We start from the raw sequence: 57671 nt of genomic DNA, 5'->3' as shown, positions 1-57671 counted from the left end.
GGTGGGCTGCGAGCCGGCGCGTATCGCCAAGACGCTCTCGTTCCGTGTGGGCGACCGGGTGGCGCTCATCGTTGCCGCCGGCGACGCGCGCATCGACAATCCCAAGTTCAAGGTGCAGTTCCACTGCAAGGCCAAGATGCTCTCCGCCGACGAGGCCGAGGAGCTCATCGGGCATGCCGTGGGAGGCGTGTGCCCCTTCGCGGTCAACGAGGGCTGCGACGTGTACCTCGATGAGAGCCTGCGTCGCTTCGAGACGGTCTTCCCTGCCTGCGGCAGCTCCAACAGCGCCATCGAACTCACCTGCGAGGAGCTGGATCGTTACGCTCATCCCGTAGCCTGGGTCGACGTCTGTAAGCTCGCAGCATAGGCGCCAGCTTTTTCTTCCCCTCGAGCGGTAGCTCGCTCTAGGCGGGCAGGGGCGGGACCCCGTTTCTCCTGAGCGATTTCGCTTGTCGCATGAGCGAAGGAGAAACGGGGTCCCGCCCCTGCCCGCCGGTTCGGGCGGCGCGCTACCGCTCGACCCGCATGGCGCGCATCGCGTTCAGAATCGCGATGATGGCTACGCCCACGTCGCCAAAGACGGCGAGCCACATGTTGGCGATGCCGAGGGCGGCGAGCACCAGGATGAGCACCTTCACACCGATGGCAAAGACGATGTTCTGCCAGACGATCCGCATGGTCTTGCGGGCCACGCGCATGGCACGCGCGATGTTGGAGGGCTTGTCGTCCATCAGCACCACGTCGGCCGCCTCGATGGCCGCGTCCGACCCCATGGCGCCCATGGCTATCCCGATGTCGGCGCGCATGAGCACGGGCGCGTCGTTGATGCCGTCGCCCACGAAGGCGAGCTTGCCGTCGCCTCGCTCGAGCCTGAGCAGGCGCTCGACGGCGCTGACCTTGTCTTCGGGCAGCAGCTGGGCGTGTACCTCGTCTAGGCCAAGCTTCTTCGCAACGGCCTCTGCCACGTCGCGGCGATCGCCGGTGAGCATGACGCACTTCTTGACGCCGGCGGCGTGCAGGTCGCGGATGGTCTGGGCGGCGTCGTCCTTCACCACGTCGGCGATCACGATGTGCCCCGCGTAGACGCCGTCGACGGCGACGTGCAGGACGGTGCCCGTGAGATCGCACTCGTGCCAGGAGCTGCCGTGCTCGGCCATGAGCTTGTCATTTCCCACCATGACCACATGCTCGTCGACCACTGCCGACACCCCGTGGCCTGATTCCTCCCGGACGTCGCGGATGTGCCGCTGGTCGATCTCGCCGGAGTAGGCCCGCTTGATCGAGACGGCGATGGGATGGTCGGAGAAGGCTTCGGCGTAAGCGGCGTTGCTGAGCACGTAGTCGGGGTCGATGCCCGCCTCGGGGTGGACGGCAACCACGTTGAAGGTGCCCGAGGTGAGCGTTCCGGTCTTGTCGAAGACGACCGTGTCGACCTTGGAGAGCAGCTCGAGGTAGTTGGAGCCCTTGACGAGGATGCCGAGCCTGGAGGCCCCGCCGATCCCGCCGAAGAACGAGAGCGGCACCGAGATGACGAGCGCGCACGGGCAGCTCACCACGAGGAACGTGAGGCCGCGCAGCACCCAATCGGTCCAGGGGCCCATGCCCAGCACGGGCGGCACCACGGCGAGGACGATCGCCGCGAGGGTGACGACGGGCGTGTAGACGCGGGCGAAGCGCGTGATGAAGTTCTCGGTCTTGGCCTTCTTCTCGCTCGCGTTCTCCACGAGCTCCAGGATGCGGCTCACGGTGGACTCGCCGAACGGCTTGGTCGTCTGAACGCGCAGGCGCCCGGTCATGTTGATGCAGCCGGAGATGACCTCCGCCCCCGCCTCGACATGGCGCGGGATGCTCTCGCCGGTGAGGGCGGCGGTGTCGAGCTGACTCGATCCGTCGACGACGATGCCGTCGATGGGGATCCGCTCGCCGGGTTTGACGACGATGATGCTGCCCACGGCGACCTCTTCGGGATCGACCTCCTCGAGCTTACCGTCGCGCTCGACGTTAGCGTAGTCGGGTGCGATGTCCATCATCTCGCTGATTGATTTGCGGCTCTTGCCCACGGCGTAGCTCTGGAAGAGTTCGCCGACCTGGTAGAACAGCATGACGGCGCAGCCCTCGGCCGACTGCGGCTCGGTTTCGGGAAACAGGATCGTGGCAAAGGCGCCGATGGTGGCTACGGTCATGAGGAAGGCCTCGTCAAAGGGGTCGCCGCGCCGGATGTTGCTCCATGCCTTGATGAGCACGTCGTAGCCGGCGATGAGGAACGCCGCGAAGTACAGGGCGAAGGCGACGTAGACCTCGGCGGGACCGAAAACGGCCGCGATGAGGCCGGTCTTCTCGAGGATCAGGGTCGCGAAGAACAGGGCGATGGCGATGAGGATGCGCCTGAGCATGCGTTTCTGCTTCTTGTTCATCAGTGCTCCCATATCAATTGCATATATGAATAAATACTCATATAAATGGGGAAGAAACGACCGTGCTGACGGCGGCCGGAAGGGTGAGGCGCTGCGAGCACCGGGGCCGATCGGGCGCGCGGCCCCTTATCGGATGACTTCGCAGTCGGGCTCGATGTCGGCGACGAGCGCGACGACCTTGTCCAGGACGTCGGCAAAGCGGTCGTCGGGGGCGGTGAGGGTGAGCTTCTGCGTCATGAAGTTGACCTTGGCGTCATCGACGCCGTCGACCTTCTTGATGGCGTCCTCGAGCTTGAGCGCGCAGTTGGCGCAGTCGATCTCGTCGAGCTTGAATGATTTGCGCATGATGGGTTCCTTTCCCTTCGTGCCCCGGCGGGGCGTGGTGACCTTATTCGCAGATATGGTTCATGCCCTGGGCGAGCATGGTGTGCACGTGGTCGTCGGCGAGCGAGTAGATGAGGCTCCGGCCGTCGCGGTCGAAGCGCACGAGCCGCGCTTGCTTGAGGATGCGGAGCTGGTGCGAGACGGCGCTCTGGGTGGCGCCGATGGTCTCGGCGATGCTGCCGACCGAGCGGGGCTCGTCAAAGAGGGAGTAGAGGATCTTGATGCGGGTGGTGTCGGAGAAGACCTTAAAGAGGTCAGCGAGGTCGTAGAGAAGCTCCTCGTCGGGCATGCAGGGCTCGGCTCCCGCCTCGGGGCGCTCGCCTTTCGTTTCGGACCGTTTGCTTTCGGCGACGAGGCGCTCGCCTTTTGCAAGGTCGAGTGCGGTGTGCTCAGTCACATAACTCCTTCCATCGTGCGAATATCTGAACATGCATTCATATGATTAACTATGAGTATATGAACGTATGCTCATATGTCAAGAATATTCTCGCTTGTTTTTCGCGAATCCCTGTTTTCCTGTTTGAACATTCTTGGTTGACCGCCGTAGGCGCGGCGGAGTGCGGAAAGTGACAGGAGGGTGTTCGCCGAAGAGCGTCTCACTAGCTCGCCCCGGCCGCTGCGCCGTGCAACATGCCCGGCAATGAACCCGGCTATGAACCCGGCGATGAACCCGTGAAGGAAGCGCAGGTAGAAGACGTGCGTTTTCGCGCGCAATGCGCCCGCTCGCGGGGAAACCGCCCTGTAGCGCATTTGCGGGTTCATTGCCGCGAGAAATGCACGGAGCTCCCCGGCAAAACGCCCAGCCGTGAACCCGCAAATGCACCCTTCGGCGCACGGGGCCGCGCGGGGCTGCGTGTGGTCGCGCCGGCGAGAAACCGCGCGCCCCGCCGTGCCCCGCCGCGCCGCGCAGTGCGCCCCGCCGTGCCCCGCCGCGCCGCGAAGTGCGCCCCGCCGCGCCCCCCGCTGCGCGATTCCGGAGGTGCGGCGATGCGGTAGGATAGCGTGGACGACGCTAGAAACCGGTGTCTATCGCCAGCAGAAATGGAGCAGCCATGATTATCGAGAAGCACGCCCTGTGGGGCGACGAGCCCACCGAGGAGCACCCCGCTACCTTTACCGCCTACATCGCCGATCCCATCTCGGCGGCTCCCGATGCGCGCAAGCCCGCCATGATCGTGTGCGGCGGCGGGGGTTTCCACCACATCGCCTCGCACGAGCAGGAGCCGGTGGCGCTTGCCTACCTCGACCGCGGTTACCAGGTTTTCGTACTCGATTATGTGACCATCTCCACGGGTGACGTGAGCTACCCCAACCCCGAGATCGACCTTGCCAAGATGATCGCCACCGTGCGCACAAACGCTGCGGAGTGGCGCGTCGACCCCGACCGTGTGGCGTGCACGGGCTTCTCGGCCGGCGGCTTTATCTGCGCATCGGTTGCCGCGGGCTGGAAGAGTGGCCCCTTTGCCGCCGCCGTTGGCGCGCGTCCCCTCCAGATTCGCCCCGACGCGATCGTGCTTGGCTATCCGCTGCTCGACCCCATCGTCTACCGCGACGAGCAGCTGAGCGACCCGCGCATCGACCTGCGCGTTCCCAAGACCGGCGGCAAGACCGGCCGCGACCTGGTGATGGAGTACATGGAAAAGGTTATGGGCTGCGAGGCGACGGACGAGGCGCTCGCCGCCGCGACGCCGGCGAACGTCCTCGACCACCGCATGCCGCCGACTTTCGTGTGGGGTACCTCCGACGACAAGACCTGTCCCATCGTTGAGGTGTACGACTTTGCCGCGGCGCTCGCGCGGGCCGGTGTGCGCCACGAGGTGCACGTCTTCGACACGGGTCACCACGGCCTCTCGGTGGCCAACGCCAACACCCGGGTCGATAACGCCGACGAGCAGGCGGCGGTGCGCCCTTGGTTTGACCTCGCGTGCGCCTTCCTCGAGCGCGTGGGCGTGGCGTAGGGCGCGTCGGCCGGCGCGCTATACTATCGGTTGACGCATTGTCAACAACTTTCGGAGGATGCCATGTGGGCCTATGAGAGCGTGTTCTATCAGATCTACCCGATCGGGTTTTGCGATGCCCCGCAGGTAAACGACGGTGTGTGCGTGCCGCGTATCCGCAAGGTCGCCGCGTGGGCCGACTACCTCCAAGAGCTCGGCGTGGGCGCGGTGCTTCTCAACCCGGTCTTCGAGTCCTCGTCGCACGGGTACGACACGCGCGACTTCACCAAGGTCGACTGCCGGCTCGGCACCAACGAGGATCTCGCCGAGGTCGTGCGCACGCTTCACGAGCACGGTATCCGTGTGGTGCTGGATGCGGTCTTTAACCATGTGGGGCGCGACTTCTGGGCATTCAGGGACGTGCGCGAGCGCCGGTGGGACTCGCCCTATAAGGACTGGTTCCACCTCAGCTTTGACGGCGACTCCGCCTTTGGCGACGGCTTTTGGTACGAGGGCTGGGAGGGCGTCTACGACCTCGTGAAGCTCAACCTCCAAAATTCCGCGGTTGTGGATTATCTGCTTGAGGTGGTGCGCGGCTGGCGCCACGAGTTTGGGATCGACGGGCTCAGGCTCGACGTGGCCTACCTTCTCGACCGCGACTTTCTTCGCAGGCTCCGGGGCGTGGCAAACGAGCTTTCGGCTGAGGTACCGGCGGGGGAGGCCGACGCGCCTGCGGGCGACGACGGCCCCGCTGCGCGCCTTGCCGCCGACCGCACCTTCGTGCTCATCGGCGAGACGCTCCATGGCGACTACAGCCAGCTCGTGAACCCCGAGATGCTCGACTCCTGCACCAACTACGAGTGCTACAAGGGCCTCTACTCGAGCTTTAACAGCCAGAACATGTTTGAGATCGCCCACTCGCTCCATCGGCAGTTCGGCGGCGACCCGTGGTGCATCTACCGAGGGCTGCACCTGCTGAGTTTTGCGGACAACCACGACGTCACGCGCTTGGCGAGCATTCTCACTGATTGCTCCTGCGTGGAGCCCGCCTACGGGCTCCTCTTAGGCATGCCGGGGATTCCCTGCCTCTACTACGGGAGCGAGTGGGGTGCCGAGGGCGAGAAGTCGTCGGGCGACTGGGCGCTCCGGCCGGCGTTTGATGAGCCTGCGCCAAACGAGCTGACGGCTTGGATTCGTCGGCTTATCGCTGCGAGGACTGAGGGGCCGGGCGCCCGGGCGCTTTCGTACGGGGCCTATCGCAACGTGGTCATCACCAACAAGCAGCTGCTCTTTGAGCGCGCGGTTGAGGCGTCTGCCGAGGGTCCTGCCGAGCGCGTTTTTGTGGCGGTAAACGCAGTGGCCGAGCCCTTCGACTTCTCCGCGGTCGAGCTCGCGGGTGCGTTTAGCGACCTACTTGCGGGCGAGGATGTCGAGCTTTCGGGCACGCTCCACCTCGAGCCCTACGAGGTCCGCTACCTGCTTCAGCGCTAGCGGGGCGCGCGGTCGTGGCGGGAAAGAGTACCATCTCGAGCCGAGGCCTTGCCCGGCGCGTCCTTCTCGCCGCGATGGCGGTGGCGGCGCTTGCGCTCGTCATCCTTTTGGTGACGGCCGTGCGCATCGGGGCGTTTGGGACGGTCGACGAAACGCGGCCGGCGGACACGGCTATCGTGCTTGGCGCGGCGGTTGTGGGCGACGAGCCCACGCCGGTCTTTGCCGCCCGCATCGACCACGCGATTGACCTGTATTGGGACGGGCTGGTGGATACCATCATCTTCACGGGCGCGAGAAGCCCAGAGGACGAGCTCAGCGAGGCCGAGACGGCGCGTCGCTACGCGCTTGCCCGCGGCGTGCCCGCCGATGCCATCCTCCTCGATGAAGCATCGCGCATCACGAGTGAGAACATCGCCAACGCCGCCCAGATTATGCGCCGGTACAACCTTGAGAGTGCGCTGGTGGTGAGCGACCCTCCGCATATGCTCCGCTCGGTCCGCATGGCGTGCGATGCCGGAATCGACGCGGCGAGCTCGCCTACACCAACGTCGCGCTACCAAACGCTTGCCACACAGTTCCCCTTCATTGCGCGTGAGACGGTGCTCTACCTTGGCTACCTGCTTTTTGGTATGTAGCGGGCGCGCGTACTCGGGGCGCTCTGGGGCACTCACATGACGCGGGTGTCCTCGAGCCTGTGCTCGATCCAGCCGTTCGCACGGGCGAGGTGCCGGCGCAGGATAAGTCCTAGGATGAGGGCGGGGACAAGATATGCCGCGAGCCTGCCCATCGCGAGTCCGTAGTCGCCTCCGTAGATGCCAAACATCGCCGCGCGGAAGGCGTCCTCGGCGTGTACGAAGGGGAGCCACCGGTAGATGACCTGGAAGGCCTCCGGGAGCATCTGGGGCGGGAAGGTGCCGCCCGAACCGGCGACTTGGATGACCATGAGCACGACGGCGATGGCCTTGCCCACATCGCCAAACGCCGCGGTGAGCGCGAAGATGATGTTCACGAAGACAAATGACGCGAGCCAGCCTGTTGCAAAGAACAGGAGCGGATGCGCGCACTGCACGCCAAGGTAGTAGAGGTCGCCGGCGCAGATGAGCGACGCTTGGGCGAGGCCGATGGCGGCGAAGAAGGCGAGGCGGCCCACATACGCCTGCCCGATCGAGGCGCCCGCCGCCGTACGGGTCCTGCTGCTCGGCGCGATCTTGGTAAGCGCGGCGAGGACCACACCGCCGATCCAGATGGCGAGCGTGGTATAGAACGGCGCCATGGCGGACCCGTTGTTCTCGACGGGAAAGACCGCGGTGCGATCGAGCACAACCGGGGACGCCATGAAGGCGGCGAGCTTGCTCGGTCCGGCGGAGAGGATCTGGCGGATTTGGGAGACGTCCTCAGAGGCAAGAGCGTCCGAGAGGCGTCCGTGTAGCTCGTCCAGCTGCGCTGCCGCCGCCTCGAGGGCGTCTGCCGTGCTCGTGAGCGTGCCCGAGCCATCTGCGACGGCATCGGAGGCAGACGTTGCGGCGTTGTCGACGGCGTCGAGTGTTGTGCTCAGACTCTGCGCGAGGGTCTGCGCATCGGTGGCTCCGCGGTCGATCTCGGCGGCGAGGGCATCTAAGGATGAGATGGCGTTTTGGGTCGCCGTGCCTCTGAGTGCGGAGAGCCCGCCTGCGGCATCGCTGACAAGGCCGTCGAGCTCCTCGTGCGCCGCTTTCGCGTCTGTCGCCCCCTGCGCGAGGTCGCCTGCGGTCTTTTCGAGCGTGCCGGAGAGCTCGCTGAGCTCGGTGTTAAGTCCCGTGACGCGCGCCTTCACGCTCTCGAGGTCGCCCACAACGCGGTTGAGTGCGCCGGCAAGCGCGCTTCCCGCCTCCGCCTTGCCCGCAAGCTCGCGGGCAAGCGCGATTTGCGCGTCGAGTGCTGAGGACAGCTCGCCCACCTGCGCCGCCTCCTCGTCCACGATAGCCTTTGCCTGGGTAAGCGCGCTGGTGAGGTCCTTTGTCTGGGCACCTGCGGCGGTAAAGGCACGATCGATAGCGGCGGATACATCGTCCATGGCAGACGATCCGGCATCGAGGGCGTCGTCAAGTGCGCTCGATGCGCCTGCGAGCGCGTCCGCAACGTCGCGCACGCCCGCTGCGGTGCCGTCGAGCGCCTGCGCGGCGGTAAGGGCGGGGTCTCCGGCGGCATCGAGCGCATCTCCGCCTGAGCCGAGCAGGTGCGCGCAGGACGAGAGCAGCCCCGCATAGGAGCGGGCGTCTCCCGCGGCGCCGCGCAGGGCAGCCCCGGCGCTCACCACGGCTTGGTCGAGGCGGCCGGCGACCGAGGCGACCTCATTATCGTCGAGCGTGCTCGAAAGCTCGTCGAGCGCACCGGCGCCCACATCGGTCACGGCGGCGGCAAAGCTCTGGTCGATATCGGCGCGAACGGCGTTTGCCGCCTTGTCCGTCACAATCTCGGCGATGGCGTTTGCCTTCTGGTTCTGCAGAAAGGTGACCTCGGCAGCGTCCGCGCCGGTCGAAAAGCCGGTGAGTAGTCGCTCGGAGAAATCCTCGGGGATGATGAGGGCGGCGTAGTAGGCGCCCGAGCGCACGCCCTCGCGCGCATCCTCCTCTGTGGTGGCAACGTAACCGATGCTCTCGGAGGCACGCAGCCTGTCCACGATGCGGTCTCCCAGATCGAGCTTCACCGGCACGAGCGCGCCCTCATAGCCACGGTCGTTGTTGGCGACGGCCACCTCGAGGTTCTTTGTGTTGCCGTAGGGGTCCCAGCTCCCCGCGATGTTGAACCAGGCGTAAAACGACGGCACCACGATCATGCCGATTATCACTACGAGCGTGATGGCGTTTTGCGACGCCTGCCGCGCGTCGTGTCGGATGATGCGCCAAATAGCCTTCATCGAGCATCGCCTCCCTTTTGGGCGTGTGCGCCTATCGAATGTGTCCTCTCGCTATCTGCAACGGCGATGACGGCGTCTGCACGGTCCTTGAGGTACTCGATCACGATGAGGTAGGTCGAAAGCACCACAAGCGAGACGATCCAGCACATGAGGAGGGCGAACTTCGCCGGCAAGATAAGCAGCAGACCGAGGAGCACCATGGGAACGACAACGAGCGCGACAAGTCCGCGGCGCACCAGGGTGGGATAGCTTGTGCAGAAACGCATGGCGCGCGTGAGCACGGCGCTGCGGCGGTCGGGGGAGGAGAGGAGCGCGCGGGCGAGGACGATGGGGCGCGCTGTGGCGGCGCCCGCGGCCTCGCGCTCCGCCACCATGAGGTCGGTTGCGGCGAGGCGCCGGTCAAAGAGGGTGTTTACGGAGAGGAGGTAGCGGCGGATGCCGATGCCTATGATTGCAGCGGGAATGATGAAGACGAGCAACATAGCGAGGTTTTTGAGGTAGTAGCCGTCGTAGAAGCCGGCGACCGCCTCGCGCATGGCGTTGATGCCGTACGTGAAGGGCAGCAACGGTCCGAGCGCGCGGAAAAAGCCGGGTTGCATCTGAATGGGGTAAAGTCCGGATGCCCCGGGGATCTGGAGCACCACGATGAGCACGGCGAGCGCCTTGCCGATGTGCTTGAACGCGACCGCGAGGGCGTAGACGAACAGCACGTAGACGGCAGAAGCAACCATCCCTGCAAAGACGAACGCGGCGGGCGCTACACACTGGATGCCGAGTACGATGTCGCCGATGCAGCAGATGAGTGCCTGCACCTGGCCGAGTGCGGCGAGCAGAAGCCACCTGCCGAGAAAGCTCTGCCAAGGGGCGATGACCCCTATGCCCTCAGGGTCCACCTCGAGCTTGTAGATTGCAACGAGTACGAACCCTCCGACCCAAAGCGCGAGGTTGGTGTAGAAGGGGGCGACGCCGGAGCCGTAGTTAGCAACGGGGAAGACCGCTTCATCTGCCATCTTGACGGGTGAGGAGGCATAGGCGCCCACCGTCGCAGGGTCGAGCTTGAGGATGTCCGCGACGGCGTCGGCGTCTCGAACCGACCCGAGCGCGGCGAGCTCTGCGGCGAGCCGGTCCATATCGTCTGCAGCGCTTTCCACCGTCTCCGAGGTGGTGCCCACCGCACCGCTGGCCTCGTCGAGCATCCCGTCGAGCACCTCGAGCGTGCCGTTCGCCTGGGAAAGCAGGGCGGAGACCGTCTCCGCCGCGCCTGCGACGTCGCCGCCCGCATCGGCAAAGGCGTCAAGCCCGGAGGCGAGCGCGGGCGCCGTGCCGGTAAGCAGGCTCGATTGCAAACCAGCGAGCTCGGAGGTTGCGGTGCCGATGGCGTCCGAGACCGTGGCGGAAAGGTCGCGCACGCTGTCGGCGGACTCCTTGAGGTTATCCGAGATGCTCTGGAGCTGGTCGAGCTCGCCCTTGAGCGTGTTGATGAAATTCTCCAGCTGGGCAACGCTCGCGTCGAGTTTCTCGCCGAGGCCTCCCTGGGTGCCCGCGCCCGCCGCCTGCACGTCGTTTCGTGCGTTCTTGAGTGCTTGCAGCAGGTTCTCGAGGGTGGTAAGCGTGCCGCGAAGCTCCGCGAGAGCGCGGTCAAACTGCCCTTGCGCCGCACCCGCGTCTCCGGCAAGCTCGCCTATGTCATAGGCAGCGGTCGACGAGATGCGCGCGATGGCCGCCGAGCCGTTCCCGAGCGCCGCGGCGAGTGAGCCCGCGGTGCTTTGTACGGCGGAACGGGTTTGGCCCAGATCGTCGAGGGCGCCTGAGAGCGTGGTTTTGAGGTTGGATGCGGTGCCGGCGAGCTCGCCCGTTGTTTCGCGTGCCGCTGCGACCGCCGTGCGTGAGGCTCCGATGGTGTCAGAGGCCTTGTCGAGCGTGCCCGCAAGGTCGCGCAGCAGCGAGGCGCTCTGCGTGAGGCTCTGCTCGACCGTTCCCCTGGCGTCGTCCGCCTCGTCGGTTGCCGTGTTGACTGCCCCCTTGAGTTTTTCGGTCACCGCGCTGCCCGCCACGGAGACAAACTGGCTTGCGATCTCATTCTCAAGCGTGGTGGCGCCCGTGTCGGTTACCTTGGGCGCGACGGCGTTGAGCTTCTCGTTGACCAGGTAGTCGATGTGCGCGGGCCCCGGCGTGCCCTCAAGCACGCCTGCGAGGCGCTGGGTGAAGTCGCGCGGGATGATAAAGGCGGCGTAGTACTTCCCGGCTGAAAGGTCGTGCTTGGCTGTTTCCTCATCATCTACGAAGGTCCAACCGAGTTGGTGGTTCTCCTTCAAGCGGTCGCGCACCATTGCGCCCGCGTTCATCTCGCCCATCCCTGGGACGTCCGCCCCCTCGTCCGTAATGACGACGGCTATGGGCACCGTTGCGGTGTTCTCGTAGGGGTCCCAGTTGGCGAGGATGTTTGTCCACGCGTAGAGCGAGGGGATGATGCAGACCCCAAGGGTGATGACGATGGCGACAGGATTTGTGAGGATGCGTTTGAGGTCCCGCAGAAAGATGTGGAAGACGGTTTGCACGATGCTGCCCTTCTCATGAGGATTCGGCAGCAATAATACCCAAAGAGAGATTAAGCAACACTTGTGGAATAATTAACGGTGTCTATGCAATGGAGTGACCCCGTCTGTGGGTTTTGGGACAAAGGAGCGCGCTATGGGGATGAGTGCAGATGCAAGAGGTGCCGCGAGGCAGGACCGGCGCGTGGTGCGGAGTCGCCGTGCCATCGTCCAGGCGTTTGAGCAACTGCTTGCCGAGCGCCCGCTCGACAAGATTACCGTGAGCGCAATCGCGCAGCGCGCAGACGTCGACCGCAAGACGTTTTATCAGCACTATGGGAGCATCTCCGGGTTGTTGGACGCTATCGCCTGGGACTTTGCCGCGCGCGTGCTCGATGAGGTGGAGCGTACCTGCGCCGCGAACGGCCGCACCGACGCCGCTCCCGAGATGCTGCACGCCTTCTTCCGCGCGCTTGCGGGCAACCTCAGTGCGAACATGGCGCGCGAGCGCGGATTTTTCGAGCACGTTCCCACCGAGGTGCTTTACGAACGCCTGCGCGCGCCCTTTGAGCGCCAGATCGTGGACCGCGGCCTCATCGCGGGCATCATCGCAGACGATATCCGCGAGCCTGCCCTCGCCTTCGTTTTGGGTGGTATGCTCGCGCTCATGCGCGACTGGCTAGAAGACGGTGATACGCGCGCTATTGACGACGTCGTCTCGCTTGCCTGTGCGCTTACCGAGCGCGGCCTCGCCGGCATCGCGCTGGGCGATGGCGACGAGGCCACAGGTAGTGCCTTGATGTCCGAGCGGTCGGGCGTGTCTTAAGCGCGGTCGGCGAGGTCCAGGATGAGTTGCGCGGTCTTTGCCCAGCCGAGGCACGGGTCGGTGATCGACTTGCCGTAGACCCCGCCGTCGACCGGCTGGTTGCCGTCCTCGAGGTAGCTCTCCACCATAAAGCCCTTCACCAGGCCGCGGATCGCCTCGTTGCGGCGGCACGAGTCGAGCACCTCCTTGCAGATGCGCAGCTGCTCAAGCGGCCGCTTGCCCGAGTTGTCGTGGTTACAGTCCACGATGACGGCCGGGTTGGCGTACTTCTCGGGCGTGTAGTTCTGCGCCAGGCGCTCGAGGTGCTCGTAGTGGTAGTTGGGGTAGGTGCGCCCGTCGAGGCCGATGTAGCCGCGCAGCACGGCGTGCGCGAGCGGGTTGCCCGGGGTCTCGACCTCCCAGTTGCGGTAGATGAACGACTGCTCGGCCTGTGCGGCGTAGATGGAGTTGAGCATGACGCTCGTGGAGCCGGCGGTGGGGTTCTTCATGCCCACGGGTACCGACACGCCCGAGGCCACGAGGCGGTGCTCCTGGTTCTCAACCGAGCGGGCGCCCACGGCCACATACGAGAGCAGGTCGATGAGGTACTGGAAGTTCGTGGGGTAGAGCATCTCGTCGGCGGTGAACATGCCCGTCTCCTCGATGACGCGCAGGTGCATCCGGCGGATGGCCTTAACGCCCTCGAGCAGGTCGTCGGGCGCCTCGGGGTCGGGGTTGTGCAGAAGGCCTTTGTAGCCCGTGCCCTTGGTGCGCGGCTTGTTGGTGTAGACGCGCGGGATGATCAGGATCTTCTCGCGGACCTCCTCGGCGATGGCAGCAAGGCGCGTCATGTAGTCGAGCACGGAGTCCTCGCGGTCGGCCGAGCAGGGGCCGATGATGAGCACCTTGCGCGAGTCCTCGCCGGTAAAGACGCGAGCCACCTCGGCGTCAAACGCGACCTTCTTGGCGCGCATCTCGTCGGAGAGCGGCATCTCCTCGCGGATGTCCTTGGGGATGGGCAGCAGGCGCTTGAAGTTCATCGACATGGTGGTTCCTTTTCGTGCGGTCGGGGGGTGGGTCAGATGTGGTGATGCTAACAGAAAAGCCGGGCACTCCGCAGAGGTACCCGGCCCGTAACGGAATGTTTCCAATGCGGCCGCGCGACAATGGGGACAGGTTATGTTGACGCGTGACAATTCAACCTGTTCCCTTTGCCATGCGGCGCCCCGCGGCTGCGGCTAGCTCACGAGGTTCTTGAACCCGTCGAGCGAGTAGTCGCCCGAGATGCGCACGCGGGGGAGCGCCCGTACGTCATCGCCCACCTCGCAGCGGCGGTTCTCGGTGGTAAAGGCGCAGAGAATGCCCGCTTCGTCCACCGCGGCGAGGGCGTCGGCGGTGGTGTCGCCATAGGGGTAGGCAAACGCCTGGCTCGAGCCCACGAGCTCTTCGGCCTGCTTAAGGTCGGCGACGATCTCGTCGCGCGAGAGTGCGCTCACGACCCCGCCGTGCCCGACCGTTCCGCCGGCGCGGTGCATGTTGAAGGAGTGCGACTCGTACGAGACGTAGGGGCTCGCGTGCTCGACCATCTTGGCCGTGGCGTCCTCCTGCGAGGCGATGATAAAAGACGTGGCGGGCACCTGGTACTTCTCGAGCATTTCGACGCCGCAGGTCAAAAAGCCCAGCTCGCCGTCGTCAAAGGTGAGGACGATGCTGTTTGCGGGGAGGGTGTGCGTGCCCTCAAGAAACGCCCGCACCTCGGGGAACGACGGGAAGTAGTAGTCGTTCTCGGTAAGGTAGGCGAGCTGCGCCTCGAGATCGGTGTTGAGGATGTAGTTGCCGTTGAGGTTCTCGGGCGGGGCGTCCGCGGTGTAGACGTAGTGGTACATGAGGACGGGGATGTCGCCCGTCTGTGCGTCCATCTCCTCAACCACGTGCACGGTGCGCGTGGCCGTGGCAGTGTGGCCGGCGGAGTCGCTCACGGTGTAGGTGACCTCGTACTTGCCGGGCTTGGAGGTGTCGACCGAGCCCGAGGTTTTGATCTTGGGCGTGAGGATGCCGTCGGTGGGCTCGGCTGCGTGCGCGCCACCCTCGAGGTAGTCCTCGCCCACGAGCACCTTGGTATCCGCGTCGCCGTTGAGGCCGATGACAATATCACCGGGATCGGTAGCCGTCTCCTCGATGGTGGCGAGGTTGTCGTCATGGGTGGCGGCCGGAGCGCCCCCAAAGAGACTCCCGAGGGCCGTTACGGCACCCCAGCCAACGAGCACGATGGCTACGAGCGCGGCGATGCCGATGGCAAGGGGTGCAAGCGAGCGGCGCTTGCGGGGCCGGGGCGCGCGACGCGGCACTGCGGCGGTGCGCCGGCCGGCGGCATGGGAGGCGCGGCCGGTCTGGGCGGCGCTGCCGGGGTGGGTCGTGCGACCGGTTTGGGCGGCGCGGGCGCTCCGAGGCGCGGTGCCGTGCGCGGCGGGTGCCCGATGTGCGCCGGGGCGCGGCGTGCCGCCGGCTGCCTGGGTGCTGGCGCGGTGCCGGGGCGCTGCCGTGTTGCCGGGCGTGGGAGCCCCTTGGGGTCGCGGTGCTCGGCGCATATGGGGCCGCTGCTGGCCCGTATGGTCAATGCGATCGTGGTCGCGCATGGTCGTCTCCATCCCGCTGACAATGGGGACAGGTTGGTCTGTCACGTGACAAATCAACCTGTCCCCACTGTTACATGCTATTTGGCAAACATGTTCTTAAGGTTGAACTCGGCCTGCACCGTGCGGAGCATGAGGTCGGTGTCGTCGAGGCCGAGGTGCTGCTCCGCCTCGTCGGCCGAGAGCGTACCGCGGCGGCGCGCCCAATTCTCGAGGCTCGCCGGCGCCGACTCGCGGGGTAGCGACGCAACCTCGCTGTCGAGCTTGCGGCAGATGTCACGCGAGTCCACGACCGCGATCTTTCCCTCGCGGCGCGCCTCGGCGTATCCGTCGAGGTGCAGCATGAACCACGAGTCCTCAAACGCCGCGTTGTGCGCCATGATGGGGTAGCGCTTCATGAGCTTGAGGAGCTGGGCCTGGAGCTTCTTGTTCTCGCGGAAGGGCGTCTTACCCTCGATGTCAGCCCAGGTGATGTGGTGGATGTTCTCGAGCGGCACGCCGGCGGTCTTGTACGGGTCTTCGGGGATGCCAAAGAACTCCGCCTGCCCGTCGCGCGGGACGGCATCGCTCGTAAGGTCCATGAGTTCCCAGCCGACGTTGAGGATGTAGCCGCGCTCGGGCGCGGTGCCGGTGGTCTCGATGTCGATGCCGAGGATGGTGCCCTTGATGGGCTTGCGCACGTAGGCGACGGCGTAGGCGTTGCGGTCGCCGCGGACCTCGCGGGCAACCGAGGCCGCCGAGCGCTTCTGGATGGCGCCGATGCCTGCGCAGAGGTCGTCGTCGGAGAGGCTGCGTGAGAGAAAGCCGCTCGAGACGTTGCGCAGGCGCGCCTCGCCGATGGCGTCGCAGAGGGCGCGGTTGCGGTCGCCGAGCTCGCGCACCAGGTCGTAGGAGTAGGCGGGCTCGTCTGCCGCGCGCCAGTCGGTGTCGAGGGTCTTCATGGCGTCCTCGCCCTTTTGACGCTCGGCTTCCATGACCTCGTAGCCGCTGCCAAAGATGAGCTCGGGGAAGTAGTAGGAGTTCGCGTAGTCGAGTGCGTCCTGGACCTTCAAGGGGGATCCTTTCGTCGTTGCTGCCCTGATCGGGCCGTCGATGCGGCGCGTGGGCATCCTTTTGCTCGTGGTCCTCGGTCGTTCGAGCTTTGCTCGAACGACCTGCGGGAAACTCGCTGCGGGGTACGCGGCGGACGCTCCGACGGCCCTTGTGCTGCCACCGAAGGATGGCAGGTCAAATACAGAGAGCTTATTGTAGTTGTTGCGACGATTGGTGGGGAAGGGGGCGTAGAGTTTTCCGTAGGAAACTCATCGTGGTATGATGGCCGCTCGTTAGCTGGGCGGTTTTCGTGCGCTTGTGTTGTGCGTGCGGGGCGCCTCGGCGCGCAATCGCATCGCTCGGGGCCTGCCGTCCCGTTTGCCTATGAAGGGGTCTGAGGCCCATGGAGCTCCTGGAACATATCGTGATTCACAGCTTTGAGGACACGCTGCCGCTCGTGCCGTTTCTCTTTGTGACCTATCTGGTGCTCGAGCTTTTGGAGCATACGGCGGGGGAACGGGTGAACGCGCTCGTGCGGCGCGCCGGCGCGGCCGGTCCCGTGGTGGGCGCGCTTCTGGGCATCGTGCCCCAGTGCGGTTTCTCGGCCATGGGCGCGACGCTCTACGCCGGGCGTGTCATCACGCTCGGCACGCTCGTGGCGGTCTTTCTCTCTACCTCCGACGAGATGCTGCCCCTGCTCCTCGCCGAGCAGGTCGATGTGGCGCTTGTGGTGAAGATCCTGCTCATCAAGGCGCTCATCGCGGCCGTTGTGGGCCTTGCGGCAGATGCTGCGCTCCGCGCCTTGCGCAGAAACGTCCGTGCGCACGCGGCCGTTCGACGCGGGGTCTTTGGTCCGCGCGCGGAGCATGGTGCCGGTGCCGCGGCGGAGCCCGACCTCATTGACGAGCTTGCCGAGGCAGGCGAGGGCGCCGATTACATCCATCGGCTTTGCGAGCGCGATCATTGCGGTTGCGACGACGATGCCGCTGTGCACGCGCACGATCATGGCGACCATGATCATGCTCACGGTTGCCACGGGCACGGTCACGACCATGTGCGCGCCAAGGGCATGGCGTTCTCGGTCGTGAGGAGTGCGCTTTCGCACACGCTGCAGGTCACGGTCTTTATCTATGTGGTGACGCTCGTGCTCGTGGCCGTGCTCGAGACGGTGGGCGAGGGCGCGCTCGCCACGATGCTCGGCACTAACGAGGCGCTCTCGGTCTTTGCCGCCGCGCTCGTGGGGCTCATCCCCAACTGTGCGGCAAGCGTCGTGGTGACCCAGCTCTACCTCGAAGGCGTTCTCTCGTTTGGCGCGATGATCGCCGGAACCCTCGTGGGCGCTGGCACGGGCTTTCTCGTGCTCTTCCGCACCAACCGGAGTCTCCGCGAGAACCTGGTGATCCTCGGGCTCCTCTATGTGGTGGGTGTCGTGGCGGGGCTCGTCCTCATGGCCCTTGGCGCGTAATGGGTCATTTGGGGACGTGTTCCGTTTGACCCATTGGTGTGCGGCATTGGCAAGCGGCGCTTCGGTTCTGCTGCAGTTTGTCAAATAAACGGGCCGTCGTGGTGCTCCGATTGACTATCTGCGGCAACATTCGGCGCGCCGATTTTGTTCTACTGCAGATTGTCAAACAAGGGACGCGACAGCGCGGTTCGATTGACAATCTGCGGTGCAATGCACAGATGCGCCTCTATTGCGCCGCAGATCGTCAATGGGTCATTTGGGGACGTGCTCCGTTTGACCCATACTTAGGTGCGAAACTGCGGTAGCGGTGAGCAGCTAAATCGTCGTTGCCGCAGATTGTCATCCAAGAGGGCTCAAACGCGGCCTTAGGTTACAAAATGCGGCAGCCATGGACGGTACGCTCACCGTTGCCGCGTTTTGTTACCTAAGGCGGCCGCAACGCCACCTTAGGTGCGAAACTGCGGCGGTGGCATGCGCGGACCCGGTGCAGGGCAGTCAGCCCAAACCCGGCGAAGGGCCGCGACCTCGAGCCCGGCGAAGGGCCGTGGGTCCAGACCCGGCGGACCCCCTCCGCCCCACTGTCGTGCTTACCGTTTCTTAACTAACGTAACCCCCCAGTTCACAAACCTAATTCTCCTTGCCAGCGGCCGCTCCGGGCTGGCGTATGCCGTGCGCAACCTTTACGTGGCGCGCGCGACCCGTGACGCCGCTTTTACGCAGCCATGACACGCACGCTTCACCATAGCGAGTGTTTGAGCTGCGAAAGGAGATTCAAGACCCATGCTGAACGACTGCTCCATGACCCAGGTTGCCGCGAGCATCGCCGCGTGCCTCGGCGTCGAGCCGCCCGCCGAGGCCGAGCCCGCCTACCCGCTGGTGGGCGATTTCATGCGCGCTCGCGGCGTCGAGCGCGTCGAGCGCGCGCTGCTCTTCTGCCCCGACGCGGTGGCACTGTGGCTCTACCAGCGCTACACCTCCTGGTACGCGCCCGTGCTCGCCGAGGCGCCCGTGGCGCTGCCCGTGCGCACCATGCTTCCCTCCGTCACCCCGGTCTGCTTCGGCACCATGTTCACGGGCGTGACCCCGCACGTGCACGGTATCGAGTGCTACGACAAGCACATTCTCGCCCAGGACTCGCTCTTCGACGCGCTTGTGCGCGCCGGTAAGCGCGTGGCCCTCGTGGCGGTCGCCGACTCGAGCTTCGACATCCTCTTCTCCGACCGTGCGATCGACCGGTTCATCCTGCCCTACGACGGAGATGTCAACGCAAAGGCGCGCGAGCTCATCGACGCCGACGAGCACGATGTCGTCGTGGTCTACAACCAGGAGTTCGACGATGTGATGCACGCCACCTACCCCGAGTCCAAGCGCGCCCTCGAGGCGCTCGAGCACCACATCGCCGCTTTCGGCGAGCTCGCCGGACTCGCCCGCACTGCGTGGGCCCATCACGACCGCATGGTGGCGTGGCTGCCCGACCACGGTGTCCACATCGCCGACAACGGCCACGGCCAGCACGGTTCTGACCGTGAGGATGACCTCAACACCCTGCACTTCTACGGGTTTGCCCCGGCGGCCCGGGCCTAGACGCCAAGCACGCACAGAGGAGATGGTTATGGCAAAGATCGTATGCAAGGACCTCAAGAAGAGCTATGACGGCAAGACCGAGGTGCTTGCCGGCATCAATCTCGAGATTCAGGAAGGCGAGTTCTTCATCCTCGTCGGCCCCTCGGGCTGCGGCAAGTCGACGCTTCTGCGCATCATCGCCGGCCTCGAGGGCGTGAGCGCCGGCGAGCTCATCATGGACGGCAAGCTCGCCAACGAGATGCTCCCCAAGGACCGCAACCTCACCATGGTGTTCCAGAGCTACGCGCTCTATCCGCACCTGTCGGTCCGCGACAACATCCTCTTCGGCCTCGACGTCAAGAAGGTCGCCAAGGACGAGCAGGAGCGCCGTCTCGCCGAGGCCGCTGAGCTCCTGGGCCTCACCGACTACCTCGACCGCAAGCCGCGCGCGCTCTCCGGCGGCCAGCGCCAGCGCGTCGCGCTCGCCCGCAGCGTCTGCAGCCAGGCGCCTCTGTGCCTCATGGACGAGCCGCTCTCCAACCTCGACGCCAAGCTCCGCGCCTCCATGCGCGTCGAGATTCGCCGTCTGCAGCAGCGCCTCGGGCTCACCGTGGTCTACGTCACGCACGACCAGGTCGAGGCCATGACCATGGGCGACCGCATCGCGGTGCTCTCCAACGGGCGCATTCAGCAGCTCGGTACCCCGCTCGAGCTCTACAATCACCCCGCCAACGAGTTTGTGGCGACCTTCATCGGCACGCCGCAGATGAACATGGCTATCGCCGAGGTCCAGCCCGAGGGGCTCGTCCTCAACGACGACGTGGTGGTGCCGCTTTCCGCCGAGGACCGCGCCAAGCTCCCAGCCGGCACTCGCTGGAAGGTGGGCTTCCGTCCCGAGCAGGTCTACCCGGCCACGGCCACGAGCGTGCACCAGGTCGACGTTTCCGTGGTGAGCTCCGAGATGATGGGCAACGAGACCCTCATCTTCTTCAACGTGGGCTCGGAGCTCTTCACCGCGCGCTGGCAGGGCCAGCACCGCGTGGAGACGGGCGCTGCGCTCCGCGTGAGCCTCGACCCGCGGTACGCGCACTTCTTTGACGTCAACACCGGGGCGCTCGTGCGTGCGGCCGAGGATCTCGACGAGCAGGGTGCGCGCAGCACCTCCGTGGTGGATGAGTCGCTCGCCGCCCGTATGGAGGCGGCGCCGGCCGCCCCGATGGCGTAAGGGGGTGGCGCACATGGCTTTGCGTTCCAAGCGCTCCCTGGCGGGCGCGGAGGCTGCCGGCGCCGCTGCGGTTGCGGTGCCCCCCAAGGAGGCGCCCGGCGGCAAGCGCTCGCTCGCCGGTTGGGTCTACCTGCTGCCGTCGATCGCCATCTTCGCGATCTTTGTCATCTACCCGTTCGCCCGCACGATCATCACGAGCTTCTTCGCCACCACTCCGGCGGGCGGGCTGACCCAGTTCATCGGGTTGTCGAACTTCATCACGCTCTTCACCGACCCGCTCTACACCCAGGCGATCGCCAACACACTCATCTACGTGGTGCTCACGGTGCCCCTGACCATTGTGATCGCCCTGCTCCTCGCGGTTCTCACCGCGCAGGACCTGCCGGGCATGGGCATCTTCCGCACGATCTTCTCGGCCACCATGGGTATCTCCGTCGCTGCGGCCGCGGTTTTCTGGAACCTTCTGTTCAACGCCAACTCCGGCGTGCTCAACCGCATCATCGAGTTCTTTGGCGGTGAGGGCGTGGGCTGGCTCATCGACCAGAACTTCGCGCTCGTGTCGGTCTCGATCATCTCGATCTGGATGAACCTCGGCATGGCCTACCTGATCCTGCTCGGCGCCATCAAGAGCATCGACGACTCCTACTACGAGAGCGTCGACATCGTGGGCGGCGGCTTTTGGTACCGCCTGCGCCGGGTCACGGTGCCGCTCATCTCGCCGTCGCTGTTCTTCGTGCTGACGGTCACGCTCATCAGCGCCTTCCAGTCGTTCGGCCTCATCGACATGCTTACCCAGGGCGGTCCCAACAACGCCACGGTGCTGCTCATCTACCGTCTGTACCGCGACGCCTTCGTGAACTTCCGCATCGGGTCGGCATCGGCCCAAGGCGTGATCCTCTTCATCGTGATCTTCGCGATCTCCTATATCCAGAACAAGCTGACCGAGAGCAAGGTGACCTACCAATGATGCCTTTCACCAAGCGTAAGACCCGTGTGGCCGGCATAGGCCGCCGCACCAGCCGGACGGGCCTCATCGCCATGTACGCGGTGCTCATCGTGGCCGCCGTGGTCGTCGGGTTCCCCGTGCTCTTCTCGTTCTCGCTCTCCTTCACGCCGCTGTCCGACATCATCAACGGCATCTACATTCCCACGTCGCTCTATCTCGAGAACTACGTCAACGCGTTTGAGGCACAGCCCTTCGCGCAGTTTATCGTCAACTCGTTTGTGGTGGGCATCGTGGGTACGGCGCTGCAGATCGTCTTCTCCATGCTCGCGGCCTATGCACTCGTCTTCATCCCCTTTGGCGGCAAGCGCATCATCTTCCTCGTGATCATGGCGACGATGATGATCCCGGCCGAGGTGCTCGTGGTCACCAACTTCCAGACCATCCGCGCCATGGGGCTCATTGACACCTATGCGGGCCTCATCCTGCCCGGCGTGGCCACCACCTTTGGCATCTTCCTCTACCGCCAGAACATGATGCAGATCCCCGGCGAGCTCAAGGAGGCCTCCGACGTCGCAGGGCTCTCGCGCTTCCAGTTCTTCATCCGCGTGGTGGTGCCCATGGTCAAGAACACCACGGTGACGCTCGCCATCTACTTCTTCCTGGTGACGTGGAACGCCTACCTGTGGCCGCTCATCTCCACCACCAACGACACCGCCCGTACGGTGCAGATCGGCCTGCGCACCCTCAACTCCAGCGAGGGCATGAGCGACTTCGGCATGATGGCTGCCGGCGCCGTGATCACCTCGATCCCCACGCTCGCGCTCATCTTCTTTGGCCAGAAGCGCCTGCAGGAGGGCATGACCAAGGGCGCGCTCAAGTAGCGCCCGGCCCTCCGCATGCGCTCGGTATACCAGACACAGAAAGGAACATGCATGAAAGCAACCAATCTCTCCCGTCGCTCCTTCCTCTCGCTGGCCGGTCTCGGCCTGGCGGCCACGGCGCTCGCCGGCTGCTCGGGCGGTGGCGACACCACAACCACCGAGAACGGCAAGACCGTCATCCTGCTGTGGAACTCCATGGACGGCTCGCGCGGTGACGCCCTCCAGAAGATCGTCGACGGCTTCAACGAGCAGTCCGACGAGTTTGAGGTGCAGTCCGAGTACCAGGGCAGCTACGATGAGTCCACTGGTAGCTTCTTCAACATGGCCGGCGGCTCGGGCGCTCCGGCGATCGTGCAGATCGGTGAGCAGAACCTGCAGTCGATGATCGACTCCGGGCTCGTCGCCAACGTCTCCGACCTCATCGAGCAGACCGACTTCGACGATTCCGACCTCCTCGAGCAGGCCGTGAACTTCTACACCTACGACAGCTCGATGTACGCGATGCCGTTCAACTCCTCCTGCCCGGTTGTCTACTACAACCAGGACGTGCTCACCGAGGCGGGCGTGACGGAGCTCCCGACCACCTTTGAGGGGCTCACCGCCGCGGCCGAGCAGATCGCCGCCGCGAGCGACGTGACGCCGGTCGGGCTCTTTGCCTACGGCTACGCTATGGACCAGATGGTCACCAACATGGGCGGGTACGTGGTCAACAACGAGAACGGCCGTAAGGAGCGCTGCACCGAGGTTGCCTACCAGGATCAGATTAAGGTGCTCTTCGACTGGGTCAAGTCGCTCAACGATGCGGGGCAGCTCACGCCCTTCAGCTCCGAGGACGATGCGATCAGCGGCTTTTCGCAGCGCCAGTGCGCCATCTACATCGACACCTCGGCCACGGCGCGCCAGATCATCGACGCGGCTGACTTTGAGGTCTCGATCGGCTTTCTGCCCGTGTCGGAGGGTACGGAGGCCGAGGGCATCTACGCCGGTGGCGGCGCGCTCTGCATCTCGGCGGGGCTTTCGGATGACGTGGCACGCGGCGTGATGGAGTTCTGCGCCTACGCCACCTCGGCCGACGTTCAGGCCACCTGGGCGGGCGATACCGGATACTTCCCGATCAGCACCGGCGCCTACGAGACCGACACGCTCTCCAAGATCTACACCGAGTACCCGCAGCTCGAGGTTTCGGCCAACCAGCTGCGCAACTCCAAGGTGAACAACATCACCGCAGGCCCCCTCTGCTCGCAGCTCCCGCAGCTGCGCACCGACCTCGAGACTGCGCTCGAGTCGGTCTTTAACGGCGGCGACGTGGATGCGGCCATCGAGACGGCGGTGAACTCCACGAACTCGGCGATCGAGAGCGCCAACGCAGGGGTTGCGTAAACGTCTGAGCTCCCGGGTCGGGGGTTAAACGGCGAGGGGCCGGCAGTACCTTTCGCGTGTGGTCCTCGGCGATTTCATCGTGCCGATGAAATCGCCTGCGGGAAACACGCTTCAGGTACAGCCGGCCCCTCGCCGTTTAACCCCCGGCGCTTGCGCCGCTTATGCGGGGGAGGAGAAAAAGGTAGATAGCGGGTCAAATCCCTAGAGGAGACATGCTTGCGGGGTTTCTGGGGTGTCGCGCTCGTTTCACTCGCGCTTTTTTGACTCACTTGAAAATGGGTCAGTTGGGGACGTGCCCGTCCTGCACCATTTTCAAAAATGGTGCAGGACGGGCACGTCCCCAACTGGCCCATGATGCGGCGCCGGCGCGCCCGCTACCTACTGCCTGCTGGTTCCTTAGGCCTTGGGGGCGATGCGGTGGATGAAGAGGCCGCTTCTCAGTTTGGGCTCAAACCAGGTTGATTTGGGCGGCATGAGGAGACCGGCGTCGGCTACGGCGAGCAGCTGGTCGATGCCCGTGGCATGCATGGAGAAGGCAACGCCTTCCGTTCCGGCGCGGCGCTCGAGCTCTTCGGTGCCGCGGATGCCGCCCACAAAGGCGATGCGCGGGTCCTCGCGCGGGTCGTCGATCTGGAGGATGGGGCCGAGTATGCGGTCTTGGAGCACGGACACGTCGAGCGCGCTCACGGGGTCGGCTTCACGCACCGCCTCGGCAAGCTCGGGGCCCAGCGCAAGGCGGTGCCAGTGCCCGCCGGTGAACATGCCCATCTCGCCGGGTACGGCGGGCTCGATGGCGCCCTCGACCTCGGCAACCTCAAACCCCGCGTCCCTCACCTCGGCGAGCAGCTCCTCGACGGAGCGGCCCGCACGGTCCGCCACGACGCGGTTGTAGGGGAGGATGGTGAGCTCGCTTGCGGGAAAGAGCACCGCGAGGAAGTAGTTGAAGGGCTCCTTGCCGGTGTAGGTGCCGGCCTCCTCGGCCGCGGCGCGCATCTCGTGCGCCACGCGCATGGCCGAGGCGGCGCGGTGGTGCCCGTCGGCGATGTAGGCGCAGGGGACGCGCCCGAACATCTCGCGGATGGCGTCGACGCTCTCGGGGCGGCGCACCTCCCAGACGCGCTGGCGCACGCCCTCCTCGTCGGTGAAGTCGTAGAGGGGCGAGCCGCTCTTGACCGTGGCGAGGATAAAGGAGAGCACCGGCTCGTCGCGGTAGGTCAGAAAGATCGGCCCCGTCTGGCAGCCGAGTGCGCGGATGTGCTCGATGCGGTCGCGCTCCTTCTCGGCACGGGTGTTCTCGTGGCGCTTGATGGTGCCCGCGTCGTAGTCGGCCACCGAGCAGACCCCGACCACGCCCGTCTGGGTGCGCCCATCTTGGGTGAGCTCGTACAGGAAGTAGCTCATGGAGGGGTCTTCTTGGTAGATACCCTCGTCGATGCGCTCCTGCAGAAGCTCGGCGCCGCGCGCGTAGACCTCGGGCGCGTACATGTCCTGCTCGGGCGCAAACTGGGTCTCGGGGCGATCGATGCCGAGGAAGGAGAGCGGGTGCTCGCTCACGTAGGCGGCGGCCTCCGCACGATCGAAGACGTCGTAGGGGAGTGCAGCGACCTCCGCGGCCCGCTCGGGCACGGGGCGAATGCAGGGGAACGGTAGAACCTTCATGGGTGTCCTCTCGGGTTGGGTGCACCGGACGGGCATGCGTCCGCACGTCCGGCAGATGAGCACCATTGTAGCGTTGGGGCTGGTGGGGCAACGTGCGGGCGCGACACGCGGCCGCATCCCTTACGCGCTCCTGATGCGCCGCTGCCCGCGTCTTTGCGCACGCCAGACCTTGCGCCGCTGCCGCGTCGTTTTGCGCCGGGAACCCGGTCAGCCGGGAGCGTGCCCCTACTTGATCACGCGCACGCGGTAGACGGCCGGGATCTTGCGGAGCTCTTCGATCGTCGACTGCTCCAGATGCTCGTCGGTGTCGAACATGGTGTAGGCGTTCTCGCCGGCGCTCTCGTTGACCATGCGCTGCACGTTGGCGTTGTCGTGCGCAAGGATGGCCGTGATTTGGCCGATCATGTTGGGGACGTTGGCGTGCAGGCAGGCCACGCGGCTCGCGGCGCGGGCCTTGCCCATTGAGCAGGAGGGGTAGTTGACGGAGTGGGCGATGTTGCCGTTCTCGAGGTAGTCCTTGAGCTCGGAGATGGCCATGTCGGCGCAGTTGGCCTCGGCCTCCTCCGTGCCCGCCCCGGAGTGCGTGGTGATAAAGGTCCGCGGCATCTTGACGGTTGCCGGGGTGGCAAAGTCGGTGGCAAACCACGCGAGGCGCCCTGCGCGCAGGGCGGCGTCGACGGCCTCCTCGTCCACGATGGTCTCGCGCGCAAAGTTGATGAGCACCGCGTCCGGCGCGAGGAGGTCGAGCTGCTCGGCGCCGATCATGTGCACGGTGTCGGCCTTGCTCGGCACGTGGAGCGTGAGGTAGTCGCAGTTGCGGCAGAGGTCCTCGAGCGTGCCCACGCGCTGCACGTCGCGGCTGAGCTCCCAGGCGTGTTCGACCGAGATAAAGGGATCGTAGCCAAAGACGTCCATCCCGAGCGTAACGCAGGCGTTGGCCACCTTGGACCCCACGTTGCCCAGGCCGATGACGCCCACGCGCTTGCCCTTGAGCTCGCGCCCCACGAACGCCTTCTTAGCGTGTTCGGCTGCGACCATGATATCGGGGTCCGCCTCGTGCGCGCGCACCCAGTCCATCGACTGCACGATCCCGCGACTCGAGAGGATCATCATGCAGAGCACCATCTCCTTCACCGCGTTGGCGTTGGCGCCCGGTGAGTTAAAGACCACCACGCCGCGGCGGGCGTACTCCTCGATGGGGATGTTGTTGACGCCCGCGCCGCAGCGCGCGATGGCGCGGACGGAGGTGGGCAGGTCGTAACCGTGGAGGTCGGTGGAGCGCATGAGGATGGCGTCGGCCTCGGCCGCGTCGTCCACAAAGCCGTACCCGGCGCCAAACTCCACGGTGCCGTCTTTGGTGATGTCGTCGATAGTCTTGATATAGCGCATGATGAGGGGTCCTTTCGGTGAGGGTGGCCTGGGCGGAGCGCGCTGCGGGGGAGGGGGATTCGAAAAGCTCCCCTGCTACGATCGGTGCGCCTGCTCAAACTCCTCCATGTAGGCGGCGAGCGCCTGCACCGCCTCGAGCGAGACGGCGTTGTAGATGCTCGCGCGCATGCCGCCCGTTGATCGGTGCGCCTTCACGCCCTCGATGCCGCGCTCCCGGGCGCCCGCGATAAAGGCGTTGTCGAGCTCGGCGGTGTCGCAGCGGAAGGTGACGTTGGCAATCGAGCGGGAGGAGGGTTGCGCGTGCGGGTGAAAGACGCGACTGCGGTCGAGGAAGTCGTAGAGGATGCGCGCCTTCTCGCGGTTGCGGCGCTCGAGCGCCTCGAGCCCGCCTTCCTGCTCTGCCCAGCGAAAGACCTTGCCCGAGAGGTAGATGCCAAAGGTGTTGGGGGTGTTCATCATCGAGTGGGCGTCCGCCTGGCGCCGGTAGCTCATATACGAGGGCGTGAGCGGGCAGGCGGGACCTTCGCCCACGAGGTCGTCGCGCACGATGACCACCGTGGTGCCCGCGCAGCCGGCGTTCTTCTGAGCGCCCGCGTAGACGAGCCCGTAGCGCGTGACATCGAGCGGCTGCATGAGAAAGCAGCTCGAGACGTCGGCCACGAGCGGCACGTCGCCTGTGTCGGGGAGCTCGCGGTACTGCGTGCCGTAGATGGTGTTGTTCTGGCAGATGTAGACGTAGTCGAGGTCGCCCGCCTGGCAGCGCTCGGCAACGGGGCCGAGGTCGGGGATACGGTCGTGGCCGGTGGCCTCGCTTGAGGCGAGCACCTCCACCGTGCCGTACTTCTCGGCCTCCTCTTGGGCGAGGCGCGAGAAGAGGCCCGTTACGAGGTAGCCCGCACGCCCGGTGCGCATGAGGTTCATGGGGATGCCGGCAAACTGCAGCGTGGCGCCGCCCTGGAGAAAGAGCACCCGGTAGTTATCGGGAATGCCCACGAGCCGGCGGAGGGTGGTCTCGGCATCTTCGATGATCTGGCTGTAGGCGGCCGATCGGTGGCTCATCTCGAGGACGGACATGCCGGTGTCGCCGTATTCGAGGAGTTCGGACTGGACCTCGGCGAGGACCGGTTCGGGGAGGGTCGAGGGCCCTGCAGAGAAGTTGAAGACTCGTGCCATGACGGCTCCTTGTGCCGGGTGCGTCCGGCGGTTGGTGTACGGTCGCGCGGCGCATGGCCGCAGCGTACCCCAGCATACTAACGGAAGCGCCTCCGTCGTGCAGGGAGGGCGGGGGTGGGCCCTCGTGGTTAACCGAGCGGTAACGCGCTGGGATGGGCGGTCGGCAGGCTCTGCGCGGCGTGAGGCGGCTCCGGGAGGCGGGCGTGAGCAGGCGGATGTACGGGCAGGGCATGACGGACGCGTGGCGGGAGCGGGCGTGTGCGGCGCCGCGGCCGCGGGCGTTTCTTGCCGGCGGGTTGTGACGTTGGCGTGACGGCGCCGTGCCGGCCTTGTGACCGTTGCCGCTGGCGGGCGTGGAGCCTGTGCCCGCCGGTGCGGGTCGTATAATGGGGCGGAGGCCTCGCGGCGTCGTTGCCGCGGGCTCGGGTTGCGGCAGGCAGGGAGGCGCACATGGCAATCTATGTGACATCCGACGCCCACGGGCACGTGCGGGCACTCGACCGCGCGCTCGAGCTTGCCGCACTCGGCGTGGACGACGAGCTTTACGTTCTCGGCGATATGGTCGACCGCGGGCCCGACCCCATCGGCGTTATCAACCTCGTGCGGAGCATCCCCGGCGCCCATGTGCTCATGGGCAACCACGAGTGCATGCTCCTCGATGTGCTCACCGCCACAGGTGAGATCGACGGGTTTGTATGGGCCATGAACGGCGGCTCCACCACGGCTGAGGGGCTCGACCACCTCGCGCCCGACACGTGCCGCGAGCTTGTTGACTGGATCGGGCAGCTGCCGCTCTTTGAGGTGGTCTCGTGCGCGGGGCGGTTTTGGATTCTCGTCCACGCGGGAATCGACGCGCTCGAGGCGCGCGGCTTTCTCGCCACGGCGGGTGTTGACGTGTCGGATGGCGCGGGCGCGGCCAAGGCGACGGAGGACGAGCTTCGCGCCATGATGGCCCATCAGGATCCCGAAACGCTTCTGTGGACGCGCGCCGAGTTCTGGGGGACTCCTACGGGGCTCGTGGGCACCGACGGGCAGGGGCCGGTGGTGATAGCCGGGCACACGCCCTCGATCTATATCGACTACTATGCCGACCGTGCGGAGACGTCGGGCGCCACGGAGGAGGGGCTCGGGTGCATCGTGCGCGTGGGCGCCTCGGACGAGACGGGCGGCGTGCCCGACCGCATCGACATCGACTGCTCTGCCGCCGCCGGTGCGGGTCGGGGCCGTGTGGGGGTCATGCGTCTCGACGACGGCGAGACGTTCTACGCCACGATCAAGAGCGGCGAGTAGAAGGCTGTGTGTCGCACGGGGCGCGGTTGCGTGATCGCTGCGCCTGTGCCGGCGGGAGTGTCGCCGCACCTGCTATGAGCCGCGCCTACGAGAACGGGTTCCGCTCCCGGGCGATCGCCTGGCGGATGTGCGCGTACTCGAGCACGAGCAGCGCCAGCAAGAGCACCATCGTGCCCAGATAACTCACCACGGCGCCCGTGAGGCCGATGAAGTTGACGAGCACAAACGAGAGCGCAAACGATGCCACCGTGGCTATGAGATACAGCCGCATGACGCCCTCTTGGCGCCTGAGCACCGTGATGATGGCATAGAGAAAGTCGATCGCCGCCGTAACGCCGCCCGCTGCGACCATGAGCGTCGCGAGCAGCGAGAACCGCCCAAAGTCGACCCCGTAGAGCACGCTCATGACAGGGAGCCCGATCCAGTGCATAACAAGCGCCATGACCACGGTGATCGCCAGGATCACGCCCATCACGGCGACGATGATGAGGTCGAAGCGCCGCCGCCGGCGCGGGCTCGCCCAGATGCTCGCGAGTCGCCGGAGCTGCGGCTTGTAGAGCGATCCCACGGTGAGGAGGATGCCCTGTGCGGGGAAGTAGAGCGCGTTGAAGTAGAGCTGGTTGTCGTAGGCGAGCGCGCCCTCCATCACAAACTTGGGCACGCTCTCGATGAGGTTGAAGAGAAAGAGCGCGCAGAAGAGCGGGAAGCACTGGCGAAAGAGCCCCGCAACCTCGTCGACGCGTGCAGGTCGCGATTTCTCGGTTTCGAGGAGTGCGAGCGGCAGCGTTACGAGCACGAGCGATGCGACCGCCACGATAGCCATGACTACGGCCGAGACGGCGAGGCTCCGCATGAGGAAGAGTGCGAGCGCAAAGGCGGCAACCGTAGCGACGGAGCGGACGGTCTGCGAGATGCCGGCGAGGTAGAGCTTGTCGGCCTGCTGGAGGCGCCCCTCGTACACGTCGGCAACGCCGTCGATGAGCTTATAGACAAAGACTCCTGCGCAGATGGTCATCATGTAGGCGTCGTATCCGCGGAGCGCCCCGTAGAGGAGGCCTACGACGAGCGCGATTGCCGCCACGATCCAGCGCTGCACGCGGTAGGAGGCAAAGGAGACCGCCTCGTCGAGGTCCGAGACCTGGAAGGTGCGCACCCCGTAGTAGGTGGCGATCATGAGCAGCGTGCCCACCACGAAGGCCATCGAGAACATGCCCGCCTGCTCGGTGCCGGCGAGCTGCGTGGCAACGACGGTGAGGAAGGGAAAGGTGAGGCCCCAGCTCGTGGTGCCGAGGGTGTTCCAGAGGTAGTCGCGCCCGCTGCGGTGGGCGTCGTAGCGCTCCTCTTGGCTGCTGAGCGAGCCCTGGTAGACGGCCTCGAGGAGGCGCGTCCACCAGTCGTTGACGATGCGTGCGACAAGCGGCGGCTCCTCGCGGTGGCGCGGCGCGCGTTCGGCTGTGGAGTGCGGTGCCACGGCATCGGCCGCAGGCTGGGCATCTTTAGGGGCAGGGCGATGATGGGGCTCGTGCCCGGGTTGCATAAAGGGAAGGCGTGCCACGGGGCTCCTTTGCGTTTTGACTGGCGCACCAGTATAGCGCCGACCACGCGCGCCAAGCCGCGAGCGGTAGAACTGCGACGATTGTTCATCGAGGTGGGTCCGACTCCGCTCCGAGCGCCGACGAGTATCTTTTTGTTGACATCTCTCTCTTGAAGGACGTGCGCCCGGGTGTCCGCAGGCCCCCGCGGCGCGAGTCGCGAAGCGAGGCCGAAGGCCGCCGAGCGCAGCGGGGGCCTTCGGACGCCCCGGCGTTTCGGGAACCCATGTCTCGGGGCACCAAACTGCGCTATCCTTCTGCTGTTCGACGGCGCCCCGCGGCGCTTCACCTCGACGGATGGAACCTCGTATGGACGCCCTCTCCTTTGTGCTCGCCCTCGCCCCGATCCTGTGGCTCGTGGCGGTGCTGCTCCTTCTCAAGTGGCCTGCCTGGCGCGCGGCGCTGGGCTCGCTCGTCATCGCCTGCCTCCTTGCCGTCCTGTGGTGGCACCAGCCGCTCACCTATGTGGGGACGGCTGTTCTGGAGGGCTTTCTCATGGCGCTCTGGCCCATCGTCATCGTCATTATCGCGGCGGTCTTTACCTACAACCTGTGCGTGAGCACGGGCGCCATGGACACCATCGGCCGGATGATCTGCTCGGTGTCGAGCGACCGGCGCATCCTCGCGCTCCTTGTGGCCTGGTGCTTCGGCGGCTTTATGGAGGGCATGGCGGGCTTTGGCACCGCGGTGGCGATTCCCGCCGGTATGCTTGCGGGGCTCGGCTACCCGCCGCTTGCCGCGGTCCTCATGTGCCTGCTCGCCAACGGGGTGCCCACGCCCTACGGCTCCATCGGCATCCCCACGGTCTCGCTCGCCGACCTGGTGGGGCTCAGTCCCACCTCGCTCGCCTTTACGCAGATGGTGCAGCTCACGCCGTTCTTCATGGCGGCGCCCTTCCTCATCGTGCTCGTGGCGGGCGGCATCGGCCAGACGGGGGAGAAGGTGCCGGTCTCGGCGCGTCTGCGCGGTGTTGCGGGCGTGGCGCTTGCGGCGGGGCTCTCCTTTACGCTGCCCGCGCTCGCGGTGGCGGCGCTGGTGGGGCCCGAGCTCACCGTGGTGGTGGGGAGCATCTGCTCGCTCGGCGTCACCGCGGCGCTCGGGCGGGTGGCCGAGCGCTCGGGCAAGCTCGACCCGGCGTTTCAGATGAGCAGCTCTGCGCTTCCCGGGGAGGGTGCCTCCGCCTCTGCCGGCGCGTCGTCCGCTGCAACCGCCGCCGAGCCGCTCACTCTACCGGTTGCCCTGCGGGCGTGGTCGTGCTTCATCCTCATCTTTGTGCTGCTGCTCGGCACCTCGCAGCTCGTGCCGCCTGTGCACGAGGCGCTCGCCGCGTTCTCGTCCACGGTGACGGTTTACGCGGGTCCTAACCCGGGCGCTCTTTCGTTTAGCTGGGTCAACACGCCCGGCGTGCTCATCATGGTGGCGGCCCTTGTGGGCGGGTTTATCCAGGGCGCGTCGCCCCGGCAGATGGCGAGCGTCTTTGCCGCCACGGTGCGCCAGATGCTCCCGACGGTCATCACCATGCTCGCCGTACTCGGTTGCGCCAAAGTTATGGGGTACGCGGGGATGATCTCGGCCATCTCGGCCTTCTGCATCGGCGTGGCGGGCGGGCTCTATCCGCTCATCGCCCCGTGGATCGGCATGGTGGGGACCTTCGTCACCGGGTCGGGCACGAGCTCGGGCATGCTGTTTGGCCAGGTCCAGGCAGAGGCCGCCGAGGCCCTCGGCATTAACCCCACGTGGACGGTCGCCCTCAACTCGCTCGGCGTGGCAGCAGGAAAGATGCTCTCGCCGCAAACGCTCGCTATCGGGCTTGCCGCGGTGCGCGTAACGGGCAAGGACGCGGAGCTGCTGCGGTCGGTGCTGCCGTATGCGCTCGGTTTTCTGGTGGTGATGTCCGCGATCGCACTCGGTGGCGCCGCGCTCGTGTAGTCCAATCGCTCTGTCCGCTTGCCCATGCGTCGAGGACGGGCCCGGGCACGCTCCCGCGCTCGGCGGCCTTCGGCCTCGCGCTGCGACTCGCGCCGGAGAACACCCGGGGCCTTCCCCGACGCCACGCGGCTATGGCCTGCTGTCGCCCTACAGCCTCGGAATCAGGCGAGCCCGGCGGGCCAGCGGGAGACGCTGAGGTCCACATGGTCGTCATCTGCAAACACGACGCCCTCGCCCTCGAGCAGGACCCGCTGGACCTCTTTGCCGCCAAAGGCAAAGCCCTCGCAGATGCTTCCGTCGGCAAAGACAACGCGGTGACAGGGAACGATGCCCGGACGGGGATTGCTGTGGAGCGCGTAGCCCACAAAGCGCGCCTTGCGCGGCTCGCCCACCAGACGGGCGACCTGTCCATAGGTCGCGACCATGCCCTCGGGGATCTGCTCTACAACCTCGTAGACCCGCTCAAAGAACCCCTCATTTGCCATGCCCTCGTCTCCCTTGCCGCGATGGTGCCCGATACGCTGATTCTAGCAAGCGGCGCCAGCCCGCGGCGTGCCGGTATAAATGTAAACGTTGGCTAACTTATGGAGAGAGCGTGGAGCGCCGAGCGGTTCGGTGCCGACCTCAAATAGTTTGCTATAGTTAACTCAACGACGGAGCAGGTACCAGGCGATGAAAGAACCAACTCCGTCCCGTTTCCATCGCATCCCTCCCCTCTGTGCGATGAACGAATCACGGTGGAGCGAGCCCCGCCTCTCGGCAACGAGAAGCGGGGCTCGCTCTGTGTGCGCGATGCGTCGCGCGATGGTTGGGGGAGGGGCTGCCGGGGGGGGTCGTCCGGGCATCGCACGCTCGTCGATGCGCAGGCGCGCGCTACCGGTCGGGCCCTGCCGGACCCCGGCTGCCCTTAGCGGTGCTCAGGCTCGATGACGCGCGACACGAGCTCCTCAAAGGCGCCCGCCTCGCAGTCGGTGTCGAGGATAAGATCGCAGAAGGGGCGGATGTCGTCGGTGGAGTTGGCCACGCCCACGCCGAGTCCCGCCATCTGGATCATGGCGAGGTCGTTTGCCGAGTCGCCCACACCGATGGTCTCGGCCATGTCGATCCCCAGCAGCTCCGCCAGATGAGCGAGGCCCGTGCCCTTGTTCACGCCGGCGGGCATGCACTCGGCGTAGCGGTTGGAGGAGTAGGTCACCTCGAGCGGCTCGCCGGCGAACTCGGCCATGACCTCGTCGCCAAGGCGCTTCACGGCATCGAAGTCCGGGTCCATGAGAATCATCTTCACGATTGCCTCGTCGCCCACAAATCCGAGATCGCGCCAGCCGTCGTCCACGTATTCCACGCCCGAGATGCCGCGGATGTGCTCCCGCTCAAACTCAGGCGCAAACTGGATGAGGATGCGCCCGCTCGGCGTGTAGGCGTGCACGCACTGGTGACGCTCGAGGGCGATATCGTAGATGCGCTCGGCGATCTTGCGGTCGAGCGTGGTGGAGATGAGGGGCTTCTCGTCGCCAAAGCGGTTGATGAATCCACCGTTATACGAGATGACGTAGGTGTTCTCCAAGAGGCGCGGGTCAACGCCGTTGAAGCTCTCGACAATGGAGCCGTAGGGGCGGCCGGAACTCGGGACAAAGAGCACGCCGAGCTCGTGGAGGCGCTCGAGGGCGTGGACGTTGGCTTCGGGCAGGCGATGTCCGGCACCGAGGAAGGTCTCGTCCATATCGGAGGCGATCAGGCGGTACATCAAAGCGTCCTTTCAAAAGGGGGTTCAACGTCACCCATCAGTATAGGGAGAAGTGGGGCAGGGATGGACCTCACGGCAAAATCCAAGGCGCCTGCCGAGCGAAATGGGTCAGATGGAACACGTCCCCAAATGACCCATTCTCCCACCCTGATAGTTAGGTACCCGGTCATTACATGAGCGTCAAATCGGGTGCAAAATCACCCACGATTTGCCGCTGGTGTAATGGCCGGGTACCTAACTTTTTCTGGCGACAAAGCGGACCGTCCGCCCTCAAAATGGGTCACACGGAACACGTCCCCAAATGACCCACGGAAGAACCGCGGAACTAATAGACCATCCCCATCGCTTCGCGCACCTCGTTGAGCGTGGCATCGGCAATCTCGTTGGCGCGGCGGTTGCCCTCGTGGAGCACGTCCTTCACGTAATCCAGGTCCTGCTCAAACTGGTGGCGACGCTCGCGAATGGGCTCAAAGTAGCTGTTCACGGCCTCGGTCACGTACTTCTTGAGCGCGCCGGACCCGCCCATGCCAATCTCGGCGGCGATCTCCTCCGGCTCGCGGCCCGTGCAGATGGCGGCCGTGGAGAGCAGGCCCGAGACGCCGGGGCGATGCTCGGGATCGAAGGTAATCATGCGCTCGGAGTCGGTCTGGCTCTTCTTGATGCGCTTGGCGGTCTCCTCGGCGGTCATCGAGATGGAGATGGCGTTGCCGTAGGACTTGCTCATCTTGCGGCCGTCGAGTCCGGGCAGCAGCGGCGTGGACGAGAGCAGCGCGTCCACCTCGGGAAAGACCTTGCCGTAGCGGTTGTTGAACTTGCGGGCGATGAGGCGCGTGAGCTCGATGTGTGGCAGCTGGTCGCGGCCGACGGGCACCACGTTGCCCTTGCAGAAGAGGATGTCGCAGGCCTGGTGCACCGGGTAGGTGAGCAAAAGACCGGTGAGCTCGTGGCCCGAGGCCTCCATCTCGGCCTTGACCGTGGGGTTGCGCTGGAGCTCAGCCTCCGAGACGAGCGAGAGGAAGGGCAGCATGAGCTGGTTGGCGGCCGGCACCGCGGAGTGCGCGTAGATCATGGTCTTTGCGGGGTCGATGCCGCAGGCGAGGTAGTCCATGACCATGTTGTAGACGTTGTCTTGGATGTGCTCGGTGGTGTCGCGGTCGGTGATGACCTGGTAGTCGGCAATGAGGATTGCGGTGTTGACGCCCATGTCCTGCAGCTCGACGCGCCCCTTGATCGTGCCGAAGTAGTGCCCCAGATGAAGGCGTCCCGTGGGACGGTCGCCGGTGAGCATGCGGTACTTCTCGGGATGCTGGGGCAGGTCGGCGGCGATCTCGTCGCTGCGGCGCAGGGCGGTTTCGTAGCTGCGTTCGTTGGGCATGGTTTCCTCCCGGGGTGGAGCGCCGCGCGGGCGCGGGTATGCGGCAGATGAGTGCCGGCGTGCCGCCGGCGCAGCCCATTGTAGCAGCTCGCCAGGACATGCGCGAAAGGTCCCGCGACGGTGCGCGCGTCGCCTCACTTGTGGTCGCGCAGATGCTCTTGGATGCGCCGAATCTCTTTGCGGCGCTCCTCGCGCCGCTCGGCACGCTCGGCCTCTTCGGCCTGCTCAGCCTCGGTAAAGGCCGGGTCGTCGCTGGTCACGATCTCGTCGCGATGCGTCTTGGGGTTGTAATGGTGGCGCAGCACCGGCTCAAAGAGGTGGAGGCGCATGGCAAAGACAGCGGAGCCGACAAAGAGCACGCAGAAGATCACCACGCGCGTCTCGACAGAAACCTGGTTGATCACGAGCGCACCGACGGAGAGCAAAATGCACCACGCGTAGATGAGGAGCACCGCTTGGCGCTGATCAAAGCCCTCTTCGATAAGGCGGTGCTGGATGTGGCCCTTGTCGGCCTGGCCGATGCTCACATGCGCCCTAAAGCGCCTGACGATGGCGGCAAAGGTGTCGATGATGGGCACGCCCGCCACGATGAGCGGGATGACGATGGTGGTGAGAGCGGCGGTGCGGCTCACCGAGAGGAGCGAGACCATCCCAAGGGCAAAGCCGAGCATGAGCGAACCGGCATCTCCCAAAAAGATGCTCGCGGGATGGAAGTTGTAGCGCAAAAAGGCGAGGCATCCGCCAACGAGGGCGATGGCGAGCGAGGCGGCGTCCACGCGCCCGGGCAGGAAGGCAAAAGTGAACATCGTAAAGGCGGCGATGGCCGAGATGCCCGTTGCCAGGCCATCGAGCCCGTCGATAAGGTTGATGATGTTAGCGAAGGCTACGAGGTAGAAGACCGTGATGGGGTAGGCGAGCCATCCAAGGTCGATAAAGGTGCCAGGGACGAAGGGGTTGACGATATCGCCGATCACGAGGCCTCCGGCCGCCGCAACCGCTGCGGCGACGATCTGCCCGCCGAGCTTGACCTTGGGTGCAAGCGAGACCACATCGTCGATGGCGCCGACCGCGGTGATGAGCACAAACGACACAGCGAGTAGGGGATAGCTGATGTCCATGCTCGGGTGTGGAATGAGCGCAGACGGCCAGCCCCAGTACCAGGTGCCGATGACCTGCAGAAAGAACGCCACGACGAGTCCGCCAAAGATGGCGAGGCCTCCCATGCGGGGCACGGGGTGTGTGTTAACGCGCCGTTTGGAGGGGTAGTCGACCGCGTCGAGTCGGATGGCGAGGCGCCGCACGAGGGGCACCAGCACATAGGTAGTCGCGAACGCGGCGGCCGCAAGACATATGTAGGGCACGAGCGGGTTCATAGCGAGGCAACCACCGGGAGTCGAGAGCGTGCACAGGGCGGCGTCCGTCCGGTCGGGCGGGGCCGAATCTCTGCCATGATACTCGACTGGCGCTGCGCTGGCGCGGCGCGGGTGCCATCCTCACGGTCATACCAGATATAGCTGAGCGGTACGCGAGGCAATCGAGCCGAGACTGAGATGGCGTGGAATTAGCTGTTAACGTGGGAAAACGTGCAATGTGCACGAACAGATTCATCATCCGACAGCAAATCGTAGAAGTCAAGACTTGCAAGCAAAAACGCCTCGCGTATGATGAAGATGTTCCGCTCCCCACGGATCAACTGGGTGAACCGTCGCGTTTTTCTAGGGAGCCCATACAGTCGCGTCAGTACAGGTATCCTTCGTTGTTAAGGACGCTGGAAGAGGCGATGAGGGCGCCCACCTTGTAGAGGTGGGTTCATTTGCGTGAAGTGGGGAGCGGTCTTTCTTTGGCTGAGAATCTCATAGATGTGTGGATGCCCGGCAGGATTGCCGGGTTTTTGGTATAGGGTCGGCGGCTCGGCACGTCGGCCCGGTGCGGTGACCCTACACGGCGCTGCGGACGGCGGTGTCGTGGAAGCAGAACATCTCGGGGTGATGCCGCGAGGTGGTGAACTCAAACATCAGCCCCTGCTTGTCAAAGGTCTGGCTCGTCATGACGGCAAGGTAGTCGGCGTCGCCAAGATCGAGCATCGCGCGGTCGTGCTCCGTTGCCGGCTCGACCGTGATGGTGCGCTTGCTCGTTGAGATCTCGATGCCGAGTTCGTCCTCGAGGTAGGTGTAGATCGACCCCTCGGCGATCTGGGGCGTAAGGCCGGGGACGCGGTCGGCCAGAAAGTAGCTTCGGTCGAGGATGCCGGCGCGCCCGTCGAGGAGGCGCACGCGCTCCACGGTTATGAGGTCCGCCCCCTCCGGGTGCCCGGTGAGCTCGGCGAGCCGCTTGTCGCAGACGACGGGCCTAAAGTCGCTCACCCGGGTCTCGGCGGTCAGGCGGTTGCGGGCGACCGACTCGCGGAACGACTCGACGCCGCCCACCTCAAAGGTCGCGCGCTCCCGCGGCCGCCAGATAACGCGCACTCCCTTGCCCTGCACCGGCTGCACATAGCCCTTCTCCCTCAGCAGCGCGAGGGCGCGGCGGATGGTGTTGTGCGAGCAGTCGTAGGTGGCGGTGAGGGAGCTCTCGGAGGGAAGGAGCTCCTGGTAGGGGAAGGTGCCGCTCTCAATCTGGGCGCGGAGGTCGGTAAAGATGCGGTCGTAGCGGGCCTTCATGGGGCTCCCTTCGTAAGATGTGCGTGGACAGCGCAGGTGCGGATAGATGCGTCGCACCCATCCTACCCCAACGTATTCGCATAACCACCTATTCAAATAAGTTACCGTTTGCGGTGGTAAAGTGACCGTTCACCGAGGGGTTACGATTCTCAAACTTATTCAAATAAGTAGATGACATACTACACACAACTTATTCAAATAAGTTGTGTGTCAGGTGTTGGGGCCACCGGGCGCAAGCTCGGGGTGGGTGGGGGCAAGAGCACGCGACCGCCACGTGGGAGCAGAACGGCGGCCCCGGCACGTCAACGGGCTACAAAGGAGGTAGCTGCATGGCAAAGTACACGGAGGACGCGGCAAAGCTGCTCGACCTCGTGGGCGGCAAGGAGAACATCTCCGCCGTCACCCACTGCATGACGCGCATGCGCTTTGTGCTGGTGGACGAGGGCAAGGCCGACGTAAAGGCCATCGAGGACCTGCCGGCGGCAAAGGGCACCTTTACCCAGGCCGGGCAGTTCCAGGTGATCATCGGCAACGACGTGGCCGACTTCTACCAGGAGTTCACGAAGATCTCGGGCATCGAGGGCGTCTCCAAGGAGGCCGCCAAGGCCGCGGCGGGCGCCAACCAGAACCCGCTCCAGCGCGCGATGGGCGTTCTCGGCGAGATCTTTGCCCCGCTCATCCCGGCCCTTATCTGCGGCGGTCTGATTCTGGGCTTCCGCAACATCATCGGCGAGGTCAACTTCTTTAACGACGCGGGCGTCTTTGACCTCGAGCACGGCACGCTCTCCATCGCCGATATCTCCACCTTCTGGATGGGCATGTACAACTTCTTGTGGGTGATCGGCGAGGCCGTGTTCCACATGCTGCCCGTGGGTATCTGCTGGTCGGTGACGCGCAAGATGGGAACGACCCCCATCCTCGGCATCGTGCTCGGCCTCACGCTCGTCTCGCCGCAGCTTTTGAACGGCTTCTCCGTGGCAACCGCCACGCCCGAGGAGATCGCCGCCCACACCTACGACTTTGGGTTCTACTCGTTTGTGGGCACGGGCTACCAGGGACAGGTTATCGCCGCCCTCATGGCCGCCTTTGTGCTCGTGTGGCTCGAGAAGTTCTTTACCAAGGTCACGCCCGAGGTCGTGCGCATGATCGTGGTGCCCTTTATGTCGCTCGTGCCGGCCGTCTTTATCGCGCACCTCGTGGTGGGGCCGATCGGCTGGGCCATCGGCGACGCCATCGCCAACGTGGTCAACTGGGGTCTCTCGTCCCACATCCGCGTGCTCTTTGCGGCACTCTTCGGCCTGCTCTACGCCCCGCTCGTTATGACCGGCCTGCACCACATGACCAACGCCATTGACACGCAGCTCGTCAACAACCTCGGCTACACCACCCTGTGGCCCATGATCGCCCTCTCCAACATCGCTCAGGGCTCCGCCGTGCTCGCCATGATCGTGCTCCAGAAGAAGAACGACCGCGCCCAGCAGGTAAACATCCCGGCATGCGTGTCGTGCTACCTGGGCGTTACCGAGCCCGCGCTCTTCGGTGTGAACCTCAAGTACAAGTTCCCGCTGCTCTGCGGCATGATCGGCTCGGCTGTGGCCGCCATGGTCTGCACGGGTCTCTCCGTCAAGGCGCTCTCTATCGGCGTTGGCGGCATCCCGGGCATCCTCTCCATCATGTTCAACTACTGGGGCGTCTTCGCGGTGTGCTTGCTCATCGCCATCGTCATCCCGTTCGTGCTCACCTACACGGTGGGGATGCGTCAGCTCTCGCCTGAGGACCGCGGCCTTGTCGCCCTCGAGCCCGCCACCGCTCCGGCCTCCGACGCGCCCGCAGCCGCCCCGGCTGCGTCTGCCGCACCGGCCGGCCCCGGTGCCCTCGTCTGCCCGGTATCCGGCACGGTTAAGCCCATCGACGAGATGCCCGACCCGGTCTTCTCGAGCAAGTGCATGGGCGACGGTGTGATGATCGAGCCCGCCGAGGGTGCCTGCGAGGTCGTCTCGCCGGCCGACGCCACCGTGACCGTGACCATGCCCGCCTCCAATCACGCCATGGGCCTTACGCTCGACAACGGCATGGAGCTCCTCATCCATGTGGGCATTGACACCGTGGATATGGGCGGCGACGGCTTTACCTGCTACGTGAGCCAGGGTGAGCGCGTACGCGTCGGGCAGAAGCTCCTCAGCTTTACACCCGAGAAGATCCGCGCTGCCGGGCACCCCACGGCGACCGCCTTTGTGGTCTCGGCCACGGGCAGCGCGCAGGGCGTAACGTTTGCGAGCGGAATGGACGCCGAGGCCGGTGCGACCGAGGTCGTTACCTACACGGCGTAAGGCAAGGAAGGGGAGTCTCGATTGAACGCGATCATGCGCGATCCTGCCCAGTCTGTGGTCTACCAGATCTATATCAAGAGCTTCTGCGATAGCAACGGGGACGGCATCGGCGACCTGCCGGGCATCACCTCCAAGCTCGATTACCTCGCCTACCTGGGCGTGGACTACCTCTGGATCACGCCGTTCTTTCCGTCGCCCCAGTGCGACAACGGCTACGACGTGGCCGACTACTGCGCTGTCGATCCCGTCTACGGCACGATGGCCGACTTTGACGAGCTCGTGGCCGAGGCGCGCTCGCGCGGGATCGGCATCGTGCTCGACATGGTGCTCTGCCATACCTCCGACCAGCACGAGTGGTTCCAGCGGGCGCTTGCGGGTGAGGAGCGGTTTCGCCGCTACTACATCCTGCGCGACGGCCACGGGAGCACTGGTTCCGGCGACCCGGGCGAGCCGCCCACCAACTGGCAGTGCGCTTTTGGCGGGAGCGCCTGGCAATGGGAGCCGCGCCTGGGCAAGTGGTACCTCCACCTGCACGATGTGAGCCAGCCCGACCTCGACTGGACCAACCCCGAGGTGCGCGAAGAGATGGCCAAGGTCGTCTCCTTCTGGCGCGAGCGCGGCGTGGCGGGTTTCCGTTTTGACGTGATCAACCTTATCTCCAAACCCGAGGTTTTTGAGGACGACACCGATGGGCTCGGCCGTCGGATGTTCTCGGACGGTCCGCACGTGCACGAGTACTTGAAGGAGCTGGTGGAGCGCTCCGGCATCGACGGGATGATGACGGTGGGCGAGCTCGCGGCGACCGATCTAGAGAACTGCGTGCGCTACACCAACCCCGCCGAGCACGAGCTCGGGCAGGTCTTCAGCTTCCACCACCTCAAGGTCGACTACGCCGGCGGCGACAAGTGGGCGCTCGCCGAGCCCGACATCGCCCGGTTGCGCGAGATCTTTGCGAGCTGGCAGGAGGGCATGCAGGCGGGCGGCGGCCACAACGCACTCTTTTGGTGCAACCACGACCAGCCGCGCGCCATCACGCGCTTCGGCGGTCGCGGCCAGGTGGGCAAGCCAGGCGGCACGTGGGACCACGTGGGCAAGATGCTCGCCGTGTGCACCCATCTAATGCAGGGCGTGCCCTACGTCTTCGGGGGCGAGGAGCTCGGCCAGACCAATGCCGGCTTTGCCTCGATCGATGACGTGCGCGACGTGGAGAGCCTCAATAACTACCGCATCCTTGTTGAGAAGGGCGCGAGCGAGGACGAGGCGCTCGAGGTGATCCGTGAGCGCTCGCGCGATAACGGCCGCACGCCCATGCAGTGGACGGCGGGCCCGGCGGCGGGCTTTACCACGGGCGAGCCGTGGATCGGCGTGCCCGAGAACCACGAACTCATCAATGTGGAGGCCGAGCAGGGACGCGCGGGCTCGATGCTCGAGTTCTACCGCGGGCTCATCCAGATGCGTCATGCGCTCGACGTCGTGTCGCGCGGACGTGTGGGCTTTGTCGAGGCCGGCGAGAGCGCGCCCCGTGCGATTGTGTACGAGCGCTGGCTCGAGGGCGATGCCGCCGCGGCGGCGCGCGCGGCGGGTCAGCCGGTGCGGCTCCTCGTGGCGTGCTCCTTTGATGCGGAGCCCTGCCGCGTAAAGCCCGTGCGCGCAGACGGCGGCGTCGTGGCGCTCGACGGGGCCGAGGTGCTCGTTGATACCTACGCCGACGATGCCGTACGCGTGGGGGAGGACTCGCTTGAGCTCCGCCCGCACGAAGCGGTGGTGCTCTCGCTCGCCTAGCCAAACGGCCGGGACGCGCGAACTCCCGTCATAGCTTTTCTTCCGCACGGCGGTTTGCCCTTGGGGCAGGCCGCCGTGCGTCGTCTATTCGAATGCGATGGTGCGCCCCGTGCCGTGCGGGGGGGTGGCGATACCATCGGGGCTATCCGGGCCCCAGCGCGTCCCGGGCGGGCGCGCGTACCGAAAGCGAGGTATCTGATGAGACTTGCCGTATTCGACGTGGGCGGGACCGCCATCAAGTACGCCCTCATGGACGGCTCGGGCGAACCGGGGGATTTCCACGACGGGGGAGAGGTTCCCACGCCCGACCCCGAGAGCACCGATCCGGAGCCCTTCCTACAAGCGCTTGAGGGCATCATCGCCCAGATGGGCCCGGTTGAGGGCATCGCCTGCTCGCTCCCCGGCGTGGTGGAGGTTGAGTGCAAGTACCTCCAGACGGGCGGGGCGCTCAACTACCTCTACGAGACGGACCTCACCACGTGGGAGAAGCGCTTCGGCCTGCCCGCCGAGGCTGAGAACGACGCTCGTTGCTCGGCGATGGCGGAGCTCTCGGTGGGCAACCTTGCTGGCGTTGAGAACGGGGTCGTCCTCACCTTTGGCACGGGCATCGGCGGCGGGGCCGTGGTGAACGGCCGGGTCTTTAAGGGGTCGCACCTCTTTGCGGGCGAGGCCTCGATGATGTATACGCGTCTGCCGCGCAAGGATAGCGCCCTGCGCGACGAGGGCGCCTTCTCCACCGATTGCTCGACCCATGGCTTTTGCCGGCGTGTTGCCGAAGCCAAGGGCATCGGGCGCTGCGACGGCCGCCAGGTCTTTGCGTAGATCGAGGAGGGCGACGAGGTCTCGTGTCGGATCTTCCGCGACGTGTGCGACGGCATCGCCCTGCAGATTCACAATATCCAGTGCTGGCTCGACCCCGAGCGCGTGTGCCTGGGCGGCGGCGTGAGCCGCAACCCGCGCTTTATCGAGGGCGTGCGCGAGGCGCTCGCGCGTTTTAACGCCGAGCTCAACTACCCCTTCTCTGTGACAGAGATTGAGCCGTGCCGGTTCTTTAACGAGGCCAACCTTATCGGTGCGTGCCAGCACTTCCTTGCCATTCAGCGCGAGCGCGCGGTGTAGACGGGTGTTGTGCCGGCCGCGAGCGCATGGGCGGGATGCCGTTTGGCGCTCGCCTGTCCGTCCTACACGGATCTTCGTCCCAAAAATGGCGGTTGACACCGTTTGGGGTCCGTGTAAAATGATTCTTCGCTTGGGGACGTAGCTCAGCTGGGAGAGCGCTGCCGTCGCATGGCAGAGGCCGAGGGTTCGATTCCCTTCGTCTCCACCACTTCAAGCATCGGGCCCGCTTAGGCGGGCCTTTTTCGTATCCAGGGTGCCTGCCCGCTGGCGTATGCTGCCGGGAGCGGCCACTCGGAAGGAGGACCCGTGCCCCTGCTCGACTCCGCCACCCTTGCCGCTTGCGACCTGTGCCCGCGCCGTTGCCGGGCCGATCGCGCTGCGGGGGCGCGCGGCATCTGCGGGGCCACGGACACCCTCAAGCTTGCCCGCGCCGCCCTCCACTTCTGGGAGGAGCCTCCCATCTCGGGTGAGGCGGGCTCGGGCACCATCTTTTTCAGCGGATGCCCGCTCAAGTGCGTCTATTGCCAGAACCACGAGATATCAACCGGCAACTTCGGCATCGAGGTTCCGCCGGAGCGTCTGGCTGAGATCATGCTCGAGCTCGAGGACCAGGGGGCGCTCAACATCAATCTGGTCACCGCGACACACTACGCGCACCTGCTACCCGGCGCCCTCGCCGAGGCGCGCCGCCAGGGGCTCAGCATTCCCATCGTCTACAACACGAGCGGCTACGAGCGCGTGGAGGCGGTGCACGAGCTCGGCGATCTGGTTGACATCTGGCTGACCGACTTCAAGTACGCCGATTCCGCGTTGGGCAGGGCGCTCAGCCATGTGGACGATTACCCCGCCGTCGCCGCCCGGGCGCTCGCGCAGATGGCAGCCGAGCTCGCGCGCCGGGGAGGAGCTGCGGAGCGGCGGGACGGCACGTGGACGCGCGGGATCATCGTGCGTCATCTGGTGCTGCCTGGACATGCAGACGACTCGTGTCGCGTGCTCGACATGGTATGGGACGCGGTGGGCGACGTACCCATCTCGGTCATGAACCAGTACACGCCCAACGCCGCGATGCGTGCGGCGGGCGGCGAGCTCGCCCGCGCGGTGACGGACGAGGAGTACGAGCAGGTGCTCGACCACGCCGACGACCTCGGGTTCTCGCAGATGTTCTGGCAGGAGGGGGGAGCCGTGGACGAGAGCTTCACCCCGCCCTTCGACACCACGGGTGTACTCCGCCGCGCCGACGCCTAGGGCGGTTTTGCGTACCCGGATGGCTGGTGCCAGGCCGACTTGCGGACAAACGGGTATACTTTTGCGCGATATCGACGTATCGGGGCGGCAATGTGCCGCCCGCACGAGAAAGGCAGCGCTATGGCTGATGAGGATTCGCGCCCGCTGACCGATGAGGAGCGCGCCGAGCTTGAGGCCCTGCGCGCCGAGAAGGCACGCCGCGAGCGCGCCGAGCTCGAGGCGCTGCGCGCTGAGGGCGCGGCCACTGCGCCGGCTTCCGCTCCCGCGTCTGCGGCTGCCCCCGGCACTACGGGCGCTGCCCCCGCAGCTGCGGCTCCTCAGGCCACCCCTGCCGTCCGCCCGCAGGCCGCGCCGGCCCCGCGCCGTGACGAGCCCGTGGTCTCCGACGACCCCGCCGAGCGCACCTTCGGCCAGCGCATGGTTCTCTCCAGCGAGGAGGACGACGACGGCATCCCCACGATGCCGCCTGCGCAGAAGATCGTCATCGGCATCTGCCTGTTGCTCGCCATCGTGGCCATCGTCTACGTCGTGCTCACCAACAACGGCATGATCGGCTAGCGCGCCGCGGGCATCCGCGCGCGCACCTTCACGCCATCATCCGGGGAAAGGAAGCCTCTCATGGCACTCACCGACACCGCCCATCCCACCGACGTGGCGCTTCTCACCGACCTCTACGAGCTCACGATGGCCCAGGGCCTTTGGGAGAGCGGCAAGCTCGACGAGGAGGACTGCTTTACCGCGTTCTACCGTGACCATCCCTTTGGCAGCGCGTACGCCGTGATGTGCGGCACCTCCGACCTGCCCGAGCTCGTGGAGAACCTGCGCTTTACCGAGGAGGACATCGCCTACCTCGCCTCGCTCGAGGCGCCGGCCGGTGGAGCGCTCTTCAAGTCGGGCTTCCTCGAGTACCTGCGCGGCTTCCGCGCGCATCTCGACATCGATGCCGTGCCCGAGGGTGAGCTCGTCTTTCCGCGCGAGCCTATGGTGCGCGTGATGGGTCCTGCGCTCGAGTGCCAGCTCATCGAGACGGCGCTCCTTAACACCATCAACTTCCAGACGCTCGTGGCCACCAAGACCGTGCGCGTGGTGCAGGCGGCAAAGGGTCGCCCGGTGGCCGAGTTTGGCCTGCGGCGCGCACAGGGGCCCGACGGCGGCATGGCCGTGGCTCGAGCGAGCTACGTGGCCGGTTGCGCCTCGACCTCCAACGTGCTCGCGGGCCGGCGCTACGGAATCCCCGTGTTTGGCACGCATGCGCACAGCTGGGTTATGAGCTTTGAGAGCGAGCTCGAGGCCTTCCGGGCCTTCGCCCGCTCGATGCCCAACAACTGCACGCTGCTCATCGACACCTACGACGTGCGCGAGGGCGTGGAGAACGCCATCATCGTGGCCAAGGAGATGGAGGAGCGCGGTGAGCGGCTCGCTGCCATCCGCATCGACTCCGGCGACCTCGCCAAGCTCTCGGCCTATGTGCGCGGGCGCTTTGACGAGGAGGGGCTCGACTACGTCAAGATCTCGGTCTCAAACGACCTCGACGAGTACACCATCCAGTCGCTCCTCGACCAGGGGGCGCCCATCGACTCCTTTGGTGTGGGCACCAAGCTCGCGACCTGCTACGACCAGCCCGCGCTCGGCGGCGTCTACAAGCTCGCCGCGCGGCGCGACAAGGGGAGCGCCGTCTGGACGCCCGTCGTCAAGCTCTCCGAGCAGCCCTACAAGCGCACCATCCCCGGCATCCAGCAGGTGAGGCGCTATGTGGACGAGGCGGGGAGCCCTGTGTGCGACATGATCCTCGACGAGGCCTACCTCGAGGGCGAGGGAGATACCCGCGGGACGACCCTCGTGGCCGTCAACGACGCCGCCCTCGTGACGAGCGTGGCCGGTATGGACTACCGCGATGTGCTCGTGCCCGTGGTGCGCGACGGCGCCGCCGTGGCGCCGCGCGAGCCGCTCGAGCGGGCGCGGGCCCGCTGCTCTGCTGCACTGAGTGCGCTCGACGCCGAGTACAAGCGCTTCCTCTACCCGCAGACCTATGTGGTGGGCATGGAGTCGGGGCTCGCACGTGTGCGCGACGAACTCGTGCGCGAGCGCATGGCCGAGACGCAGACGGCCCTACCCTGGAAGGCCCGGAAATAGGTTTCTTGACCTGATCGGCCCGCTGAGGCACGCCACCTCGGCCTTCAATCGTCGGTCGCCGCACGCAAGGCGTGCTCCCTCCTCTTTCAGGCCGATCTGGCGCACCTCAGCGAGCCGTACATCGCGGCTGAATGGGTCAGTTGGGGACGTGTTCCGTTTGACCCATTTTGTCTTGCCCACCCCGTCACATGTCGTGGGGTATCATGGCGAGAACATTTCCGCCGACTCAGAGGAGCTCCGCATGTCCAGCCCGCGCAAGACCATGGTCGTCAAGATCGGCTCCTCCACGCTCGTGCGCGAGGGCGCTATCCAGCGCACCTTTATCGCCGGGCTCGCGCGGCAAGCAGCCGTGCTCGCCGAGCGCGGTTGGAGCCTTGTGGTCGTGAGCTCAGGCGCCATCGCCTGCGGCGCTCCGGTGCTCGGGTTCTCGCGGCGACCGACCGACATGCCGAGCCTCCAGGCGTGCGCCTCGGTGGGGCAGTGCGTGCTCTCGGCGGCCTACGACGAGGAGTTTCGCGCCTCGGGCCTGCTCACCTCGCTCGTGCTCCTCACCCGTTCAGATACGGCGCAGCGCTCGAGCTACCTGCACGCGCGCGACACGCTCACCCGGCTCGTGGAGCTCGGGGTCGTGCCCATCGTCAACGAGAACGATACCGTTGTGGTGGACGAAATCCGCTTTGGCGACAACGACACCCTCGCGGCGCTCGTGGCGTGCCTCGTCTCGGCCGACCTGTGCGTCACGCTCTCCGACATCGACGGCCTCTACACCGCAAACCCTGCGCTCGACCCCACCGCGCGCTTTATCCCGCGCGTCGACAAGATTGATGCGAGCATCATCGGCGCGGCGGGCGATTCCTCAACGTCGGTGGGCACGGGCGGTATGATTACCAAGATCCGCGCAAGTCGCATTCTCATGACGGCGGGCATCCCGAGCGTCATCTGCTCGGGTGAGGCGCCGGACCCCTTGGTGCGCCTGGCCGCGGGGGAGGCCGTGGGCACGCGCTTTGAGCCGCCTGCAGACCGGCTCGACATCGCACCCCGCAAGCTCTGGATCGCCTTGGGCGACGCGGCGCACGGACGGGTTACCGTCGATGCCGGCGCGGCGCGCGCCCTTACCGAGCACGGCTCGTCGCTCCTTCCCGTGGGCATCACGGGTGTCTTGGGCTCGTTTGGCGAGGGCGATGTGCTCGACATCGCCGATGAGACCGGGCTCGTCATCGCGCGCGGCATTGCCGAGGCGTCGTCCGACGAGCTCGAGCTCGCGGCGGGCCGCCGGCAGGACGAGCTCGCCCAGAACCGCCTTCTTGCCGGACTTGCCCACAAGCCGGCGGTTCATCGCGATAACCTCATCGTCTTTGCGTAAGGCGATTGCCCGACGCGCGCCGTGCGGCACTCGGTGCCAACCGCCCGAGTGCCCGCCGCTACGCCGTCCTGAGCGCGCGCTCGAGGTCGCCGCGGTTGAGCGCCTCCTCAAACAGGTGCGCAAACACGCGCTCGCCGTGCAGCCCGTCGTGCTCAAACTCGTTCGTCACCCACGCGTGGCTCGCGCCCACGCGGCTGAGCGTGTCGAGCTGGAGCCCCGAGTCCACGTACAGGTCGTCGTGGTAGACCGCCGCATGGAGCGGCACCTCGTTCTCGGCAAGGCGCACCGGGTCGTAGACATGGTCAAACTCGGTATCTTCCATGAGGAGCTCCATCGCCGGTGCAAACGGCATGAGCTCGGGCATCTGGGCAAACATCCACGGAAAGCACGCCTCGCCGGTAAAGAGCAGAGGCCGTGCGCTCGGGTCAAATGCCGGCTGTGCGTCCTTCTCGCGCGACGCTGCCCAGCGGATGGGCGCGCAGGTGCCGTCGGCGTAGATGAGCTCCTGGAGCGTCCAGTAGAGTGGGTTGGCGCGGGTGGTCGTGCGATCGAGGACGCTCATGAGGAATCCTTCCGAGAGCTCCGCCGATGCGGGATCGTCCGGCACGGTGCCGTCGGCGTTCTCAAAGGCGTGGTCGAGCAGCCAATGCATCCGCTCAAAGCTCGGCTTCATGCCAAAGTCGCTGCCCAAAAGCTGCAGGCGCTCCACGGTGAGCGGGCTCCCGTCGGGGAGCATCACAGGTTCGGCGGCGAGGCGGTCCGCCACCGCAGCCGCGCGTGCAACGTCTTCGGGGTAGCGCGCGTAGTAGAGCCGCGTCTTTTCGGCCATACGCGGGAAGGTGTGCGCGTAGACCTCCGCGGCGCTTGCGGGGATGTGCGGGATGCCGCCCGCCACAAACGACGCGACGATGCCCGTGGGGTAGCTCGAGAGGTAGGAGAGGGTGAGAAAACCGCCGTAACTCTGTCCGAGCGTGACCCACGGGCGGCCCTCAAATCCCACGAGCCGCAGGTACTCGAGGTCGCGCACGATGGAAGGCGCGAGCAGGCGCTTGAGAAAGTCCGCCTGGGCGCGCGCCGGGTCCGCTCCGGCCGCGGCGGTGCGCTCGCCGAGTGCGGCGATGGTGCGCCCGCTCACACGGCTCGAGCGCCCGGTGCCGCGCTGATCGGGCAGGACCACGCGGAAGTGCTTGATGGCCTCGGCTATCCAGCCGTCAGAGGTGGGTGAGGTCGGGCGCGGACCCTCGCCGCCGGGGCCGCCCTGTAAAAAGACGAGGAGGGGCAGGTCGTCGTGAACGCGCTCGGGCGCGCAGAGCACGCGGTAGAAGAGCTTGAGCGATTCCGGTGCGCCGGGGATGGCGTCGGGGAAAGCGCCCGCGCGCAGGCCGATCCCCATGGCAAGAAGCGCAGGTTCGAGTCCGCGCCAGTCGAGTGGGACGTCGATCGCGTGGTCCTCTACATAGAGGCCGGGCACGTAATAGCTGGCAAGTTCTGTCATCTCTGCTCCCCAAGTTTCTGATTGCGGTACGCCCGCGCAGGGCTGCGGGTTTAGCTATACACAGGGTACACTCAATGCAAGTAGCGCGCGGCGGAAGGAGCGGAGATGCCCGTACTAAGCATGTTAAGCCCTGACGCTTCACCCCGGAAACGAAACGCGGACGTGCGAGAGAAGCTAGGGCACACAAACGAAGGAGGACCTATGTCCCGGGATATCACTACCTATGTAGAAGACCTGGCCCGTGAGGCCAAGGCGGCGAGCGTGCCGCTCGGTCGCGCATCAGACGGGGAACGCGTGGCCGCCGTGCGCGCCATGGCAGCTGCCCTGCGCAACCGTGAGCCCGAGATTCTCGCGGCAAACGCCGAGGACATGGACGCCGCCCGCGCTGCCGGCACCAATGCGGGCCTGCTCGACCGACTCCTCCTCACCCCGGAGCGCATGGAGGGCATGGCCGCGGGGCTCGAGGCCCTCGCCGACCTGCCCGACCCGGTGGGCCGCGTGCTGGAGAGGCGTACCATCGATTGCGGGCTCGACCTCACCCGCGTCAGCGTGCCGCTCGGGCTCGTGGCCATGGTCTACGAGGCGCGCCCCAACGTCACGGCCGACGCCGCAGGCATCTGCATCCGCACGGGCAACGCCTGCATCCTGCGCGGCGGCTCGATGGCGCAGCGCTCGTGCGTGGCCATCGCCCATGTGCTCGCCGATGCGGTGGCGAGCTGCGGGCTGCCGCGCGCTGCGGTGAGCATCATCGAGACCACCGATCGCGCCGCCACAGGTGTGCTCATGGGGCTTCGCGGTGTGGTCGACGTCCTCATCCCCCGCGGTGGGGCGGGGCTCATCGAGCGCTGCGTACGCGAGGCGGCCGTGCCCGTGATCGAGACCGGTACGGGCAACTGCCACGTCTACGTGCACGAGAGCGCCGATTTTGCCAAGGCGCGTGCCATCGTGATGAACGCCAAGACCCAGCGTGTGGGCGTGTGCAACGCTTGCGAATCGCTGCTGGTGGACGAGGCGGTGGCTTTGGCCTTTCTGCCCGAGATGCTCCGCGAGCTTGCCGCGGCGGGCGTGACCATCCACGGAGACGCGGTGGCACGCGCGGCTGCCGAGGCAGCGGGGGAGGAGGTTCTCGCGCGCTTTGTGGACGCAACGCCCGACGACTGGGGTCGTGAGTACCTTGCGCTCGAGATCTCGGTCAAGGCGGTTGCAGGGCTCGACGAGGCCATCGCGCACATCAACCGCTACGGGACGCACCACTCTGAGGCCATCGTGGCCGAAGACCCGGAGGCGTGTGAGCGCTTCCTCGCCGAGGTCGACGCTGCGGCCGTCTATGCCAACGCCTCGACGCGCTTTACCGACGGAGGGGAGTTTGGCCTCGGGGCCGAGATCGGCATCTCCACCCAGAAGCTGCATGCCCGCGGGCCCTTTGCAGCTGAGGCGCTCACCACCTACAAGTACGTCATCCGCGGCACCGGTCAGGTTCGGCCGTAGTAGGGCGCTGTGGCCTGCTGCGCGGCACTCCGACGCACCTTCCGCCGTAGGGCGCCGTGGTAGACTCTTGCGCGTAGGCGAGGAGGCTCCATGGATATCAACCAGATCGCGAAGATGGCCGGTGTGTCGCGCGCCACGGTGTCGCGCTATCTCAACGACGGCTACGTCTCAAAGGAGAAGCGCGCCGCCATCCGCCGGGTTATCGACGAGACGGGCTACGTCCCCTCGCGCCAGGCGCAGACGCTCCGTACGGGCAAGACGCGCGTGGCGGGTGTGGTCATCCCCAAGATCAACTCCGCCTCGGTGGGTCGGATGGTCGCGGGTATCTCGTCGGTGCTCAACGAGGCCGGCTACCAGGTGCTCCTTGCCAACACGGATAATGATCCCGAGCGCGAGGTCGGGTTTCTCCGTCTCTTCTCTGAGGGCGGGCGGGTCGACGGGGTCATCCTCATCGGCACGGTCTTTACGCGCGCGCACCGCGAGGCCATCGCCTCGCTCCCCGTGCCGCTCGTGGTGCTCGATCAGGAGCTCGCCGGCCAATGGTGCATTTACCAGGACGACTTTGGCGCGCTCTACCAGCTAACCGAGCAGGTGCTCGAGCGGGGCGAGCGTCCGGCGTACATCGGCGTTTTGGAGGACGATGTGGCCGCGGGCAAGCGCCGCCACGAGGGCTTTCTCGCCGCGTGTCGCGACCGGGGGATTGCGTGCCCGCCCGAGGCGCAGATCGTGGCCGATTTCTCCGTTGATGCGGGCTATACCGCCTGCGAGCAGCTGCTCGAGCGCAAGTTGGGCATCGACACCATCGTTTGCGCCACCGACTCTATCGCCTACGGCGCGCTTACCTGCTTGCGCGAGGCCGACATCGCCGTGCCCGAGGCGGTGCAGGTGGCGGGCGTGGGCGACAGCGAGCTCTCGCAGGTCATCACGCCCAGGCTCACGACGGTCTCCTACCACTACAAGACTTCGGGCATCGAGGCAGCTAAGATGCTCGTGGGGCTCATGACGAGCTCGGACCGCATCCCGCGCGAGATCAAGATGGGCTTTGAGGTCATCCCGCGCGATTCCACGCGCGCATAGGAGACATCGCGGGCCGGGCATCGATAGAGAGTACTGGGTTATTCAATGCGGAATCGATTCCATATTGGTTTCAGAAGAGATGCGGCACACAAGCGTGCATCGCAGCACCGCCTGATGCAGACTAGGCCAGCGATAATGACGTTTACCGACAATTTCTAACCGTTCGCCGGAGCATGCTTACACGCATGCGTGCTACACGCTATATCACTAAGTGTGAGAACGATTCCACATACACGCAAGACGCCTAAACGCTTGCAGCGTGGAATCGCAACCGATAGGGAGGTTGGCATGGCAATGGATTACCAAGAGGCCGCGCGTCAGATTCTCGACGCCATCGGCGGTCCCGACAACGTGGTCTCGGCAGCGCACTGCGCCACGAGGCTCAGGCTCGTGATCGCCGACGACAGCAAGGTTGACCAGAAGAAGGTCGATGACGCGCTCGGCGCCAAGGGCAACTTCAAGGCCTCCGGGCAGCTGCAGGTCATCTACGGCACCGGCACGGTCAATAAGGTCTACGACGAGTTCATCAAGCTCGGACACATCACTGCTGCCACCAAGGCTGAGGCCAAGGAGGCAGCGGCCGAGCAGCAGAAGAACCCCTTCATGCGTGCCATCAAGCTTCTGGGCGACGTCTTTGTGCCGATTATCCCGGCGATTGTGGCATCAGGCCTGCTTCTCGGCATCATGAGCGCGCTCTCCTTTATGGACAGCAACGGCTTTATCACGCTTTCGACCGATAACGCCTGGTATCAGATCTTGAACCTCGTCTCCAATACGGCGTTTACGTTCCTGCAGATTCTCATCGGCTTCTCCGCGGCGAGTGCCTTTGGGGCAAACCCCTACCTCGGCGCCGTCATGGGCATGATCCTCATCAACCCGGCGCTCCAGAACGCCAACACCGTGGCTACGGATGGCGTTCTGCAGACCTTCCCGGTGATCCCTGGTGTCTACTCCATTGAGTGGACGGGTTATCAGGGCCATGTTATCCCCATCGTCATCGCAGCGGGTATTCTGGCCTTTATCGAGAAGCGCCTGCACAAGGTCGTGCCCGAGGCATTCGACCTCTTTGTGACGCCGCTCGTCTCGGTTGCCGCGACGGCCTACATCGTGATGATCGCCGTCGGCCCGATCTTCGTCTGGGCCGAGAACGCCATCCTCGGGGCCATCCAGGTGCTGCTCACGCTCCCGCTTGGCATCGGCTCGCTCATCATGGGCGCCCTGTACGCGCCGACGGTCGTCACGGGCATCCATCAGATGTACACCACCATCGACCTCGGGCAGATCGCGAGCTACGGCGTGACCTACTGGCTGCCGCTCGCCAGCGCCGCCAACATCGGCCAGGCCGGCGCCGCGCTCGCCGTTGCCCTCAAGACCCGCGACGTCAAGATCCGCTCGCTTGCCCTGCCGTCCTCGTTGTCGGCCTTCATGGGCATCACCGAGCCCGCCATCTTCGGCGTGAACCTGCGCTTCTTCAAGCCCTTCATCGCCGGCTGCATCGGCGGCGGCCTGGGCGCGATGTTTGCGAGCATCGTGGGCCTCGCAGCCTCCGGCACGGGCGTGACGGGCATCTTCGGCATCCTGCTGTGCCTCAACCAGCCCGTGCAGTATGTCATCATGTTTGCGATCGCGGCGGCCGCCTCCTTTGGATTGACCTTCGTGCTCTACCGCGATCCGTCGGCAGAAGGCTCGACCGAGGCAGCGTAGCTGCACGCAGCGCGGGCGCTCTGGCTAAGATGGCCGGGGTGCCCGCGCCGCTTGGCGTCTCGCTGCGGTTGTTACCCTTCTGCAGCGGCGCTTCGCCATATCTGATTTGTTCGTCCTCGCCCGCAGTCCTAAGACGGCGGGCTCAATAGAAAGGCCCGTTATGAACGCAGATCGCTGGCGCATGGGATTTCACATCATGCCGCCTACCGGCTGGCTCAACGATCCCAACGGCCTCTGCCACTTCCGTGGGGTCTACCACGTGTTCTTTCAGTACAGCCCCACGTGGCCCGAGCCACACGCTCCGCGCGGGTGGGGTCACGCTACGAGTTGCGACCTGGTGACCTGGGAGCAGCACGGGATGGCGATTGCGCCCGAGCTCCCCGAGGAGGCGTCGGGCGCGTACTCGGGCTCCGCGGCGATCGTGCCGGACGCGGCGTCCGATGGCGGCGACCTTATGCGCCTCTATTACACGGGCAACGTCAAGCTCCCCGGCAACTACGACTACATCCATGCGGGTCGCGAGGCCAACGAGATTCGCGTGGAGAGCGAGGACGGCTTTACCCTCTCGCCCAAGCAGGTCTTTATGCGCAACGCCGATTACCCGTCCGTCTGCTCGTGCCATGTGCGAGATCCCAAGGTGTGGCGGCAAGACGGCGTGTGGTGGATGCTCCTTGGCGCGCGCGACCTCTTTGACAAGGGCATGGCGCTCATCTACCGCTCGGACGACGGTCTAGCGTGGACGCTCCATCGCATCGTGCGGCCGACCGAGGCGTTTGGCTTTATGTGGGAGTGCCCCGACCGCGTTGCGCTCGACGGCGCCGAGTACCTCTCCATCTGCCCTCAGGGCATGGCCGACCACGCGTGGTCGGGCGGGCTGCGCGACGTTGCAGGCTATATCCCGCTTGCAGCGGGCGAGCGGCTCATCGATGCCGAGACGGTGGATCCGGATCTTTTTGAACGCTGGGACAGCGGTTTTGATTTCTACGCACCGCAGACCTTTGTTGACAATGCAGGCCGCACCATCCTCATCGGTTGGATGGGCATGCCCGAGGCGCCCTATACGAGCGCGCCCGCTGGTATGACCTGGTGTCACTGCCTCACGGTCCCGCGCGTGCTCAGCCGCCGCGCGGACGGCGGTATCGCCCAGGTGCCGGTGCCGGAGCTTGCGGAGCTTCGCGGCGAGCCCGTGGGGCTTGCGGCAAACCCGCGCGCCGCGCTGGGCGAGCATCGAGCCGACGTGGTGGTTGAGGGCGTGGAAGGGCCGTTCACGCTCACCCTCGACGGGGTTCTTGAGGTCTCGTGGAGCGGGGGAGAGCTCGTGCTGCGCTTCCTCGACGCTGTGCCAGGCGCGCAGCAGGGGCTCGGTGCGGGTCGCACGGAGCGGCGCGTGCCGCTCGAGCGCCTCGATACCCTGCGTGTTTTGGTGGATAGCTCCGCCGTGGAGGTCTTTGCCAACGACGGTGCCCGTGCGCTCGCCACGCGGTGGTTCCCGGTGGCGGAGAACCTGACCGTTTCGTGTGCCGGCACCTGCGCACACGCTGTGGTCTACCCCATGGGCGATGGCATGCGGGGCACCTACGCTTAGGGCGGCTCTGAGCAATGGCTTTCGCGCGACGACCCGCCGCGGTGCGGCGGGTCGTCGCTCTCGTGTCTGAGTCATGTGTCAACTCGACACGGAAAACTGTGTATGGAAGGCGGCCTGTCGAGTAGAGGAAAATCGTGCAAGTCCTCTACCTGCACCTTCTTCCGACGAACATAGGCGTCTACCGTGTGTGCTGCCAGCCGTACACAGTTTTCCGTGTCGAGTTGACATCTAGCGACAGCGCGGCCTACTTTGCCGCCTCGTCTTTGCCAAACGTGTCGCGGTCGGGGGCAAAGGACTGCATGGCCTCGATCGTGCGGGCAAAGAGCTCGTCGAGCTCCCAGCCGAGCATCTCGGCACCGTGGCGGATCGTGTCGCGGTTGACGCCCGCGGCAAAGCGCTTGTCCTTGAACTTCTTCTTGAGCGACTTAACGTTAAAGTCCATGACGCTCTTGGAGGGGCGCATCACCACTGCGGCGCCAATGAGACCGGTGAGCTCCTCGCAGGCAAAGAGGACCTTCTCCATCTCGAGTTCGGGGCGGGGGAGATCCGGGTTAAAGTCCGAGCAATGGCTCTGCACGGCGCGGATGAGCTCGGGGGTGCCACCTGCCTCCTCGATCATCGCCGCGGCGTCGACGCAGTGGCGCTCGGGTTCGTCTGCGCACTCCTCCCAGTCCACGTCGTGAAGAAGTCCCACGATGCCCCAGAACTCCTCGTTCTCGGGGTCCATCTCGCGAGCGAAATAGCGCATGACACCCTCCACGGTCTCGCCGTGCTCGAGGTGGAAAGCGTCGTGGTTGTGCGCGGCAAGAAGGGCATACGCCTCGTCGCGCGTCATACCAGCGTTGAGGGTCTCTGCCATGGGTGCTCCTTTGCGGTTGGCGGTCGGTTTTCTCAGAGCATTATAGGCCCGGTTGGCCTGCGGGCGTTTGGCTTGCTGGGGCGTCGGGGAGCTTGCGCCCCATTCTCGTCCCTATACAAAAAGGGGATGGGCATCTGGGCCCATCCCCCGTAGTGCCACGTTGGCGTTGTGCGGCCAGAGCGTCTCGCGGAGCCTTCTGCCTACATGCTCGTCGGCGCCGAGACGCCCACGAGCGAGAGCACGAGCGCGAGCACGATGCGCACGGCGTCGCAGGCGGCAAGGCGCGCGCGAGAGAGTTCCTCGGCAACCGGGCGTCCCTCGCTCGGGAGCACCTGGCAATCGTGATAGAAGGCGTGGTAGAGCCCGGCGAGCTCCTCGGCGTAGTGCGTGAGGCGGAAGGGTGCGCGGTCGCGGGCACAGCTCGCGATGAGCTCCTCGAGCTCAGAGAGCTTGCGAGCGAGGGCGAGCTCCGCGGGATCGGTCAGGAGCGCCAGGTCAACGTTCTCACCCACGGCGCGCGCGGCCACCGCGTCCATGCCGAGCTGCTCGGCCTCCTCAGCGGTCACACCGGCGGCGCGGCGCAGGATCGAGCAGATGCGGGCGTGCGCGTACTGCACGTAGTAGACGGGATTGGCGTTGCTCTTCTCCTTTACCGCGTCGATGTCAAAATCGATCATCTGGTTGGAGGAGCGGCTGATGAGCGTGTAGCGGGCGGCGTCGGAGCCCACCTCGTCGAGGAGCTCGCGGAAGGTCACCATGGTGCCACGGCGCTTGGACATGCGCACGGGCTTGCCCGAGCGCAGCAGGTTCACGAGCTGACCGAGCAGCACCTCAAAGCGGCCAGGGTAGCCGAGGGCGTCGCACACGCACGCCACGCGCTTGATGTAGCCGTGGTGGTCGGCGCCCCAGATGTCGATCACGTGCTCCACGCGCTGGAACTTGTTCCAGTGGTAGGCAACGTCGCTCGCAAAGTAGGTGTACTCACCGTTGGCCTTTACGAGGACGCGGTCCTTGTCGTCACCGAGATCGGTCGAGCGGAACCACAGCGCCCCCTCGCGCTCGTAGAGGTAGCCCATGTCGCGCAAAGCCTGGAA

Annotated in this window: 43 protein-coding genes, 1 tRNA gene and 2 pseudogenes (2 of these 46 cut by a window edge); 26 read left to right on the top strand and 20 right to left on the bottom strand. The window is 65.7% G+C overall.

Annotated elements, in window-relative coordinates; genetic code table 11:
* Positions 1-367: the 3' portion of a YbaK/EbsC family protein gene (locus B5G20_RS07005; protein ID WP_087356186.1), read on the top strand. The gene continues 104 nt to the left of window position 1, outside the view; only the last 367 of its 471 coding nucleotides appear in the window; its start codon lies off the left edge, out of view; it ends in the stop codon at positions 365-367.
* Between the two features lie 142 nt (positions 368-509).
* Here B5G20_RS07005 and B5G20_RS07000 read toward each other — a convergent pair whose 3' ends face one another.
* The 3 genes from B5G20_RS07000 to B5G20_RS06990 form a co-directional block, all read right to left on the bottom strand.
* Positions 510-2414 (bottom strand): heavy metal translocating P-type ATPase, encoded by a 1905-nt coding sequence (locus B5G20_RS07000; protein WP_087356184.1) that lies wholly within the window; start codon positions 2412-2414, stop codon positions 510-512.
* Between the two features lie 126 nt (positions 2415-2540).
* Entirely contained in the window at positions 2541-2759 is a 219-nt protein-coding gene (locus B5G20_RS06995; RefSeq protein ID WP_087356182.1) for a cation transporter, read from the bottom strand.
* Positions 2760-2802: 43 nt separating this feature from the next.
* Positions 2803-3087 carry a metalloregulator ArsR/SmtB family transcription factor gene (locus B5G20_RS06990; RefSeq protein ID WP_087356303.1) on the bottom strand — a complete coding sequence of 95 codons (285 nt, stop codon included), beginning with the start codon at positions 3085-3087 and terminating at the stop codon, positions 2803-2805.
* Between the two features lie 763 nt (positions 3088-3850).
* Here B5G20_RS06990 and B5G20_RS06980 point away from each other — a divergent pair.
* The 3 genes from B5G20_RS06980 to B5G20_RS06970 all read left to right on the top strand — a co-directional run bounded on the left by B5G20_RS06980 (position 3851) and on the right by B5G20_RS06970 (position 6861).
* Positions 3851-4756, top strand: coding sequence for an alpha/beta hydrolase (locus B5G20_RS06980; RefSeq protein ID WP_087356178.1), 906 nt, complete (start codon positions 3851-3853; stop codon positions 4754-4756).
* A 63-nt stretch (positions 4757-4819) separates the two neighbouring features.
* Positions 4820-6226 carry an alpha-amylase family glycosyl hydrolase gene (locus B5G20_RS06975; protein ID WP_087356175.1) on the top strand — a complete coding sequence of 469 codons (1407 nt, stop codon included), beginning with the start codon at positions 4820-4822 and terminating at the stop codon, positions 6224-6226.
* A gap of 14 nt (positions 6227-6240) precedes the next feature.
* Positions 6241-6861 (top strand): YdcF family protein, encoded by a 621-nt coding sequence (locus B5G20_RS06970; RefSeq protein WP_087356173.1) that lies wholly within the window; start codon positions 6241-6243, stop codon positions 6859-6861.
* A gap of 32 nt (positions 6862-6893) precedes the next feature.
* Here the strand turns inward: B5G20_RS06970 and B5G20_RS06965 are convergent, their stop codons facing one another.
* Together B5G20_RS06965 and B5G20_RS06960 are read right to left on the bottom strand one after the other, a co-directional pair.
* Positions 6894-9122 carry a YhgE/Pip domain-containing protein gene (locus B5G20_RS06965; RefSeq protein WP_087356171.1) on the bottom strand — a complete coding sequence of 743 codons (2229 nt, stop codon included), beginning with the start codon at positions 9120-9122 and terminating at the stop codon, positions 6894-6896.
* Positions 9119-11680 (bottom strand): YhgE/Pip domain-containing protein, encoded by a 2562-nt coding sequence (locus tag B5G20_RS06960; RefSeq protein ID WP_143750240.1) that lies wholly within the window; start codon positions 11678-11680, stop codon positions 9119-9121. Before B5G20_RS06960 ends, B5G20_RS06965 begins: the two co-directional genes overlap by 4 nt.
* A gap of 133 nt (positions 11681-11813) precedes the next feature.
* On the opposite strand from B5G20_RS06960, the gene B5G20_RS06955 reads away from it, so the two are divergent.
* The gene (locus B5G20_RS06955) at positions 11814-12482 is read left to right on the top strand and encodes a TetR/AcrR family transcriptional regulator (protein ID WP_087356169.1); all 669 of its coding nucleotides are present in this window, start codon (positions 11814-11816) and stop codon (positions 12480-12482) included.
* Here the strand turns inward: B5G20_RS06955 and B5G20_RS06950 are convergent.
* The 3 genes from B5G20_RS06950 to B5G20_RS06940 form a co-directional block, all read right to left on the bottom strand.
* Complete coding sequence (locus B5G20_RS06950) at positions 12479-13507, bottom strand: 3-deoxy-7-phosphoheptulonate synthase (protein WP_087356167.1); 1029 nt, start codon at positions 13505-13507, stop codon at positions 12479-12481. The two genes, B5G20_RS06955 and B5G20_RS06950, sit on opposite strands and share 4 nt — an antisense overlap.
* A 192-nt stretch (positions 13508-13699) precedes the next feature.
* Positions 13700-15049 (bottom strand): immunoglobulin-like domain-containing protein, encoded by a 1350-nt coding sequence (locus B5G20_RS06945; protein ID WP_204207703.1) that lies wholly within the window; start codon positions 15047-15049, stop codon positions 13700-13702.
* A 125-nt stretch (positions 15050-15174) separates the two neighbouring features.
* Positions 15175-16146 (bottom strand): DNA polymerase III subunit epsilon, encoded by a 972-nt coding sequence (locus B5G20_RS06940; RefSeq protein ID WP_087356164.1) that lies wholly within the window; start codon positions 16144-16146, stop codon positions 15175-15177.
* A gap of 383 nt (positions 16147-16529) precedes the next feature.
* Between B5G20_RS06940 and B5G20_RS06935 the strand changes: the two genes are divergently transcribed.
* From B5G20_RS06935 to B5G20_RS06910, 6 genes are all read left to right on the top strand, one after another.
* Entirely contained in the window at positions 16530-17591 is a 1062-nt protein-coding gene (locus tag B5G20_RS06935) for a putative manganese transporter (RefSeq protein ID WP_087356161.1), read from the top strand.
* Between the two features lie 780 nt (positions 17592-18371).
* On the top strand, positions 18372-19175 hold the full coding sequence (locus B5G20_RS06930; protein WP_087356159.1) for a hypothetical protein: 804 nt from the start codon (positions 18372-18374) through the stop codon (positions 19173-19175).
* Positions 19176-19203: 28 nt separating this feature from the next.
* Positions 19204-20379 (top strand): sn-glycerol-3-phosphate ABC transporter ATP-binding protein UgpC, encoded by a 1176-nt coding sequence (ugpC, locus tag B5G20_RS06925; protein WP_087356158.1) that lies wholly within the window; start codon positions 19204-19206, stop codon positions 20377-20379.
* Positions 20380-20392: 13 nt separating this feature from the next.
* Positions 20393-21346, top strand: coding sequence for a sugar ABC transporter permease (locus B5G20_RS06920; RefSeq protein ID WP_087356157.1), 954 nt, complete (start codon positions 20393-20395; stop codon positions 21344-21346).
* The gene (locus tag B5G20_RS06915) at positions 21346-22206 is read left to right on the top strand and encodes a carbohydrate ABC transporter permease (RefSeq protein WP_204207700.1); all 861 of its coding nucleotides are present in this window, start codon (positions 21346-21348) and stop codon (positions 22204-22206) included. Before B5G20_RS06920 ends, B5G20_RS06915 begins: the two co-directional genes overlap by 1 nt.
* A 51-nt stretch (positions 22207-22257) precedes the next feature.
* Complete coding sequence (locus B5G20_RS06910; RefSeq protein WP_158094417.1) at positions 22258-23586, top strand: substrate-binding domain-containing protein; 1329 nt, start codon at positions 22258-22260, stop codon at positions 23584-23586.
* A 396-nt stretch (positions 23587-23982) separates the two neighbouring features.
* On the opposite strand, the gene B5G20_RS06905 is transcribed toward B5G20_RS06910, so the two are convergent.
* The 3 genes from B5G20_RS06905 to serC form a co-directional block, all read right to left on the bottom strand.
* Complete coding sequence (locus B5G20_RS06905) at positions 23983-25245, bottom strand: DUF1015 domain-containing protein (RefSeq protein ID WP_087356154.1); 1263 nt, start codon at positions 25243-25245, stop codon at positions 23983-23985.
* Positions 25246-25470: 225 nt separating this feature from the next.
* Positions 25471-26634: a phosphoglycerate dehydrogenase gene (locus tag B5G20_RS06900; protein ID WP_087356152.1), complete on the bottom strand. Its 1164-nt coding sequence runs from the start codon at positions 26632-26634 to the stop codon at positions 25471-25473.
* Between the two features lie 75 nt (positions 26635-26709).
* Positions 26710-27807: a 3-phosphoserine/phosphohydroxythreonine transaminase gene (gene serC, locus B5G20_RS06895; RefSeq protein ID WP_087356150.1), complete on the bottom strand. Its 1098-nt coding sequence runs from the start codon at positions 27805-27807 to the stop codon at positions 26710-26712.
* A 450-nt stretch (positions 27808-28257) separates the two neighbouring features.
* Here serC and B5G20_RS06890 point away from each other — a divergent pair, with 450 nt between their 5' ends.
* Positions 28258-29097 carry a metallophosphoesterase gene (locus B5G20_RS06890; protein ID WP_087356148.1) on the top strand — a complete coding sequence of 280 codons (840 nt, stop codon included), beginning with the start codon at positions 28258-28260 and terminating at the stop codon, positions 29095-29097.
* Positions 29098-29182: 85 nt separating this feature from the next.
* Here B5G20_RS06890 and B5G20_RS06885 read toward each other — a convergent pair whose 3' ends face one another.
* Positions 29183-30652: a lipopolysaccharide biosynthesis protein gene (locus B5G20_RS06885; protein ID WP_239286913.1), complete on the bottom strand. Its 1470-nt coding sequence runs from the start codon at positions 30650-30652 to the stop codon at positions 29183-29185.
* Between the two features lie 346 nt (positions 30653-30998).
* Between B5G20_RS06885 and B5G20_RS06880 the strand changes: the two genes are divergently transcribed.
* Positions 30999-32618 carry an L-lactate permease gene (locus B5G20_RS06880; protein ID WP_087356146.1) on the top strand — a complete coding sequence of 540 codons (1620 nt, stop codon included), beginning with the start codon at positions 30999-31001 and terminating at the stop codon, positions 32616-32618.
* Between the two features lie 161 nt (positions 32619-32779).
* Here B5G20_RS06880 and B5G20_RS06875 read toward each other — a convergent pair whose 3' ends face one another.
* The 5 genes from B5G20_RS06875 to treR form a co-directional block, all read right to left on the bottom strand.
* Positions 32780-33103 carry an MGMT family protein gene (locus B5G20_RS06875; protein WP_087356144.1) on the bottom strand — a complete coding sequence of 108 codons (324 nt, stop codon included), beginning with the start codon at positions 33101-33103 and terminating at the stop codon, positions 32780-32782.
* A 422-nt stretch (positions 33104-33525) separates the two neighbouring features.
* Positions 33526-34362 carry an HAD family hydrolase gene (locus tag B5G20_RS06870; RefSeq protein ID WP_087356142.1) on the bottom strand — a complete coding sequence of 279 codons (837 nt, stop codon included), beginning with the start codon at positions 34360-34362 and terminating at the stop codon, positions 33526-33528.
* Positions 34363-34687: 325 nt separating this feature from the next.
* Positions 34688-35737: a tryptophan--tRNA ligase gene (gene trpS / locus B5G20_RS06865; RefSeq protein ID WP_087356140.1), complete on the bottom strand. Its 1050-nt coding sequence runs from the start codon at positions 35735-35737 to the stop codon at positions 34688-34690.
* A 134-nt stretch (positions 35738-35871) separates the two neighbouring features.
* The gene (locus B5G20_RS06860; protein WP_087356138.1) at positions 35872-37110 is read right to left on the bottom strand and encodes an MraY family glycosyltransferase; all 1239 of its coding nucleotides are present in this window, start codon (positions 37108-37110) and stop codon (positions 35872-35874) included.
* 564 nt (positions 37111-37674) lie between these two features.
* The gene (treR, locus tag B5G20_RS06855; protein ID WP_087356136.1) at positions 37675-38397 is read right to left on the bottom strand and encodes a trehalose operon repressor; all 723 of its coding nucleotides are present in this window, start codon (positions 38395-38397) and stop codon (positions 37675-37677) included.
* 329 nt (positions 38398-38726) lie between these two features.
* On the opposite strand from treR, the gene treP reads away from it, so the two are divergent.
* The 8 genes and pseudogenes from treP (at position 38727) to proB (ending at position 48369) form a co-directional block, all read left to right on the top strand.
* Positions 38727-40727 (top strand): PTS system trehalose-specific EIIBC component, encoded by a 2001-nt coding sequence (gene treP, locus B5G20_RS06850; protein WP_087356134.1) that lies wholly within the window; start codon positions 38727-38729, stop codon positions 40725-40727.
* Positions 40728-40781: 54 nt separating this feature from the next.
* Positions 40782-42509 (top strand): alpha,alpha-phosphotrehalase, encoded by a 1728-nt coding sequence (locus tag B5G20_RS06845; RefSeq protein ID WP_239286912.1) that lies wholly within the window; start codon positions 40782-40784, stop codon positions 42507-42509.
* A 198-nt stretch (positions 42510-42707) separates the two neighbouring features.
* Positions 42708-43628, top strand: a pseudogene (locus B5G20_RS10570) (ROK family protein).
* Positions 43629-43760: 132 nt separating this feature from the next.
* Positions 43761-43836, top strand: a tRNA-Ala gene (locus tag B5G20_RS06830).
* Positions 43837-43934: 98 nt separating this feature from the next.
* Positions 43935-44873 carry a radical SAM protein gene (locus B5G20_RS06825; protein ID WP_087356128.1) on the top strand — a complete coding sequence of 313 codons (939 nt, stop codon included), beginning with the start codon at positions 43935-43937 and terminating at the stop codon, positions 44871-44873.
* Positions 44874-44993: 120 nt separating this feature from the next.
* Positions 44994-45431 carry a hypothetical protein gene (locus tag B5G20_RS06820; RefSeq protein ID WP_087356126.1) on the top strand — a complete coding sequence of 146 codons (438 nt, stop codon included), beginning with the start codon at positions 44994-44996 and terminating at the stop codon, positions 45429-45431.
* Between the two features lie 60 nt (positions 45432-45491).
* On the top strand, positions 45492-47006 hold the full coding sequence (locus B5G20_RS06815) for a nicotinate phosphoribosyltransferase (protein WP_087356124.1): 1515 nt from the start codon (positions 45492-45494) through the stop codon (positions 47004-47006).
* Between the two features lie 241 nt (positions 47007-47247).
* Entirely contained in the window at positions 47248-48369 is a 1122-nt protein-coding gene (gene proB / locus B5G20_RS06810) for a glutamate 5-kinase (RefSeq protein WP_087356122.1), read from the top strand.
* 58 nt (positions 48370-48427) lie between these two features.
* On the opposite strand, the gene B5G20_RS06805 is transcribed toward proB, so the two are convergent.
* Entirely contained in the window at positions 48428-49864 is a 1437-nt protein-coding gene (locus B5G20_RS06805) for an alpha/beta fold hydrolase (RefSeq protein WP_087356120.1), read from the bottom strand.
* Positions 49865-50065: 201 nt separating this feature from the next.
* Between B5G20_RS06805 and B5G20_RS06800 the strand changes: the two genes are divergently transcribed.
* From B5G20_RS06800 to B5G20_RS06785, 5 genes and pseudogenes are all read left to right on the top strand, one after another.
* Complete coding sequence (locus tag B5G20_RS06800; protein WP_087356118.1) at positions 50066-51352, top strand: glutamate-5-semialdehyde dehydrogenase; 1287 nt, start codon at positions 50066-50068, stop codon at positions 51350-51352.
* Between the two features lie 81 nt (positions 51353-51433).
* Positions 51434-51568: pseudogene (locus tag B5G20_RS10630) on the top strand (LacI family DNA-binding transcriptional regulator); the annotation flags it as partial.
* A 48-nt stretch (positions 51569-51616) separates the two neighbouring features.
* On the top strand, positions 51617-52429 hold the full coding sequence (locus B5G20_RS06795; RefSeq protein WP_255377022.1) for a trehalose repressor: 813 nt from the start codon (positions 51617-51619) through the stop codon (positions 52427-52429).
* A gap of 288 nt (positions 52430-52717) precedes the next feature.
* A complete protein-coding gene (locus B5G20_RS06790) occupies positions 52718-54133 on the top strand; it encodes a PTS transporter subunit EIIC (protein ID WP_204207698.1) in 1416 nt (471 codons plus the stop codon).
* Between the two features lie 160 nt (positions 54134-54293).
* Entirely contained in the window at positions 54294-55718 is a 1425-nt protein-coding gene (locus tag B5G20_RS06785) for a glycoside hydrolase family 32 protein (RefSeq protein ID WP_087356114.1), read from the top strand.
* 244 nt (positions 55719-55962) lie between these two features.
* Here B5G20_RS06785 and B5G20_RS06780 read toward each other — a convergent pair whose 3' ends face one another.
* Positions 55963-56577, bottom strand: a complete 615-nt coding sequence (locus B5G20_RS06780; protein ID WP_087356112.1) for an HD family phosphohydrolase — start codon at positions 56575-56577, stop codon at positions 55963-55965.
* Positions 56578-56777: 200 nt separating this feature from the next.
* Positions 56778-57671: the 3' end of an arginine--tRNA ligase gene (locus tag B5G20_RS06775; protein ID WP_087356110.1), read on the bottom strand. Its footprint extends 948 nt past the window's final position; only the last 894 of its 1842 coding nucleotides appear in the window; the start codon falls outside the window, past its right edge; the stop codon is at positions 56778-56780.

The sequence above is a fragment of the Collinsella sp. An7 genome, assembly GCF_002159335.1.
Lineage (GTDB): Bacteria > Actinomycetota > Coriobacteriia > Coriobacteriales > Coriobacteriaceae > Coprousia.
The sequence above is the reverse complement of the archived record's forward strand: the minus strand, read 5'-3'. Positions and strand labels throughout refer to the sequence as shown.

Bases quoted from the DNA above. Each gene is read 5' to 3' on its own strand.
- B5G20_RS06780 (WP_087356112.1), bottom strand. From the start codon at position 56,577: ATGGCAGAGACCCTCAACGCTGGTATGACGCGCGACGAGGCGTATGCC.
- B5G20_RS06975 (WP_087356175.1), top strand. From the start codon at position 4,820: ATGTGGGCCTATGAGAGCGTGTTCTATCAGATCTACCCGATCGGGTTT.
- proB (WP_087356122.1), top strand. From the start codon at position 47,248: ATGTCCAGCCCGCGCAAGACCATGGTCGTCAAGATCGGCTCCTCCACG.
- B5G20_RS06945 (WP_204207703.1), bottom strand. From the start codon at position 15,049: ATGCGCCGAGCACCGCGACCCCAAGGGGCTCCCACGCCCGGCAACACG.
- B5G20_RS06815 (WP_087356124.1), top strand. From the start codon at position 45,492: ATGGCACTCACCGACACCGCCCATCCCACCGACGTGGCGCTTCTCACC.
- B5G20_RS06980 (WP_087356178.1), top strand. From the start codon at position 3,851: ATGATTATCGAGAAGCACGCCCTGTGGGGCGACGAGCCCACCGAGGAG.
- B5G20_RS06950 (WP_087356167.1), bottom strand. From the start codon at position 13,507: ATGTCGATGAACTTCAAGCGCCTGCTGCCCATCCCCAAGGACATCCGC.
- B5G20_RS06805 (WP_087356120.1), bottom strand. From the start codon at position 49,864: ATGACAGAACTTGCCAGCTATTACGTGCCCGGCCTCTATGTAGAGGAC.
- ugpC (WP_087356158.1), top strand. From the start codon at position 19,204: ATGGCAAAGATCGTATGCAAGGACCTCAAGAAGAGCTATGACGGCAAG.
- B5G20_RS06935 (WP_087356161.1), top strand. From the start codon at position 16,530: ATGGAGCTCCTGGAACATATCGTGATTCACAGCTTTGAGGACACGCTG.
- B5G20_RS06785 (WP_087356114.1), top strand. From the start codon at position 54,294: ATGAACGCAGATCGCTGGCGCATGGGATTTCACATCATGCCGCCTACC.
- B5G20_RS06890 (WP_087356148.1), top strand. From the start codon at position 28,258: ATGGCAATCTATGTGACATCCGACGCCCACGGGCACGTGCGGGCACTC.
- treR (WP_087356136.1), bottom strand. From the start codon at position 38,397: ATGAAGGCCCGCTACGACCGCATCTTTACCGACCTCCGCGCCCAGATT.
- B5G20_RS06790 (WP_204207698.1), top strand. From the start codon at position 52,718: ATGGCAATGGATTACCAAGAGGCCGCGCGTCAGATTCTCGACGCCATC.
- B5G20_RS06910 (WP_158094417.1), top strand. From the start codon at position 22,258: ATGAAAGCAACCAATCTCTCCCGTCGCTCCTTCCTCTCGCTGGCCGGT.
- B5G20_RS06990 (WP_087356303.1), bottom strand. From the start codon at position 3,087: ATGCCCGACGAGGAGCTTCTCTACGACCTCGCTGACCTCTTTAAGGTC.
- B5G20_RS06800 (WP_087356118.1), top strand. From the start codon at position 50,066: ATGTCCCGGGATATCACTACCTATGTAGAAGACCTGGCCCGTGAGGCC.
- B5G20_RS06905 (WP_087356154.1), bottom strand. From the start codon at position 25,245: ATGAAGGTTCTACCGTTCCCCTGCATTCGCCCCGTGCCCGAGCGGGCC.
- B5G20_RS06955 (WP_087356169.1), top strand. From the start codon at position 11,814: ATGGGGATGAGTGCAGATGCAAGAGGTGCCGCGAGGCAGGACCGGCGC.
- B5G20_RS06900 (WP_087356152.1), bottom strand. From the start codon at position 26,634: ATGCGCTATATCAAGACTATCGACGACATCACCAAAGACGGCACCGTG.
- B5G20_RS06920 (WP_087356157.1), top strand. From the start codon at position 20,393: ATGGCTTTGCGTTCCAAGCGCTCCCTGGCGGGCGCGGAGGCTGCCGGC.
- B5G20_RS06870 (WP_087356142.1), bottom strand. From the start codon at position 34,362: ATGTACCGCCTGATCGCCTCCGATATGGACGAGACCTTCCTCGGTGCC.
- B5G20_RS06875 (WP_087356144.1), bottom strand. From the start codon at position 33,103: ATGGCAAATGAGGGGTTCTTTGAGCGGGTCTACGAGGTTGTAGAGCAG.
- B5G20_RS06930 (WP_087356159.1), top strand. From the start codon at position 18,372: ATGCTGAACGACTGCTCCATGACCCAGGTTGCCGCGAGCATCGCCGCG.
- B5G20_RS07000 (WP_087356184.1), bottom strand. From the start codon at position 2,414: ATGAACAAGAAGCAGAAACGCATGCTCAGGCGCATCCTCATCGCCATC.
- B5G20_RS06915 (WP_204207700.1), top strand. From the start codon at position 21,346: ATGCCTTTCACCAAGCGTAAGACCCGTGTGGCCGGCATAGGCCGCCGC.
- treP (WP_087356134.1), top strand. From the start codon at position 38,727: ATGGCAAAGTACACGGAGGACGCGGCAAAGCTGCTCGACCTCGTGGGC.
- B5G20_RS06965 (WP_087356171.1), bottom strand. From the start codon at position 9,122: ATGAAGGCTATTTGGCGCATCATCCGACACGACGCGCGGCAGGCGTCG.
- B5G20_RS06860 (WP_087356138.1), bottom strand. From the start codon at position 37,110: ATGAACCCGCTCGTGCCCTACATATGTCTTGCGGCCGCCGCGTTCGCG.
- B5G20_RS06880 (WP_087356146.1), top strand. From the start codon at position 30,999: ATGGACGCCCTCTCCTTTGTGCTCGCCCTCGCCCCGATCCTGTGGCTC.
- B5G20_RS06995 (WP_087356182.1), bottom strand. From the start codon at position 2,759: ATGCGCAAATCATTCAAGCTCGACGAGATCGACTGCGCCAACTGCGCG.
- B5G20_RS06820 (WP_087356126.1), top strand. From the start codon at position 44,994: ATGGCTGATGAGGATTCGCGCCCGCTGACCGATGAGGAGCGCGCCGAG.
- trpS (WP_087356140.1), bottom strand. From the start codon at position 35,737: ATGCCCAACGAACGCAGCTACGAAACCGCCCTGCGCCGCAGCGACGAG.
- serC (WP_087356150.1), bottom strand. From the start codon at position 27,807: ATGGCACGAGTCTTCAACTTCTCTGCAGGGCCCTCGACCCTCCCCGAA.